General features: G+C 40.7%; 49 protein-coding genes, 1 tRNA gene and 2 pseudogenes (1 of these 52 running past the window's edge). 25 read left to right on the top strand and 27 right to left on the bottom strand.

What is annotated here, in order from left to right; all coding sequences use genetic code 11:
- Window positions 1-158: 158 nt before the first annotated feature.
- The 12 genes from lpxA to rimO all read right to left on the bottom strand — a co-directional run bounded on the left by lpxA (window position 159) and on the right by rimO (window position 12,575).
- The gene (gene lpxA, locus HLH16_RS07440) at window positions 159-947 is read right to left on the bottom strand and encodes an acyl-ACP--UDP-N-acetylglucosamine O-acyltransferase (RefSeq protein WP_131289052.1); all 789 of its coding nucleotides are present in this window, start codon (window positions 945-947) and stop codon (window positions 159-161) included.
- Window positions 944-1,429 (bottom strand): 3-hydroxyacyl-ACP dehydratase FabZ, encoded by a 486-nt coding sequence (fabZ, locus tag HLH16_RS07445; RefSeq protein WP_131289085.1) that lies wholly within the window; start codon window positions 1,427-1,429, stop codon window positions 944-946. The genes lpxA and fabZ overlap by 4 nt, the downstream gene beginning before the upstream one ends.
- 6 nt (window positions 1,430-1,435) lie before the next feature.
- Window positions 1,436-2,503, bottom strand: coding sequence for a UDP-3-O-(3-hydroxymyristoyl)glucosamine N-acyltransferase (lpxD, locus tag HLH16_RS07450; RefSeq protein WP_131289054.1), 1,068 nt, complete (start codon window positions 2,501-2,503; stop codon window positions 1,436-1,438).
- Between the two features lie 3 nt (window positions 2,504-2,506).
- Window positions 2,507-3,004, bottom strand: a complete 498-nt coding sequence (locus HLH16_RS07455) for an OmpH/Skp family outer membrane protein (protein WP_171528864.1) — start codon at window positions 3,002-3,004, stop codon at window positions 2,507-2,509.
- Window positions 3,005-3,081: 77 nt separating this feature from the next.
- Window positions 3,082-5,628: an outer membrane protein assembly factor BamA gene (gene bamA, locus HLH16_RS07460; RefSeq protein ID WP_131289058.1), complete on the bottom strand. Its 2,547-nt coding sequence runs from the start codon at window positions 5,626-5,628 to the stop codon at window positions 3,082-3,084.
- 41 nt (window positions 5,629-5,669) lie between these two features.
- Complete coding sequence (rseP, locus tag HLH16_RS07465; RefSeq protein WP_171528865.1) at window positions 5,670-7,025, bottom strand: RIP metalloprotease RseP; 1,356 nt, start codon at window positions 7,023-7,025, stop codon at window positions 5,670-5,672.
- A gap of 3 nt (window positions 7,026-7,028) precedes the next feature.
- A complete protein-coding gene (ispC, locus tag HLH16_RS07470) occupies window positions 7,029-8,225 on the bottom strand; it encodes a 1-deoxy-D-xylulose-5-phosphate reductoisomerase (protein ID WP_131289062.1) in 1,197 nt (398 codons plus the stop codon).
- Window positions 8,226-9,050, bottom strand: a complete 825-nt coding sequence (locus tag HLH16_RS07475) for a phosphatidate cytidylyltransferase (RefSeq protein WP_131289064.1) — start codon at window positions 9,048-9,050, stop codon at window positions 8,226-8,228.
- Between the two features lie 3 nt (window positions 9,051-9,053).
- Window positions 9,054-9,806, bottom strand: a complete 753-nt coding sequence (gene uppS / locus HLH16_RS07480) for a polyprenyl diphosphate synthase (protein ID WP_171528866.1) — start codon at window positions 9,804-9,806, stop codon at window positions 9,054-9,056.
- Between the two features lie 6 nt (window positions 9,807-9,812).
- On the bottom strand, window positions 9,813-10,367 hold the full coding sequence (frr, locus tag HLH16_RS07485) for a ribosome recycling factor (protein WP_131289069.1): 555 nt from the start codon (window positions 10,365-10,367) through the stop codon (window positions 9,813-9,815).
- 77 nt (window positions 10,368-10,444) lie between these two features.
- Window positions 10,445-11,173, bottom strand: a complete 729-nt coding sequence (gene pyrH / locus HLH16_RS07490) for a UMP kinase (RefSeq protein WP_067724540.1) — start codon at window positions 11,171-11,173, stop codon at window positions 10,445-10,447.
- A gap of 58 nt (window positions 11,174-11,231) precedes the next feature.
- On the bottom strand, window positions 11,232-12,575 hold the full coding sequence (gene rimO, locus HLH16_RS07495) for a 30S ribosomal protein S12 methylthiotransferase RimO (protein ID WP_131289071.1): 1,344 nt from the start codon (window positions 12,573-12,575) through the stop codon (window positions 11,232-11,234).
- Window positions 12,576-12,935: 360 nt separating this feature from the next.
- Between rimO and glnL the strand changes: the two genes are divergently transcribed.
- A complete protein-coding gene (glnL, locus tag HLH16_RS07500; RefSeq protein WP_131289073.1) occupies window positions 12,936-14,045 on the top strand; it encodes a nitrogen regulation protein NR(II) in 1,110 nt (369 codons plus the stop codon).
- The gene (glnG, locus tag HLH16_RS07505) at window positions 14,032-15,513 is read left to right on the top strand and encodes a nitrogen regulation protein NR(I) (protein WP_131289075.1); all 1,482 of its coding nucleotides are present in this window, start codon (window positions 14,032-14,034) and stop codon (window positions 15,511-15,513) included. The genes glnL and glnG overlap by 14 nt, the downstream gene beginning before the upstream one ends.
- Before the next feature lie 59 nt (window positions 15,514-15,572).
- Here glnG and HLH16_RS07510 read toward each other — a convergent pair whose 3' ends face one another.
- From HLH16_RS07510 to mnmG, 3 genes are all read right to left on the bottom strand, one after another.
- The gene (locus tag HLH16_RS07510; protein WP_131289077.1) at window positions 15,573-15,899 is read right to left on the bottom strand and encodes a hypothetical protein; all 327 of its coding nucleotides are present in this window, start codon (window positions 15,897-15,899) and stop codon (window positions 15,573-15,575) included.
- A 151-nt stretch (window positions 15,900-16,050) separates the two neighbouring features.
- Window positions 16,051-17,256, bottom strand: coding sequence for a 3-(3-hydroxy-phenyl)propionate transporter MhpT (mhpT, locus tag HLH16_RS07515; RefSeq protein ID WP_131289595.1), 1,206 nt, complete (start codon window positions 17,254-17,256; stop codon window positions 16,051-16,053).
- Window positions 17,257-17,569: 313 nt separating this feature from the next.
- Window positions 17,570-19,450, bottom strand: coding sequence for a tRNA uridine-5-carboxymethylaminomethyl(34) synthesis enzyme MnmG (gene mnmG / locus HLH16_RS07520; protein ID WP_171528867.1), 1,881 nt, complete (start codon window positions 19,448-19,450; stop codon window positions 17,570-17,572).
- A gap of 255 nt (window positions 19,451-19,705) precedes the next feature.
- Between mnmG and HLH16_RS07525 the strand changes: the two are divergent.
- The 20 genes and pseudogenes from HLH16_RS07525 to HLH16_RS07620 all read left to right on the top strand — a co-directional run.
- Window positions 19,706-20,050 (top strand): annotated as a pseudogene (locus HLH16_RS07525) (hypothetical protein); the annotation flags it as partial.
- A 292-nt stretch (window positions 20,051-20,342) separates the two neighbouring features.
- On the top strand, window positions 20,343-21,233 hold the full coding sequence (locus tag HLH16_RS07530) for a bile acid:sodium symporter family protein (protein WP_131289601.1): 891 nt from the start codon (window positions 20,343-20,345) through the stop codon (window positions 21,231-21,233).
- A gap of 284 nt (window positions 21,234-21,517) precedes the next feature.
- A complete protein-coding gene (locus HLH16_RS07535; protein ID WP_131289603.1) occupies window positions 21,518-22,393 on the top strand; it encodes a bile acid:sodium symporter family protein in 876 nt (291 codons plus the stop codon).
- Window positions 22,394-22,527: 134 nt separating this feature from the next.
- Window positions 22,528-23,433 carry a 50S ribosomal protein L11 methyltransferase gene (gene prmA, locus HLH16_RS07540; protein WP_131289605.1) on the top strand — a complete coding sequence of 302 codons (906 nt, stop codon included), beginning with the start codon at window positions 22,528-22,530 and terminating at the stop codon, window positions 23,431-23,433.
- 15 nt (window positions 23,434-23,448) lie between these two features.
- Window positions 23,449-24,321 carry a DUF3426 domain-containing protein gene (locus HLH16_RS07545; protein ID WP_131289607.1) on the top strand — a complete coding sequence of 291 codons (873 nt, stop codon included), beginning with the start codon at window positions 23,449-23,451 and terminating at the stop codon, window positions 24,319-24,321.
- Window positions 24,322-24,707: 386 nt separating this feature from the next.
- The gene (gene fis / locus HLH16_RS07550; protein WP_001086304.1) at window positions 24,708-24,977 is read left to right on the top strand and encodes a DNA-binding transcriptional regulator Fis; all 270 of its coding nucleotides are present in this window, start codon (window positions 24,708-24,710) and stop codon (window positions 24,975-24,977) included.
- A 94-nt stretch (window positions 24,978-25,071) separates the two neighbouring features.
- Window positions 25,072-26,646, top strand: a complete 1,575-nt coding sequence (purH, locus tag HLH16_RS07555) for a bifunctional phosphoribosylaminoimidazolecarboxamide formyltransferase/IMP cyclohydrolase (protein ID WP_131289609.1) — start codon at window positions 25,072-25,074, stop codon at window positions 26,644-26,646.
- 129 nt (window positions 26,647-26,775) lie between these two features.
- Window positions 26,776-28,059, top strand: a complete 1,284-nt coding sequence (gene purD / locus HLH16_RS07560) for a phosphoribosylamine--glycine ligase (RefSeq protein ID WP_131289611.1) — start codon at window positions 26,776-26,778, stop codon at window positions 28,057-28,059.
- Between the two features lie 960 nt (window positions 28,060-29,019).
- On the top strand, window positions 29,020-29,889 hold the full coding sequence (locus tag HLH16_RS07565) for a MetQ/NlpA family ABC transporter substrate-binding protein (RefSeq protein WP_131289613.1): 870 nt from the start codon (window positions 29,020-29,022) through the stop codon (window positions 29,887-29,889).
- A 73-nt stretch (window positions 29,890-29,962) separates the two neighbouring features.
- Complete coding sequence (locus HLH16_RS07570) at window positions 29,963-30,988, top strand: methionine ABC transporter ATP-binding protein (RefSeq protein WP_131289615.1); 1,026 nt, start codon at window positions 29,963-29,965, stop codon at window positions 30,986-30,988.
- Window positions 30,985-31,680, top strand: coding sequence for a methionine ABC transporter permease (locus HLH16_RS07575; protein WP_131289617.1), 696 nt, complete (start codon window positions 30,985-30,987; stop codon window positions 31,678-31,680). The genes HLH16_RS07570 and HLH16_RS07575 overlap by 4 nt, the downstream gene beginning before the upstream one ends.
- Before the next feature lie 218 nt (window positions 31,681-31,898).
- Window positions 31,899-35,465 carry a DNA polymerase III subunit alpha gene (gene dnaE / locus HLH16_RS07580; RefSeq protein WP_171528868.1) on the top strand — a complete coding sequence of 1,189 codons (3,567 nt, stop codon included), beginning with the start codon at window positions 31,899-31,901 and terminating at the stop codon, window positions 35,463-35,465.
- A 33-nt stretch (window positions 35,466-35,498) separates the two neighbouring features.
- Window positions 35,499-36,356, top strand: a complete 858-nt coding sequence (locus HLH16_RS07585) for an RNA methyltransferase (protein ID WP_171528869.1) — start codon at window positions 35,499-35,501, stop codon at window positions 36,354-36,356.
- Complete coding sequence (gene cysE, locus HLH16_RS07590) at window positions 36,349-37,155, top strand: serine O-acetyltransferase (RefSeq protein WP_171528870.1); 807 nt, start codon at window positions 36,349-36,351, stop codon at window positions 37,153-37,155. The genes HLH16_RS07585 and cysE overlap by 8 nt, the downstream gene beginning before the upstream one ends.
- A gap of 183 nt (window positions 37,156-37,338) precedes the next feature.
- Complete coding sequence (locus HLH16_RS07595; protein WP_214646655.1) at window positions 37,339-38,253, top strand: ABUW_2363 family tetratricopeptide repeat lipoprotein; 915 nt, start codon at window positions 37,339-37,341, stop codon at window positions 38,251-38,253.
- Between the two features lie 123 nt (window positions 38,254-38,376).
- The gene (locus tag HLH16_RS07600) at window positions 38,377-40,386 is read left to right on the top strand and encodes an esterase/lipase family protein (protein WP_171528871.1); all 2,010 of its coding nucleotides are present in this window, start codon (window positions 38,377-38,379) and stop codon (window positions 40,384-40,386) included.
- A 427-nt stretch (window positions 40,387-40,813) separates the two neighbouring features.
- On the top strand, window positions 40,814-43,465 hold the full coding sequence (gene mutS, locus HLH16_RS07605; RefSeq protein ID WP_171528872.1) for a DNA mismatch repair protein MutS: 2,652 nt from the start codon (window positions 40,814-40,816) through the stop codon (window positions 43,463-43,465).
- 205 nt (window positions 43,466-43,670) lie between these two features.
- Window positions 43,671-43,994: a ferredoxin FdxA gene (gene fdxA, locus HLH16_RS07610; protein WP_067724492.1), complete on the top strand. Its 324-nt coding sequence runs from the start codon at window positions 43,671-43,673 to the stop codon at window positions 43,992-43,994.
- Between the two features lie 142 nt (window positions 43,995-44,136).
- Window positions 44,137-44,859: a D-Ala-D-Ala carboxypeptidase family metallohydrolase gene (locus HLH16_RS07615; RefSeq protein WP_171528873.1), complete on the top strand. Its 723-nt coding sequence runs from the start codon at window positions 44,137-44,139 to the stop codon at window positions 44,857-44,859.
- Between the two features lie 132 nt (window positions 44,860-44,991).
- Window positions 44,992-45,657 (top strand): O-methyltransferase, encoded by a 666-nt coding sequence (locus tag HLH16_RS07620; protein WP_171528874.1) that lies wholly within the window; start codon window positions 44,992-44,994, stop codon window positions 45,655-45,657.
- Between the two features lie 143 nt (window positions 45,658-45,800).
- Here HLH16_RS07620 and HLH16_RS07625 read toward each other — a convergent pair whose 3' ends face one another.
- The 11 genes and pseudogenes from HLH16_RS07625 to HLH16_RS07675 form a co-directional block, all read right to left on the bottom strand.
- Window positions 45,801-46,643: a universal stress protein gene (locus tag HLH16_RS07625; RefSeq protein WP_171528875.1), complete on the bottom strand. Its 843-nt coding sequence runs from the start codon at window positions 46,641-46,643 to the stop codon at window positions 45,801-45,803.
- 138 nt (window positions 46,644-46,781) lie between these two features.
- Window positions 46,782-47,399 (bottom strand): DapH/DapD/GlmU-related protein, encoded by a 618-nt coding sequence (locus HLH16_RS07630; RefSeq protein WP_171528876.1) that lies wholly within the window; start codon window positions 47,397-47,399, stop codon window positions 46,782-46,784.
- A complete protein-coding gene (locus tag HLH16_RS07635) occupies window positions 47,392-47,991 on the bottom strand; it encodes an IMPACT family protein (protein ID WP_171528877.1) in 600 nt (199 codons plus the stop codon). The genes HLH16_RS07630 and HLH16_RS07635 overlap by 8 nt, the downstream gene beginning before the upstream one ends.
- 114 nt (window positions 47,992-48,105) lie before the next feature.
- On the bottom strand, window positions 48,106-49,296 hold the full coding sequence (locus tag HLH16_RS07640) for a beta-barrel domain-containing protein (RefSeq protein WP_171528878.1): 1,191 nt from the start codon (window positions 49,294-49,296) through the stop codon (window positions 48,106-48,108).
- A gap of 35 nt (window positions 49,297-49,331) precedes the next feature.
- Window positions 49,332-49,643, bottom strand: a pseudogene (locus HLH16_RS07645) (type I secretion system permease/ATPase); the annotation flags it as partial.
- Window positions 49,640-51,187: a TolC family outer membrane protein gene (locus HLH16_RS07650; RefSeq protein ID WP_502707641.1), complete on the bottom strand. Its 1,548-nt coding sequence runs from the start codon at window positions 51,185-51,187 to the stop codon at window positions 49,640-49,642. The pseudogene HLH16_RS07645 and the gene HLH16_RS07650, both read right to left, overlap by 4 nt.
- A gap of 161 nt (window positions 51,188-51,348) precedes the next feature.
- Window positions 51,349-52,095 carry an LPS export ABC transporter ATP-binding protein gene (lptB, locus tag HLH16_RS07655; protein ID WP_131289645.1) on the bottom strand — a complete coding sequence of 249 codons (747 nt, stop codon included), beginning with the start codon at window positions 52,093-52,095 and terminating at the stop codon, window positions 51,349-51,351.
- A complete protein-coding gene (lptA, locus tag HLH16_RS07660) occupies window positions 52,095-52,661 on the bottom strand; it encodes a lipopolysaccharide transport periplasmic protein LptA (protein WP_131289647.1) in 567 nt (188 codons plus the stop codon). Before lptA ends, lptB begins: the two co-directional genes overlap by 1 nt.
- Complete coding sequence (gene lptC / locus HLH16_RS07665) at window positions 52,645-53,193, bottom strand: LPS export ABC transporter periplasmic protein LptC (RefSeq protein ID WP_131289649.1); 549 nt, start codon at window positions 53,191-53,193, stop codon at window positions 52,645-52,647. The genes lptA and lptC overlap by 17 nt, the downstream gene beginning before the upstream one ends.
- A 41-nt stretch (window positions 53,194-53,234) precedes the next feature.
- Window positions 53,235-53,774, bottom strand: a complete 540-nt coding sequence (locus HLH16_RS07670; RefSeq protein WP_131289651.1) for a KdsC family phosphatase — start codon at window positions 53,772-53,774, stop codon at window positions 53,235-53,237.
- 3 nt (window positions 53,775-53,777) lie between these two features.
- Window positions 53,778-54,755, bottom strand: coding sequence for a KpsF/GutQ family sugar-phosphate isomerase (locus HLH16_RS07675; protein ID WP_131289653.1), 978 nt, complete (start codon window positions 54,753-54,755; stop codon window positions 53,778-53,780).
- 214 nt (window positions 54,756-54,969) lie between these two features.
- Between HLH16_RS07675 and cysS the strand changes: the two genes are divergently transcribed.
- The 3 genes from cysS (at window position 54,970) to HLH16_RS07690 (ending at window position 57,300) form a co-directional block, all read left to right on the top strand.
- On the top strand, window positions 54,970-56,391 hold the full coding sequence (gene cysS / locus HLH16_RS07680; RefSeq protein WP_131289655.1) for a cysteine--tRNA ligase: 1,422 nt from the start codon (window positions 54,970-54,972) through the stop codon (window positions 56,389-56,391).
- A 63-nt stretch (window positions 56,392-56,454) separates the two neighbouring features.
- Window positions 56,455-56,530 (top strand) — tRNA-Gly (locus HLH16_RS07685).
- 383 nt (window positions 56,531-56,913) lie between these two features.
- Complete coding sequence (locus HLH16_RS07690; RefSeq protein WP_131289657.1) at window positions 56,914-57,300, top strand: carboxymuconolactone decarboxylase family protein; 387 nt, start codon at window positions 56,914-56,916, stop codon at window positions 57,298-57,300.
- Window positions 57,301-57,363: 63 nt separating this feature from the next.
- Here the strand turns inward: HLH16_RS07690 and HLH16_RS07695 are convergent, their stop codons facing one another.
- Window positions 57,364-57,671: the 3' end of an ATP-binding cassette domain-containing protein gene (locus HLH16_RS07695; protein WP_131289659.1), read on the bottom strand. Its footprint extends 352 nt past the window's final position; 308 of the gene's 660 nt are visible here — the last part of the coding sequence; its start codon lies beyond the right edge, outside the window — the gene reads right to left on this strand; the stop codon is at window positions 57,364-57,366.

A 57,671-nucleotide genomic window follows, 5' to 3' on the forward strand; every position in this document is an offset into this window, starting at 1 on the left:
AATACGGTATTCTGATGTGACAAAACCTGAATCCTGGTCGTTAAAGTGTTTGTTTGCACTCATATTTTAACTGTTCGGACTCAGGTTTTTTTATTTAAATCAAACTATGGGACAGCAGTGCCATAGAAGGTGTCTTTTTTATTGAGCAGCATATTCGATTAACGAACAATACCACGCTTCGATTGTTCCAAAGAGTCAATCAGCAACTGAACTTCAGGAACTTCAGGCAGGATTTCCGCACGAATCTGTTGAATCGCCTGTTCGGTGGTTAAACCTTCCTTGTAGATCAATTTAAATCCTTGACGCAATCCCTGGATCACATTCTTAGACCAACCTTTACGACGCATCCCTTCTACATTCATTGCAAAGGCATGTGCCGGATTGCCTGAAACCATCACATAAGCGGGTACATCTTTCAAAATTAACGAAGCACCGCCAATCATACTAAAAGAATCGATTTTGCAGAATTGATGAATACCTGAGTTTCCACCCACCACCACATAGTCACCAACATGAACATGTCCAGCAACACCGACATTATTGGCAAAAATATTATGATCCCCCACCACACAGTCATGTGCAATATGGGTATTCACCATCAATAAGTTATGGCTACCAATTTTGGTAATGCCCTGATCTTGCGTCGTACCACGGTGTAAACTGCAATGTTCACGAATGGAATTGTGATCGCCAATTTCAAGCCAGGTTTCTTCGCCAGCATATTTTAAATCCTGACATACTTCACCCACACTCGCAAACTGAAATATTTCGTTGTTTTTCCCAATGCGAGTATAGCCACCAATTACTACATGTGAATGTAGCTTGGTGCCTTCACCAATGCTGACCTGCGGCCCAATAATACAATAAGGACCAATTTGTACATCTGAAGCAATTACTGCAGATGAGTCAATAATGGCGGTTGGGTGAATTAAATCGTTATTACTCATGCCTGCTCTATTTTCTGATGCGAAACCGTAATTTCCGCGGTTGTTGCTACAACGCCATCCACTGTGGCGATACAATTATATTTGTAAATGCCACGTTTGTGCATAACCAATTCTGATTTTAATACCAATTGGTCACCAGCAACGACCTGTTTTTTAAAACGGACTTTTTCAACACCCGCAAAAAGAAACAGTGATCCTGGACCAGGTTTTTCATTATTCATGATAAAACCAAGTATACCAGAGACTTGGGCTAATGCCTCAACAATCAAAACGCCTGGCATAATCGGGTAGCCCGGGAAGTGCCCCTGTAAAAACTCTTCGTTGATTGAAACATTCTTATAGCCCACGATGCCATTATCAGTCACATCTACAATGCGATCGACCAATAAGAATGGATAGCGGTGAGGTAAATATTCACGAATTTGTTGAATGTGCATTGGCAATTCAGGTTTCGTAAATGCAGCAGTATTCGACTCGGTCATCATATTCTATTTACGCTTAAAAGTTGATTCAAGGGACTCTATTTGAGCCTGTATATGATCAAGCCGTTTCACTAATTGGGTCAATGGCACATCTGCTAATTGTTTAAAGCGTACAGCAGCACGTTTCCAGTGTAAACTTTCCAACATTGGTGTTCCTGAAGAATAGCTTCCCGCCTCAGAAATACTTTTTGTGACCATTGACATGCCGGTAATTGTCACATTATCTGCAATATTAATGTGACCGACCACACCTACTCCACCCGCAAATATACAGTTTTTGCCAATTGTGGTACTACCCGCAATACCGCATTTTGCTGCAAGCGCTGTATTGGCACCAATCTTGACATTATGGGCAATTTGCACAAGGTTATCAATAATCACGCCATCTTCTAGAATTGTGTCGTCCAATGCACCACGGTCGATACTGCAATTTGATCCAATTCGCACGTCATTGCCAATTTTAACTGACCCTAGTTGTGCAATACGATGCCATTTACCTTGATAAGGTGCGAAGCCAAAACCTTCTCCACCAATCACACTGTTGGCATGAATACGTACTCGATCACCTACTTTCGTTTCACCCGTTAAAGTGACATGTGAATCAATAAAACATTGTTTGCCAATTTCTACATCATCATCGATTTTAACGTGCGATTGAATGACTGTTTCATCACCCACCACACAATTTTCACCGATCACCACATAATGTCCAATATAGGCACTATCAGCTACGATGGCAGAGGAATGAATTCGAGCTGTACTTTCGATACCCTGTTGCGTATGTTTTTTTTCAAAGACATGCGTCAGGATGGCAAAAGCCAGATAAGGATTATCAACCACAATAAAATTATTATGTGTATCTAGCTGTGATTTTAAAGCTGTAGTGACAATCAGTGCACCTGCTTCTGAAGCACGTGCATGATCTAAATATTTTTCAGAATTTACAAATGCAATATGTTTGGCTTGAGCGACATCTAAGCTTGCCAATCCTTGTAACATTAAATCAGATTGACCGACAGACTCGCCTTGTACAAGGCGAGCAAGATCTTCTAAGCGAAATTGTCTAGGATTCATTGATTACTTAATAATATTGACCTTTTGAATCATTTTATCAGTTAAATCATATTTAGGGTCATAGGCAAGCGCTGAATTTTTATTCAAAACAACATCTAAATTATTTTCTTTACGCAATTGTTCCGCAGTTTGCTTCACACGCGCGTCAAAAACATTACGAATTTGTTGAATCGAATCTTGTACGCTGTCCTGTACAGATTGCTGTAATTGATTCAATTCTTGAAGCTTGGCTTGATACTGTGCCGAAAGCTTTTGCTTTTCTGCATCTGTAAATTTGGTATTGGATTGTGCCCGTTGCTGTAATGCTTCAAGCTCTTTAGATAACTGCTCAATTTTAGTAGTTTGTGGCTTGATTTTTTGCTGTACAGTTATATTTTGCTGCTTTAAATAGCTACTATTTTCCACAAGACGCTCTAAATCAATCACTCCGTAACCGGCAGCCTGCGTTAAAGAGGTCGTGCTTGCCAAGGCGATACCCATCACCATCATCATTTTTTGCATCATATTCTCTTTAAGTTTGATTGTGTCAATACACCCGATAAATGTATTAACACAACCTAAATTATTCTTACGTCACCTTAGAAAGTACGACCAATTTCAAACTGGATATTTTTAGTATTATCACCCGATTTTTCATTCAATGGGTAAGCATAACTGAGTGAAAGTGGGCCAATCATGGTAATCCAGGTAAAGCCAGCACCTACGCTATAACGCATGTTATTCGCATCAAATCCAAAATTATCTTCACAATATTGTTTAGCACTGATACCCGGATCAGTTGCGGTACCATTTAAATACAAGTTTCCGCTAGGGACTTTACACTGGGTGTCAAATACTTGTGCACCTTCAGCAAAAAGTACTGGTCGAACCTGACGCGTCCAATCCCCTTTAAACGGAAGAGGTAATGCAAGTTCTGCACCAAATTGTACTAGAGCATTACCACCAACTTCTTCAGGATTATAATCTTTAGTTTTGGACTCATTATACGTTACACCCGGATATTTCGGTCCCAATGTACTGTTGTCATAACCACGAACTGAACCAAAACCACCCGCATAGAAGTTTTTATAGAATGGCAAATCATTACCATAACCTAACTTACCATAACCACGAAGCACAAAGTCATAGGGTAATGATAAGAATGCTTGAGCATCATAAGTCAATTTTTGGTATTCAACATCACTGCCTGGTAATGCAATTTCACCATTAACACGATGTGACATACCGCTTGTTGGGAATACCGGACGGTTTAAGGTGTTATACGACCAGCCCAAATTCAAGTTATAGGTTAAGAAATCCCCTTCAAAAGCATTGTCATATGTAACTTCTGATACAGCACAAGTATAAGATATTACAGTTGTTCCATCTGTGTCATATACAGGTACAGTGAGTTGAGAATTACCCGAAGCATCCGCTGGACAACTTGAACCTTTATCCGTTGATTTACCGCCATTAGCAAGTAAATAATCACGAACATAGGTCGATACATAAGAACCTGCCGTTACCTTAGTCTGATCAATATTCAGACCAGCACTAATGCTTTGGTTCTCATCAATTGGATAACCAAAAGTGATACCACCACCAAAACTATCCGTCACATAGTTATTGACGTTATAGTCGTTATCCAGCTTGGTTTTACGGTAGTACATGTTATAACCACGACGTACACCATCAATGGTGAAGTACGGATCTGTCACACTTAAATTATAATAATCTTGCGTTTCTGAACGAGACAAATCGATAGAAACACTATTACCTGTACCCAAGAAGTTAGTTTGACTTAAACCTGCTTGGAAGGTCACACCACCACTTTGCGAGAAACCAACCGCCAAAGTACTAGTTCCAGAATGTTGCTCTTCAACATTGATATTTAAATCAACCTGATCTGGCACATTTGGAATACGAGCAGGTTTAATATCTACCGTTTTAAAGAAGCCGGTACGTTCTAAACGAACTTTAGACAGGTCAATTTTTTCATTACTTGCTAATGCACCTTCCATTTGGCGCATTTCACGACGTAATACTTCATCCGCTGTTTTGGTATTCCCAGTAAAGTTAATACGACGTACGGTCACTTGTTGACCTGGATTAATATAATAATTCAGATTAACCAGTTTAGTTTCTTCATTAATTTCAGGAACCATGTTCACTTCGGCATAGTAATAACCAGCATTACCATATTTACGAAGCAAAAGCTGTTTGACTGCATTTACTTTTTCTTGAGAATAAGTTTCGCCATCTTTGTAAATTTGCAGTGCTTTCAGTTCTTCTGGTTTATAAAGTGCATCCCCCAGGAACTTGGTTTCACCAAATTTGAACTGCTCACCTTCTTCAACAGCGACTTCAACAAAGATATTCTTTTTATCTTCACTCAGGTTCAAACTTGAATTGGTAATATTAAAGTTGATATAACCTTTGTTTAAATACAGAGCACGTAAAGCTTCCAGACTGGCTGCCATTTTTTCACGGGCATAGCGATCGTTACGGGTAACAATCGAACTCCAGTTACTTTCTTTCACTGCAAACGCTTGCTTGATATCGCTTTCATTAAAAACAGTATTACCAATGATATTGATATCTACAACTTTAGCTGCTTTACCTTCCACAAACTCAATAGTTAAATCGACACGGTTGTTTGGTTTAGCGACTGTTTTAACACTTACATCAGCGTCATAACGACCTTGCTGCATATATTGTTGTTCAAGTTCTGTTTCAATGGTTTGCAGGGCAGATTTTTTCAAAACCTCACCTTCTGCAATGCCCATTTTTTTAAGCCCATCTTGAAGTGCTTCTTTAGGAATGAGCTTGTTCCCTTTAAACTCAACCTTGGAAATCAGTGGACGTTCAACCACGCTAAAAATGAGCGTATCCGCTTCTTTTGATGCTTTGATATCATCAAACAAGCCCGTGGCATACAAAGCACGAATTGAATTTGCAATAGTCGTATCATCGACACGATCGCCAGCATTGACAGGCAACATCCCATAGACATTTGTTGGCGTTAAACGAACAAGCCCGTCAATTTTAATATCGCGGACAATGAATTCATCTGCTGCATATACTTGTTGTACTGCTGCCATTGCACTAATGAGCGCCAAAGGCATAAATAAATGTGTGTGCTGCATGCCAGTCTTTTCCGATGTTAATTTATTTCGTATTTACGTTGTTATAAACGCATGAAGTCATTGAATAATGCAAGGAGCATCATGCTGCCGAGCAGTACCATACCAATTTTTAAACCAACCAATTGTATTTGTTCAGAAACAGGTTTACCACGAATCAGCTCAATAAAATAGTAAACTAAATGTCCACCATCCAGCATAGGAATTGGTAATAAATTTAAAATACCCAAACTCACGCTCATTAAAGCCATAAAAGAGATAAAGGTCTGCCAACCCATTTCCGCGCTTTGTCCTGCCACTTTCGCAATGGTAATCGGGCCGGATAAATTATCCAGGCCAATTAAACCACGAAACATTTTGACGATCGAGTTCAAAATCATACCTGAAATTTGACCCGTTTTATCAACCGCCATCACAAATGCTTCAGTCGGACTGTATTGAATCATTTGTTTATAATCTGCAGGTATATTTATTTCCCCTGGAATATTCTGTACGCCAAGCATACCTGAAACATTCCCCATGTTGTCACGTTTGGCTTGTGGCATCACGTGCAAATGCAGCAATTGATTTTGACGTAACACATCTATTTTTAACAATTTTTCTGGTGAAGCCTGAACCACTTGAACCACATCAAACCAGTCATTCATTTTTACGCCATCAATCGCAACAATTTTATCGCCTTCTTTCATCCCTTGACGAATCGCTGCACCATCTTCACTAAGTTTAGTGGCAATGGCAGGAATGTGTGGGCGATATGGCATAAAGCCTAAACTGTCTAATGCAGATTGATTTTGATTTTTTAAGAAATTTTGAATGGGTAATTGAAAGGTTTTAATTTGCCCATCACGTTCTACCTGAATTTCAATTGAACCTGTTTCACCTACACGGTCAACCAAAGCAAAATTCAATTTTTCCCATGTCTTGGTTTCAGTACCATCCACTGTTGTAATTTTGTCACCCACTTGCATTTGAACAGTTGCAGCAGGTGTATTCGGTAACACTTTACCAACACGAGTATTCAGTTGTTCTTGGGATGGGATAAATAAAATCCAGAATAAAACCACAGCAAAAGCTAAATTAATCAATGGACCTGCAGCCACAATCGCAATTCGCTTCCATGGATGCTGACGATTAAAGGCTTTTGGTAAATCTTCTTCCGCCACGCTACCTTCGCGCTCGTCCAACATTTTCACATAGCCACCTAAGGGCAATGCAGAAAGTTGATATTGAATGCCAGACTTCTTAGACGTCCATTTAAATAATGTTGGTCCAAAACCAATTGAATAGACTAAAACTTTCACACCGAGTTTACGTGCAACAATATAATGCCCAAACTCATGAATCGCGATGAGCGGTCCAAGCAAAAGAATGGCTGCCACAACAATAAACAAGGCACTCATGATTTAGTTTCCTTTATTGATGACAATTTGCTGTGCTACAGAACGAGCAACTCGGTCAGCTTGTAAAATAAGTTCAATCGATTCCGCCGCACCACTTTCAACCTGATTCAAGGTTTGTTCAACCACTTGAGGAATTTCAGTAAAGCCAATGCTATTTTTCAAGAATGCTTCAACAGCAATCTCATTCGCAGCATTTAAAATTGCGGGTGCCAAACCACCACTTTGCATTGCTTGTCGAGCCAGTTTCAATGCGGGGAAACGAGTGGTATCAGGTTCTTGAAAATCCAGTTGATGATTCACAAATAGATCCAAGGCAGGCACATGGGTTTGAATACGCTCTGGCCATGCTAGCGCATGCGCAATTGGCGTACACATATCAGGATTGCCCATTTGTGCCAAAGTCGAACCATCCACGTATTGAACCATAGAATGAATAATACTCTGTGGATGTACAACCACTGTTACAAACTGTTCTGAAATTGCAAAGAGATGACAGGCTTCAATGAGTTCCAAGCCTTTATTCATTAAAGTCGCAGAATCAACAGAGATTTTTTGCCCCATCGACCAATTTGGATGCTTGCACGCTTGTGCAGGTGTCACATTTTGTAATTGTTCAAGACTATGATTTAAAAATGGCCCACCAGAGGCGGTAAGCAAAATACGCGACACCCCCTGTTTAGGCTGACCGTTACGTTCTGTTTGGAAATAATTCTGAGGTAAGCATTGAAAGATAGCATTATGTTCAGAATCGACTGGAAGCAATTCCGCATGATAATCATGTGCAGCTTGCATCATCAGGTCACCCGACATCACCAGCGCTTCTTTATTCGCCAGCAAGACTCGCTTACCCGCTTTTACCGCAGCCAATGTAGGCAATAGACCTGCCGCACCAACAATGGCTGCCATGACCACATCGACATCTGCATGTTCAGCAACGGCAATCAAGCCGGCTTCATCGGTCAAAATTTCAATATCGTTAAGATTTTGATTTTGAAAATGTTGCTTGAGTTCATCAACCTTATTTGAGGGAACAACTGCAATTTTCGGTCGATACTGTTTGCATATTTCCACAAGTTCCAAAATTCGACTATGCGCCGTGACTGCAAATACAGAATACTTTTCAGAATGCTGCTGCAGAATTTTTAAGGTACTTTGACCAATGGAACCCGTTACACCTAATATACAAACAGATTGTGACATCTATAAATCTACACCAATAAGTTTTAAAACATACATGCCTGCAGCAAAAATTGGAGCAGCAGCAAGCAATGAATCAATACGGTCAAGCACCCCGCCATGCCCTGGCAGAATACGACCCGAGTCTTTAATTCCGGCACGACGTTTGATCATGGACTCGAACAAATCGCCCAATACAGAACTAAATACAGTGACTACAGATAAAATTAAAAACAGAATATGCTGAGCCAAAGTTAAATCTAAATAAACAACTTCGACCACTACCACAATAATCATTGCAGTGAAGATGCCGCCATATAAACCTTCAACCGATTTATTTGGACTCACATCGGGTGCCAGTTTTTTCTTACCCAATTTACGCCCGACAAAATAAGCGCCACTGTCTGCCCCCCATACCAGTAAAAACAGGTACATCAGCCACCATGGCGAGCTATTCCAGACTGAGAAAATTGCGGTCACTGCAGCAGAAATTAAAATAAATCCAATCACATTTAAGCTTGAATTATACCATCCATCATAACTTGGATATGATTTAACCCAAAAGATGCTTAAAATCCAGGAAAAAATGGAAGCTGCCCAAAGTAATAGAGCGATATCATTAAAATATAATGCCAAAGTTGCTAATGCTGCTGTCGCTAATCCATAACCCCAAGCAAAGGGTTTCACCAGATTTTTATTTTTTCCTGGCATAAGTTTAAACCACTCATACCCTGCGACCCCTGCTGCAACAATCATCAGCACAAACATTGGATACTGAGACTGTGTAGCAAACATACAACTAAGTACAACTGCTACCAATACCAATGCGGTTATAATCCGCTCTAACATTTATTAATTCTCAAGTTTCTCTTGTTGGATTTGCTCTGAAGTTTTACCAAAACGACGTTCACGCCCAGCAAAGACTGCTAACGCATCATCGAATTCTTCAACGGTAAATTCAGGCCATAAGGTTTGGGTAAAATACAACTCAGCATAAGCGGCTTGCCAAAGTAAAAAATTCGACAAACGATAATCACCACCCGTGCGGATCAGTAAATCTACCGCGGGTAAATCCGCCATACTGACATGTTGCCCAAACAACTCAACATTTATATCTTCAACTGCGACTTTTTTTGCCAGAACATCCGCTGCAATTTGTTTTGCAGCCTGCGCCATATCCCACATACCACCGTAACTAATCGCGATGGTCAAAGTCATGCTGTCGAACTTAGCAGTCCTTTGTTCGGCTTGCAACATCAACTCACGTAAATGCGCAGATAAACGAGAACGATCACCAATAAAACGTAAGGCAATATTGAATTTTTCCATTCGAGGCAGTTGCTCATGGATTGTTTCTTCTAACAATGCCATGAGTAAATCAACCTCAAATTGAGGACGATTCCAGTTTTCACTAGAAAATGCAAAAACGGTTAACGCTTGAATTTGTTTTTTTCTACAGTGCTCAACAATCGGATCCAGGACATTCTTCCCTTCACGGTGTCCAGCACCCTTTTGCATTTGCATTTTTTTTGCAAAACGATTGTTGCCATCCATAATGATGGCAACATGTTTTGGAAGAGGTAAACTGTCTTCTGATACGGTCATTAAATCTTAGACCTTCATCAATTCAGCTTCTTTCGCAGCAAGGCGTTTGTCCACTTCAGCAACAAATTTATCGGTGATTTTCTGGATATCATCAGATGCACGACGATCATCATCTTCAGAAATTTCTTTTTCTTTCAATAATGCTTTGATGTCGCCCAATACATCACGACGGATGTTACGGATCGCAACTTTGGCATTTTCAGCTTCAGTGCGTGCAACTTTCTGCATGTCACGACGTGTTTCTTCAGTTAGTGCAGCCATTGGCACACGAATCGCATCAGCAGTAATCGGATTTAAACCCAAACCTGCTTCACGAATAGCCTTATCAATTGCTGAAACCATTGTACGTTCAAATGGTTGTACCAACAATGTACGTGAATCTTCAAGACCCACGTTTGCCACTTGGTTTAAAGGCACATCAGAGCCATAGTAAGGAACCATCACACCATTCAAGATTGATGGATGCGCGCGGCCAGTACGAACTTTAGCAAAACCATGTTCTAAAGACTCTAAAGTCTTGTTCATGCGGTCTTCGCTGTCTTTTTTAAGATCGTTAATCATATGATCTTCCTTACTTAATTCTAAGAGATATAATTACTAAATAGCGTGTAGTATAAAGAGCTTTCAGGCTCACGTCATTAATTGGTAACGTGAGTCCCTTCTTTTTCACCCATAACCACTGAAAGCAATGAACCCGACTTATTCATATCGAATACTTGTAGTGGCACATTATGATCACGGCACAAGCAGATCGCAGTTAAATCCATGATGCCTAACTTTTCATCTAACACTTGGTCAAATGTAAGTGTTTCATATTTTACCGCATCGTCATATTTGCTTGGATCTTTATTATATACGCCATCCACTTTAGTGGCTTTTAAGATCAAGTTGGCTTCAATTTCAATACCACGCAAGCAAGCAGCTGTGTCAGTAGTAAAGAATGGATTACCTGTACCCGCAACAAATACGCACACTTCGCCTTGAGTCAAATGACGGATGGCATCACGGCTTGAATACGCTTCAACTACTGCACCAATTGGCAAAGCAGACATTAAACGGGTTTTGATGTTACGGCGTACCAAAGCATCACGTAATGCCAAACCGTTCATAACAGTTGCAAGCATGCCCATTTGGTCACCTGTTACACGACCAACCAAACCATCTTTTTGCAATTGGCTACCGCGGTACAGGTTACCACCGCCAACCACGATACCGACTTGAACACCCAAACCCACCAAATGAGCAATCGCTAAAGACATTTGATCAAGCACTTGTGCATCAATCCCCATGTCCTTATTTCCTGCAAGTGCCTCACCAGAAAGCTTAAGCAAAATGCGTGCATAACGGGGTTTTTTTGAATCCAACATCAGGAAATCTCCGAATCTTCCAATATCTAAACTTTTATTCGTATACTTTTATGACAGATCAAGCAGACTTGACTCGAATTAACTTCGCATATAAATCATATTCATCTGCATCGGTAATTTCGACTTCAAGCAAATCGCCGGCTTTAATTTGACTCTTATCAATATCTTCTACAAAGACATTACCATCAATTTCAGGTGCATCTGCATAAGAACGTGCCACAGCCACCGGAAATTCATCTTCCAAATCATCAACCAGTACTGTCATGGTTTGACCAATACGTTTTTGCAGTTTGGCTGCTGAAATTTCTTGCTGTACTTGCATGAAACGTTCATAACGGTCTTGCTTGATTTCTTCAGGCACATGGTCTGGAAGATCATTTGCTGTCGCACCTTCAACAGGTGAATAGGTAAAGCAACCTACGCGATCAAGCTGTGCTTCTTTGAGCCATTCAAGCAAAATCTGGAAATCTTCTTCAGTTTCACCCGGGAAGCCAACCACGAATGTTGAACGAATCACCAATTCAGGGCATTTTTCACGCCAAAGTTTAAGACGTTCAAGCGTATTTTCACTATGGGCTGGTCGCTTCATCAATTTCAAGATGCGCGGACTGGCATGCTGAAAAGGAATGTCTAGATATGGCAGGATTTTACCTTGTGCCATTAAGTCAATCACCGCATCCACATGTGGATATGGATAAACGTAATGTAGACGCACCCAAATACCGAGTTGACCTAAAGCTTCACACATGTCGAAGAATTTGGTTTTAACCGGCTGACCGTTCCAAAAATCCAGCTTGTACTTGGTATCTACACCATAGGCAGATGTATCTTGAGAAATGACCAAGACTTCTTTTACACCGGCTTTTTTCAACGCTTGTGCTTCGCTTAAAACAGAACCCACAGGACGTGAAACCAGATCACCACGCATACTTGGAATAATACAGAATGTACAACGATGGTTGCAGCCTTCCGATATTTTCAAATAGGCATAATGTTTAGGAGTCAAACGAATACCCTGTTCAGGAACAAGGTCAATAAACGGGTTATGCTTTGGTGGTTCAGGTACGTACTCGTGTACGGCCTCCATCACTTCTTGATATGCCGCGGCACCTGTCACTTTAAGGACATTCGGGTGCATTTTACGAATTTTGTCTTCATCTTTACCCAAACAACCGGTCACAATGACACGACCATTTGCGCTCATGGCTTCACCAATTGCATCTAACGATTCTTGTACGGCAGATTCAATAAAACCACACGTATTCACAACAACTAAATCAGCACCATCATAATCCGATGCTACATCATAACCTTCAGTCTTTAACTGAGTTAAAATTCGTTCAGAATCTACCAATGCCTTAGGACAACCTAAAGAAACGAAACCGACTTTGGGGGATTTCATGAATCTGCACTCCACTATAATCCGCGTATTGTATGTCTTTTCCGATCATAAAAATAGGTAGAAAGCCGACTCTTTGCATCACGCACCAAAATATGCCTATATTTTTACCAAATATTTTAAATGCACCATTTTGGTTCACTAATATTTTTATTTCCTTTACTATGCTATGTAAATTCTGTAATCAAACAACAAAAAGCACACTTTTATAGCGTCAGAATTTTTATTTCCACACGTGCTCAAAGTTGGCGTGCATTTTGCTTTATTTCGACAACGTTTAACTCGTTGAATGTCCCATAACAGGGAGAAATGACAAGAAGTGCAGATGCCATTGCGCTATTTTAATACAGGATGCTTTCGCTAATGGATCAACCCGCCGGGATCGACTATCGCCTTTTAGTGGATAACTTAACCACCGCCATTTTACTGGTCGATAGCCAGCTGAATATTTTTTATTTAAATTCTTCTTGTGAAGCTTTGTTTGACATCAGTTTGCTGCGTGCTTCAGGTCAACCCGTCTTAAATTTACTGCATATGCCTGATGATGAGTTTAATACCGAAGAAGCGTTATTGAATACTTTCGTCACAGGACAGCCTTATACCCGTCGTGAAGCCACCATTAGTGTCAACTTTAAAGATATCCATGTGGATTATACTGTTTCACAAATAAACGCTCAAAAGCCGTATCACCCGCTTCTACTGATAGAATTAAATCCGATTGATCGGATGTTGAAAATCTCTAAAGAAGAAAACCTGATTCAACAACACCAGGTTGCACGACAGCTGATTCGTGGTGTGGCGCACGAAATTAAAAATCCTTTAGGCGGCATCCGTGGTGCAACCCAATTGCTGGCACGCAGCTTAAATGATCCTCAATATTCAGAATTCACTGACATTATCATTAGTGAAGTGGATCGTTTACGTAACCTGGCGGACACCATGCTCGGCTCGCGCCAATTGCCAAGCTATGAATTAGTCAATGTACATGAGCCACTCGAACGCGTGCGCTCACTCATTACCAATCAAACTAAAAAGAAAATCAAAATCACCCGTGACTATGATTTGTCTCTACCCGATGTCATGGCAGACCGCGATCAACTGATTCAGGTCATGCTCAACATTAGTGTAAATGCAGTCCAAGCCATGATGGAAAATAAAGAATTCTTTGTAGACCATCAGCCTGAACTTATTTTGCGAACACGGATTCAGCGTCTAGTCACCATTAATGGTGTGTTAAAGCGCTCTGCTGTTCGTATTGATATTGAAGACAATGGCCCGGGTGTACCGGAAGAAATTTTAGAATCGGTGTTTTATCCACTGGTCACAGGACGTGCTAAAGGCACAGGGCTCGGTTTGAGCATTGCACAGAATATTATGCATCAACATAGCGGAATGATTGAATGCCAATCAGTTCCAGGAAAAACAGTCTTTAGCTTATATTTACCTTGGGAGTTTAACCATGTCGCGAAATAAAATATGGGTAATTGATGATGATCGCGCCATGCGCTGGGTACTGGAAAAAACATTCAAAGAAGAAGGTTTTGACGTTACCAGTTTTGAAGAAGCACAATCTGCGCTCGATCAACTTAATATAGATGCGCCTGATGTAATTTTGACAGATATCCGCATGCCGGGAATCGACGGTCTCACTTTCTTGGGTAAAGTGAAAGGTAGCCATCCGGATTTGCCTGTCATTATTATGACCGCTCATTCAGACCTGGAATCTGCGGTATCCAGCTATCAAACCGGTGCTTTTGAATATTTACCAAAACCGTTCGATATTGATGAAGCATTGGCATTGGTGAATCGTGCAATTTTGCATATTGCCAAGTTACAACAACAAGAATCTGCAAAAACAGCACCGCCTATTCAAACGACCGAAATCATTGGTGAATCACCTGCAATGCAGGAAGTTTTCCGTGCAATTGGCCGTTTGTCACAGTCGCATATTACCGTACTGATTAATGGTGAATCTGGTACAGGTAAAGAACTGGTTGCACATGCCCTGCATCGCCATTCGCCACGTAGCAGCAAGCCTTTTATTGCCTTAAATATGGCTGCTATTCCAAAAGACCTGATTGAAACTGAACTTTTCGGTCATGAGAAAGGCGCATTTACCGGAGCCAACTCGCAACGTCAAGGTCGTTTTGAACAGGCCAATGGCGGTACCTTATTTCTAGATGAAATTGGGGACATGCCATTTGAAACCCAAACACGTTTACTGCGTGTCTTGGCAGATGGTGAATTCTATCGTGTCGGTGGTCATATCCCGGTCAAAGTGGATGTGCGTATAGTCGCAGCAACTCACCAAGACTTGGAAAAACTGGTTCATGATGGTCGCTTCCGTGAAGATTTATATCATCGCCTGAACGTGATCCGTATTCACATTCCAAAACTGGCCCATCGTAGTGAAGACATTCCAATGTTGGCGCAGCACTTCTTGGCACGCGCTGGTAAAGAATTAGGGGTGAATCCTAAAATCTTGCGTCCAGAAACCCAAGAGTACATGCAACAATTACCCTGGCAAGGCAACGTCCGTCAGTTAGAAAATACCTGTCGCTGGCTTACAGTCATGATTACTGGACGTGAGGTTTACCCTGAAGATTTACCGTCTGAATTGAAACAAATTCCAATTCAACGTTCGGGTGATGAAGCCCAACCACACAGTAATTTTGATCGTGTTTCACTGCATCACTGGGATGAATTATTGGCTCAATGGGCGATCCAAAAGCTTAAAAACGGTGAAATGAAGATTTTGGACATTGCCACACCCATGTTTGAACGCACTCTGATTACTGCCGCTTTACAACAAACCCGTGGTCGTAAACGCCATGCTGCTGAATTGCTCGGCTGGGGACGTAATACCCTGACTCGCAAGCTCAAAGAACTAGGCATGGACACGGCAGATGATGATGTTGAAGAAGAAGTCATCGAGAACTAAACTTTTTTAGTACTACAAAATATAAAAGCTCCTTCGGGAGCTTTTATATTAGATTCTATTTATGCCGTAAAACCGACATAACGAGAATATCCTGCTATGCCCAAATCAGATTGAAAAATCAAATAATTGGGATAAGTGGATTGCGTGATTTCTGCAAACATATTTACCTGATCATCATTAGCATGCAGATCATCAACCGAACGTGACATGGTTTGCTCAAATTCATCGGTCATATATTCAAAACCGATATCCATGGCAATAAATAAGGTATGTTCACAGGGCTGTACATACTGCTCTTCAGCCCAATTAATGACGTTTTGTTGACAATGGGGACACTGAATGTTGTCCGTTGCTTGAATGGATAATGGAATAAGTTGATAAGCCATATAAAAATAAGTCTGTTTGCTATACGCCCATTTTAGCAAATTATTTAGATGACTTTATTTTTTCCAAGCAAGATTTGCAATAAAAAAGGGAATCTGAAGATTCCCTTTTTTAAATCATGTTTTAAAGCTCATATTTTTTAAGATCAGGATTTTATTTATGCGCAGATTTATAACGCGATAACGCAGTGACCGCCACAGCCGAAATGACTACTGCCGGTAAACTCGCCACTAAAATACCGGTGGTTCCCAAACCGAGTGCCAAGATTTTTCCGGTAAGTAATGGTCCAGTCATTGCACCCAAACGTCCCAGAGAAATCGCGCTGCCCACACCGGTCACCTTACCTGCACCCGAATAGAAGATTGGCGAAATACCGTACAGAATCGACTGCCCCCCGGTTGAGAAGATCCCGCCCATTACACCCGCCAGAACCAACATTGGAATAGAGGTTGTCGTGAATAACAGACTCAAGGCAACAAATAAACCACTATAAATAATCACTGCCATCTGCCAGAGTTTTAAACGATCCAGCAAGTAACCCAAACCTAGGGTACCTATCACAGCACCGACTTGGAAAATCAGCATAATGCTGAATGCTTCTTGCTTAGACAGCCCTTGTTCCATCAACAAGTTAGGCAACCAGCTAATCAAAATATAATTGATCATCAGGGTAAAGAAAAAACCCACCCAAAGTGGCAAAGTGTTCTTATACTGCTGGTTTTTAAATAATACTTGTGCCATTCCTGGAACAGATTCAGTAGGCATCTGAACGACAGCAGCCATTTTTGGCTTGTCTTTTAAAATAAACGCCATACATGGAATAAGCGCTAAGGGCGTTAAGCCACCAATCAGGAACAAGGTTTGCCATTGAATCTCAGGCAATAAAATTGCCAGACCGGCAACAAAGATCGCGCCTACAGGTAAACCACAATACATCAAGCTATTTAACTTGCCACGATTGGCTTCCGTCGCTTCATCACCCACCACTGAAATCATGGTCGGCATTGCTGCCCCCAGCCCAAGTCCAGTAAAGAAACGTGCTGCATATAAAACTTCGACGCTTGGCGCAATTGCAGTCAGCGACATGAAAATACCAAAAATACCAATAGATAACATCAGGACTTTCTTTTGTCCCAAATAGTCAGCAATACGCCCACCAAAGAATGCTCCAAACAGCATTCCAAATACGCCTAAACTAAAGACATAGCCCATCTGAACTTGATCCAAACCGAATGTCGCTGCAATTCCTTTAGCGGCTATACCCGGTGCTTGAAGATCGAAACCTTCAAAAAATGCGACCCAAAAACACAAAAATATCGTTAAGATTTTTTGTAGTTTCCCTGTGTGTGTTTGTGCCATGATTGATCTCCATCAATAGTATACAAATCGTTTTTACAATAACGATTCATCTCACTATTCTCTGTGCAATCGTTCGATAGAAATACCACGACAATAGTCGGATTTCATGGCTTTAAAATAGTAAAGAGCTATCAAATTAGACTTAAAAGATTAAACAAATAGACTTTTTAAATATTAATTGTATTAATTTTAATTTATTTTCAAATACTTATATTTATAGTAGTTATTAATGATGAAATCATAGTCAGAATTGATTCATGAAAATTAGGCGATAAAAAAGCCCGCATTTCACGGGCTTTTTAACTTTAAAATCTTAAGCAGATTTTTTAGCTTGTGCATTCTTACGAATGGTAATCATGACGAGCTGTACCGCAGCAGGTGTAACACCTGGAATACGGCTGGCTTGCGCCAAAGTTTCAGGACGTACCTCTTTCAACTTCAAGGTAATTTCACGAGATAAACCAGAAACAATGTCATAGTCAAAATCGGCAGGAATACGTGTTTCTTCCAGACGCTTCATTTGCGCAACATCTTCATGTTGACGGTTGATGTAACCGGCATATTTCACTGCAATTTCAATTTGCTCACCGACAAATGGCGTCACTTCAGAATTGGTTAATTCTGCAATTTGAGCAAAACTGATATTTGGACGTTTAAGCAAATCAATCGCACTACATTCTTTACTTAAATCCGCACCCGTCATCTCAACGAATTTTTTACCCATTGGATTATTTGGTGCAGCCCATAAGTGCTGTAAACGACCGGTTTCTTTCTCAACGGCTTCCATTTTTTCACAGTAAGCTGCCCAACGCGTATCATCAACCAAGCCCATTTCACGGCCAATTGCAGTTAAACGTTGGTCGGCATTGTCTTCACGCAACATCAAACGGTATTCGGCACGTGAGGTAAACATACGGTACGGTTCTTTAGTCCCGAGTGTAATCAAGTCATCGACAAGCACACCCATATATGCTTCATCACGTTTTGGTGACCATTGTTCTTGATCCCAAGCACGGCGTGCTGCGTTCAAGCCTGCAAGCAAACCTTGTGCACCGGCTTCTTCATAACCGGTGGTACCGTTAATTTGACCGGCAAAGTACAAATTATTGATCGCTTTAGTTTCAAGCGAAAATTTCAATGCTTGTGGATTGAAGTAATCATATTCGATGGCATAACCCGGACGAAGAATGTGCGCATTCTCCATACCACGGATTGAACGAACCAATTCAAACTGCACATCGAATGGTAAAGAAGTCGAAATACCATTTGGATAAAGTTCATGCGTATCTAAGCCTTCTGGCTCAAGGAATACCTGGTGAGAATTTTTATCGGCAAATTTATGGATTTTATCTTCAATTGATGGGCAATAACGTGGACCCACACCTTCAATTTTACCTGTATACATCGGTGAACGGTCTAAACCGCCACGGATGATTTCGTGCGTACGTTCATTGGTATGCGTGATATAGCAGTTCACTTGTTCCGGATGCATAGATGCATCGCCCATGAATGACATGGTCGGAGATGGGAAATCACCCGGCTGCGGCGTCATCACCGAGAAATCCACTGAACGTGCATCAATACGTGGCGGTGTACCTGTTTTTAAGCGTCCGACTGGTAAATTCAATTCACGTAAACGCGCAGCCAACGAAATTGATGGCGGATCACCCGCACGACCACCGCTAGATTTTTCAAGTCCGACATGGATCACACCACCCAGGAAGGTACCCGTCGTCAATACAACCGTTTTCGCATCAAAGCGAATACCCATTTGAGTCACAACACCTTTAACGGTATCGCCTTCCACAATCAAATCATCAGCTGCTTGCTGGAAAATATCTAAATTGGCTTGATTTTCTAGAGTTTCACGAATCGCAGCTTTAAAACGAACACGGTCTGCTTGCGCACGTGTTGCACGTACTGCTGCACCTTTACGTGAGTTTAAAATACGGAATTGAATACCGCCTTTGTCGGCAGCAAGTGCCATGGCACCGCCTAAAGCATCAATTTCACGGACTAAATGCGATTTACCAATACCACCGATGGCAGGATTACAGCTCATCTGCCCTAAAGTCTCAATGTTATGAGTTAAGAGCAAAGTCTGGCGACCCATACGCGCTGCAGCAAGTGCTGCTTCGGTACCTGCGTGACCGCCACCGATAACAATGACATCGTAAACTTTAGGATAATGCATAATGGTTTGAGAGATAAAAAAGAATGACGGAGTATTATATCAAAACTTGGAAAGATAAGTTGACAAAATAAGTTGATTTTATCAATGAAGACAGGATTGCTAAGCTCGGCATAAAAAGCTGAAATGTAATCATGCTTTGCAGATTTACTATAGAAACAAAACACTTAGTTGGCAAAAATTTACGTGATTGGCATTGTTTTATTCTGGTTGTTTTTTAAGCTATAGGTTGGTTACATTACAAATAAGGTATAAAAGATGAATAAGAATTTCCTGCTCTCATCCATCCTCTGTGGTTTATGTCTCGCACCATTTGCAGCCTCAGCAAATGATAAAGTCGAAAAAGTATATGATGCTCAAAGATACCAAAAGGTGTGTAAAGGTAAGAGCCAAGGTGCGCCAGTCAGTTTTGCATATCGCGGTATTATCTGGAATGGTACTTGTGAACCTCAATTCTTCCCTTCCGGCAAAAATGCTTCAGTGAGTGGAGATGAAGCAGAGTTGATGAATGCATGTAGTGGAGATATGAATGCTAAAATGGCAACTGTAAATGGTACTGAGATGAAAGGTAAATGTGCTTTAGGATTTATGGCACCTCGACCTACTTCGCAACCTCCAATGCAGTCTGAGCCACAAATGCAATCTCCAATGCAATCTGAGCCACAAATGCAACCCCAAATGCAGTCTCCACCCCCTATGCAACATCAAATGCAAACTCAACCACAAATGTAACCCCAACCTAAACTTCCGTCTCAACAATGAGTATAAAACACTCATTTTATTCAAATTATTAACGGGTAAAAGGATTACTTTTACCCGTTTTGCATATTGCTAATTTAACAAACTTGTTTAAACTCAAAACATATTAAGGATAAAAATATAAAAAGGATATTCCATGGATTCGGGGCTATTTACTTTTTTTTTACCTATAGCGCTTGCCATCATGATGACTGGATTAGGGCTAGAACTTACGGTTAAAGATTTTCTTCGCGTACAACGCCATCCTAAAGTTATTTTTCTAGCTCTATTTACACAATTGATCGTTCTGGTCCTGATCGCGTTTTTAATCTGTATCCTGTTAAAACTTCCACCGCTTTTAGCCGTGGGCCTGATGCTACTTGCCGCTTCACCAGGCGGGCCAACTGCAAATTTAATCAGCTATCTTTTCAAAGGTGATGTGGCACTTAATCTCACTCTCACCACGATCAACTCCCTGATTTGTACTTTTACGCTACCTTTTATCGTAAATCTGTCGATTCGTTATTTTCTAGGTGAGCATCCAAAAATTGGGATGCCGACTGAAAAAATCACCCAAGTATTTTTAATTGTTTTCATCCCGGTTTGTTTGGGAATGTTTATTCGTTCAATTGCACCCAACATTGCGTTAAGACTAAATAGACCCATGCGATTATTTTCCGTACTGTTTTTATTCTTAATTTTCTTTTATGCCTTATATAGAGAACGTTTAAACATCGTTGAATATTTTGCCGATATTGGACTTGCAACTGCACTTTTTTGTTTTACCAGTTTATTGGTTGGCTATCTTATACCGCATCTGGCGGGGGTATCTGATAGACAAGTACGTGCATGTACCTTTGAGATCGGCATTCATAACACCTCAGTTGCAATGACGATTGCACTGTCCGTATTATCTAGTACCACCATCGCCTTACCTGCAGGCATCTATTCTATTTTTATGTATGTTTTTGCTTTTATATTTGGCTATATTTTAACAAGACGCCCAGTTGTACTTAAAGAAGAAAATCCCAAAATCCTCAATGATTAAATAAATATCTGATTCATAGCTGCAATTGATCCCTTAGGCATACCCTGTAATATGAATCAGATCTAAGTAAAATAATAATTCCACCGCTCAATTACTTTCAGCCCACCCAGAAAGATTAAAGCAACTTCAGGCAATTAGAGTTGCACTGATCAACGGTCAATTCTCGCTATTCCATATTCTTTATTTATCCGCTATACACTTAGTAGTATTCAATTTAGTAAAAATCAGTACAAGAAAACTTAGTCTAATCAAAAAAAGAACGAACAAAGAAAAGGAGATTTCGAATGGATTCAGGAATCATCACTATTTTATTACCTTTAGCACTTGCCATCATTATGATTGGTTTAGGGCTGGAGCTCACACTTAAAGATTTTGCCCGCGTAACCCAGCAACCCAAGGTCGTTTTCATTGCCCTGTTTTGCCAATTGGTTGTTTTAGTCAGCATTGCATTTATCATTTGTAAAGTTTTAGCACTTTCGCCCCTTCTTGCTGTAGGCTTAATGCTACTTGCCGCATCCCCCGGCGGAAGTACAGCCAACCTGTTTAGTTATCTTTTTAAAGGTGATATTGCCCTAAACATCACTTTAACCGCGATCAATTCAGTGATTGCCGCTTTTACCCTGCCTTTTATTGTCAATTTTTCCATTCAATACTTTATGAATGATGGACAACAAATTAGTTTGCAACTTGGCAAAATACTGCAAGTGTTTGCCATTATTATCATCCCCGTCTGTATTGGCATGCTGATTCGACACTATGCGCCCCACTTCACGGCAAAACTGAATAAACCGCTACGTATTTTTGCGGTGAGCTTTCTGGTGCTCATTATTATTGGTGCAGTCGCGAAAGAACGTCATCAAATTTTGGACTATTTAGCGCAAGTAGGCTTGGCGACGGTTTTATTCTGTTTATGTAGCTTGATGATTGGTTATTTTGTACCGCGCTTGCTGGGTATTCATAACGCTCAAGCACGTGCCTGTGCCTTTGAAATTGGCATTCATAACAGCACACTTGCCATGACGATTGCCCTTACCATCATGGCAAGCTCTACCATTGCTATGCCTGCTGCAGTGTATTCAATTTTCATGTATGTTTTTGCCGCTGCATTTGGCATGTTACTCAATAAATTCGCACCCCAGCCACATGCCGTAGCGAATTAATTCATTGGGTTCAAATAAAAGACTGGTTCATATACGTCCTTTTATTTTCAGGATAGTTTTTATCAATATATAGTTGTTTAAGCCTGAGTTCCGTTACAATGCTATTTTTAAAAACACAAATTTAGGTTATCTCCGTGAAGTGGTTACAAATTCATATTACCGTTGATCAAGCTCAAGTCGATTTTACTGAAACCCTACTCAGTTCATTAGGTGCCGTTAGCGTAACTTTAGATGATGCTGAAAATCAGGACTTACTTGAACCACTTCCAGGTGAAACTCCACTTTGGAATAAAGTCATTGTGACTGGCATCTATGCCCAAGAAGAAGGCGAAGAAATTGATGTTGATGCTTTAAAGACATTTATTACAGCACAAATGCCTGAAGCGCCATTACGCCATGAATTTCTTGAAGACCAAGAATGGGAACGTACCTGGATGGATGCGTACGAGCCGATTCAAATCGCGGATAAATTCTGGATCGTACCTGAATGGATGGAATCACCTGATCCAGAGGCTGTGAATCTTAAACTAGATCCAGGTTTGGCATTTGGTACCGGTAACCATGCAAGTACTTTCTTGTGCTTACAATGGCTCGGTAAAACTGATGTTAAAGATAAAATTGTCATCGATTATGGTTGTGGTTCAGGCATTTTAGGCGTTGCTGCACTCTTATTAGGTGCCAAAAAAGTATATGCCACGGATATTGACCCTCAAGCTGTTTTAGCTACCCAACAAAATGCTGAATTGAATGGTGTACTAGAGAACTTATTTGTTGGTTTGCCGGATGAATTCAATGAAGAGTTTAAAACTCAAAAAGCAGATGTATTTGTCGCAAACATTCTTGCCGGCCCGCTCATGGCACTTGCGCCTGAATTCGCAACTTTAATTAAATCTGAGGGAGAGTTCGCACTTGCTGGCATATTAGAAGAGCAAGTTGCTGATGTTTCTAGTGTTTATTCTGAGTTTTTTGATATACTCGAAGTCGAAAAACGCGAAAAACATTGGTGCCGAATTTCGGGAAAACGCCAAACGACCCATTAAAATTTTGAATAGACTATGAGCGAAAAACAAACCTACTGCCCGAACTGTTTTACCAAGTATAAAGTCTCCGTGGCTCAACTGACAGTTGCTAGCGGCATGGTTTGTTGCGCAAAATGTTCGACAAATTTTAATGCGTTAACGCATCTTGTAGTAGAAAAAGAGCAATCTTCTTCTACTACATCGACTCCCTCTTCAAATCTTGACAATAAAAAACCTCAATCCAATGAGACGAGCGCTGCGACCTTTATGGCAGATCAGCACCCAGAACAACATTTACTAGATATTTTCGATCGGAAAGTAGAAAATTCCAATATTGATTTAAAAACCTATCTCAACAATTTAAATTATTTCAGCACAGAACCGATTGGAACTTACCCTGCTCTTAATTGGTCTGAAAAATCAGAACAAGAGGACAAAAAAAGCTCCTGGAACTATGTTTTATGGGGTGTTGTAAATTTATGTTTGATTAGTTTACTTATTTTTCAGTTTTTTTGGTTTAACCCGAAAATTTTAAACAATAGTCCTGTGTTTAGTGCTTTATTTAATACCGCATGCCAGACATTCAAGTGTTCTGCGATGGAACAGAATTATCGCCTTATATCAACCAATAAAGTTAAAATAAAAAAAATTTCGAAGAAAGAGACCCAATTTACCGGTGAGCTCATCAACTACCATTCCAAAAGTTTAGCCCTGCCGATTATCAAGGTGAATTTAAAAGATAATGGAGAAATTATTTCTTCTTATTCTTTCCAGCCTTCTGAATATTTGATTGACAGCCTTACAGGAATACAACGAATTCCACAAAATAGTCCTTTTAAATTTAAGTTTAGCCTTCCTGTGGAACGTAAAAGCTTTGATACCTATAGTTTGGAAATAATTCGACCTTAATATTGAAAAAAACTATTAAAAAACGCAAAAAAATGTAAAAAAAATGCAGTTTTCTTGCTCACTTTTTCTTAGACAATGCTATCATACGCGCCACGAAAGCTTTGTGCTGCAAACTCCTCACTATTTTCACAACAATTATAGTTTAGCTTATATGCGCTTTATCCTGATAATGCGTATTGAGTAGATTTTTTTGTTTTGATTTTGGTCGGTAACAAATATTAAACTATTGTTACGCTTAATTTTCGATCAAAAACGTCGAGTTGTGGCAAGCTAAATGTACAAGTTTTTAGAACTTCCGTTTTAGGACCTAAAACGGAATTTAAATTTTAGACCACTTTTATATATCCCTTTACCCAAGTGATATTTGATTTTTCGGATTAATTCGCATGAATAGCAAATCTCCTATTTTTACTGCACAATCTGATGTCGCTCTTCGTATTCACGTAGATCGCGCAGTTCGCCATTATTTTGCACAATTGCAAGGCGAGCAACCTTCTCAGGTATATGACATGGTGCTGGCAGAAATGGAGAAACCTCTTCTATCTGTAGTTCTAGAATATACGCGTGGTAACCAGACACGCGCTGCTGAGATTCTCGGATTGAACCGTGGTACTTTACGTAAAAAGTTGAAAGCTCACGGTTTAATGAGTGAATAAATGATAAAATGCTCACGGTTACCGTGGGCATTTTTTTTATCTTATATTTTGCCTGCTGTTTTAATCTAGACCTTTAATATTGTTGACGAAAATCATGACTATTAAACGCGCTTTAATCTCTGTATCTGATAAATCAGGGATCGTTGAATTTGCTAAAAACCTCGTGGCTCTTGGGGTAGAAATTTTATCTACTGGCGGTACCTATAAGTTGCTTAAAGACAACAATATCGCTGTAGTGGAAGTTTCAGAGCACACTGGGTTCCCGGAAATGATGGATGGTCGTGTTAAAACACTCCATCCAAAAATTCATGGGGGTATCTTAGCTCGCCGTGGTCTAGATGAAGCGGTAATGCAAGAACACAACATCGATGCCATCGATTTAGTGGTTGTTAACCTTTATCCGTTTGCTGCAACCGTTGCTAAACCGAACTGTTCATTGGCTGATGCGATTGAAAACATCGACATCGGTGGTCCGACGATGGTTCGTGCTGCTGCGAAAAACCATGCCTCTGTAGGTATTGTGGTTAATGCTTCTGACTACGACACTGTAATTGCTGAAATGAAAGCAAACGGTGCGTTATCTTATGAAACTCGTTTCGACTTGGCAGTTAAAGCATTTGAACATACTGCGCAATACGATGGCATGATCGCTTCTTACCTTGGCGCTCGCGTAGGTAAAGAAGAAGGTCAGGCAGACAAATTTGCCCGCACTTTCAACACTCAATTGAACAAAGCACAAGATTTGCGTTACGGTGAAAACCCGCATCAATCTGCTGCATTCTATGTAGAAAGTACTGCAACTGAAGCTTCTGTTTCAACTGCGAAACAACTTCAAGGTAAAGAACTTTCTTATAACAACATTGCAGATACAGATGCAGCGCTTGAATGTGTTAAATCATTCTCGAAACCTGCTTGTGTGATTGTTAAACATGCTAACCCATGTGGCGTTGCAGTATCTTTAGACGGCATTCAAGCGGCTTATGATCTTGCATATGCAACAGATCCTGAATCTGCATTCGGCGGCATCATTGCATTCAACCGTGAATTAGACGTAGCAACTGCACAAGCCATTGTTGATCGTCAATTCGTTGAAGTGATCATTGCACCAAGTATTGCTGATGGCGTACTTGAAGTGACTGGCGCGAAGAAAAACGTACGCGTACTTGTATGTGGCGAACTTCCAGCTATTGATGCACGTCAATCGCAACTTGATTATAAACGCGTAAATGGCGGTTTACTGGTTCAAGACCAAGACTTGGGCATGATCACTAAAGATGATCTTAAAGTAGTTACCAAACGTGCGCCAACTGAACAAGAAATTGATGACATGATCTTCGCTTGGAAAGTAGCGAAATACGTGAAATCAAATGCAATTGTTTATGCGAAAAACCGTCAAACGATTGGTGTGGGCGCAGGTCAAATGAGCCGCGTAAACTCTGCTCGTATTGCTGCAATCAAAGCTGAACATGCTGGTCTAGTGGTTGAAGGTGCTGTAATGGCATCGGATGCATTCTTCCCATTCCGTGATGGTATTGATAACGCTGCGAAAGCAGGTATCAAATGCATTATCCAACCGGGTGGTTCTATGCGTGATGAAGAAACCATTGCAGCAGCTGATGAAGCTGGTATCGCAATGGTATTCACTGGCATGCGTCATTTCCGTCACTAATTGATGGATTAAAAATGTAATGACAACGTCATTCATGTCAAATAAAACAGATTTTTAAATCTTGCATAAAGTCCTCTCCTTTTCAGGCTGAGGACTTTATGTCATTTTCGATTCATGGAGTATGAACCGATGAATATTTTAGTTTTGGGTAATGGCGGTCGTGAACATGCATTGGCATGGAAAATCGCGCAAGACGATAAAGTCGCGAAAGTCTTTGTTGCTCCGGGCAATGCAGGCACAGCAACTGAAAATAAATGTGAAAATGTAAATTTAAGCATTTTAGACAATGCTGCAATTATCGACTTTGCAAAAAATAATGCGGTTGATTTAGTCATTGTTGGTCCAGAAGCACCACTAGTCAATGGTGTTGTGGATGCATGCCGTGCAGCTGATGTGAAAGTTTGGGGTCCAACTCAATTTGCGGCTCAATTAGAAGGCTCTAAAGCTTTCGCAAAACATTTCTTGAAACGTCACAATATTCCAACAGCATTTTATGATGTGTTCACGGAAGTTAATGCTGCTAAAGCATTTGTTGAGAAAAATGGTGCACCAATTGTAATCAAGGCCGATGGTCTTGCTGCAGGTAAAGGTGTGATCGTTGCCATGACCAATCAAGAAGCATTTGATGCGATTGATGACATGCTTGCCGGCAACAAATTTGGTGATGCCGGTTCACGCGTAGTCATCGAAGAATTCCTTGCAGGTGAAGAAGCATCTTTCATTTGTATGATTGATGGCGACAACATCCTGCCAATGGCAACTTCACAAGATCACAAACGCATTTTTGAAGGCGACCAAGGTCCGAACACTGGCGGTATGGGTGCTTACTCTCCTGCTCCTGTTGTGACCCCAGAAGTTTTTGATCGTGTCATGAAAGAAGTGATGCGTCCAACTGTAGATGGCATGAAAGCAGATGGTCACGTGTACACAGGTTTCTTATATGCAGGCTTGATGATTGATGAACAAGGTCAACCGAAAGTGATCGAATTCAACTGTCGTTTTGGCGACCCTGAAACTCAGCCAATCATGATGCGTTTAAAATCATCTTTGGTGGATCTGGTTGAAGCGGGTATTGCGGGTAACTTACCTGCGGAAGCTGAATGGGATGAGCGCAAGACTGTCGGTATCGTACTGGCATCTAGAGGCTACCCTGAAACTTCTAGCAAAGATGATGTGATTTCTGGTTTAAACACCGAAATGACAGATGCCAAAGTATTCCATGCAGGTACAGCGACCAATGCCAATGGCGAAGTTGTGACTGCTGGCGGTCGTGTTCTATGCGTTACAGCATTAGGCAACACGATTGGCGAAGCGCAAGCAAAAGCATTAGAGCTTTGTGAAAAAGTGACTTTTGACGGCGTTCAATATCGTAAAGATATTGGTTACCGTGCGATTGCTCGTGAAAATGCTTAATTCTTTTAAAGAATAGATTAAGCCTAAAAAGCCCACATTTTCGTGGGCTTTTTTAATATGTTTTATGCTCACTAGTTTTAAAATCTAATTATGATTTCAAGAAGTTCATATTTCACACTAAAAACCTAGTCAGCCACACTTCCACCTTCAAATAAAGCTTAAGCTCATGTTTTTAAATAACTAAAAAAAATCTGTTATAAAAATACTTTGTATTTCATATATTTAAAAAATAGATCGACCTAAAAAACAGTAAAAGACCAGCTTGGAAAATTGCTAACAACTTTGTTTAAAAAATAATCTTTTTGAGTTTTCGCTGATTTCTCAAAGCATTTATTTGCTGAATAATTCACAAACTCTTCGAAACAATATTTCGTATAAAAAACTTGCTTCCCCTCTCACCTCTATTATTGCTTCATTAATAAACTCACTATGCCGTTTTTTCCTGAATTCATCCCACAACACTTCATAAAAACCCTAAGAACAAAGACCTAGAGCGTTAAGATAAAAAAAGAAGTTTAGAATTTTCACTTATCCATTTTTCATCTTTGTATTTTCAAAAATCTTATATAGAAGAAAAAAACGCTTAAATATCAGTTTTATTAATTTCAATAAACTTAATCTATTGTTTTATGAGTTATTTTATTAAAACCCTAATCTTTGTTATGAAAAATAAAGCTAAGAGTAAGATTTATAATCACTATTATGCATAACAAAAAATTGTTATGATTATGCAAATTTAAAGATAGCTTGAATTATTAAAGCTGCTTTGAATACAGCGACTTGCTGTTCACAGTTTTACATTTATTTGCTTATGCGACTGATCTCTGATTGCATTGAATTTCAGGTCTATTTAAAGTCGTATACATTAATCAGTATTTACTGATTCAAGCTTGATTTTAATCTCTCTAATAAATGATTCGTAAATTTAAAGCCAAAATTAAATTTACCTGGGATGAACACATGAAAAAGCTCCTTGGACTTGTTTTAGGCCTAACTGTTGGTTTGGCAGGTTGCTCTAAACCAGAAGCACCTGCAACTGACGCGGCAAAAAATGATACAGCAAAAGAACAAACTGTAGTGATGGCATCAACGGGTTCAGATGCAGACATCTGGCGTTATATTGCGACATTGCCTGAAACCAAAAAAGCAGGTATCAAACTTGAAGTGAAAAACTTCACTGACTATGTTGCTATGAATACCGCTGTTGCCAACAAAGAAGTTGATATCAATGCATTCCAGTCTTATGCGTATTTGGTAGCATTCAATGCATCGAATAAAGACAAGATTGCCCCGGTTTCTACTACTTATCTTGAGCCAATGGGTATCTACTCAAGTAAAGTAAAAAAAGTTGAAGAATTTGCCAATGGTGCAACCATTGCCATTCCAAACGATGCAGCCAATGAAGCACGTGCCCTATTGCTTCTTCAATCTGCAGGTCTGTTAAAGCTTAAAGCCAACTTTGACCCTGCAACAGGCACTCCAAACGACATTACTGAAAATGCTAAAAAAATCGTGATTAAACCGATTCAAATGGCGACTGCTGTTCGCGTAAAAGATGAAGTGGATGCGATTGTTTTAGGCAATACACTTGCGCTTGAGGGTGGTTTAAACGTACTGAAAGATTCAATCTATTATGAGCCAGTAGACCAAAGCACCAAGTTAAATGTAAACATTTTAGCGACTGCTGAATCACGTAAAGATGATCCTTTACTACAAAAAGTTGGTGCGTTGTATCACACCGAAGCTGTGAACAAATATGTGCAAGAAAAATTTGGTGGTACTAAGGTTGATGTAAATAAACCAATTAGTTATCTAACTGAAACAAAATAGTAATATAATCATTCAAACCAAACAGGCAAAGTGACTTTGCCTGTTTTTTATTTTCTGCTTAGTTTTTGACGATATGATTGAATTTAAAAACATTTCAAAGCACTATCAGCTAAAAGGTCAAACCATCCGCGCTCTGGACCAAATTAATTTGGAAATTCCAGAAGGCAGTATTTTTGGCATTATTGGCTATAGTGGCGCAGGTAAAAGCACCTTAATTCGTTTGATTAACTTATTGGAACGGCCGAATGAAGGTCAGGTGATTATTAATCAAAAAGATTTTACCGCTTTGGATGCACGCTCATTACGTCAAGAACGTGCAAACATCGGTATGATCTTTCAGCACTTTAACCTGTTACAAACCAAAACTGTTGCGGCAAATATTGAAATGCCACTGAAGCTTTTGGGTGTAAGTAAGGCTGAACGTGAAAAACGCTTAAACGAATTACTTGAGTTTATTGACCTCAAACATAAAAAAGATGCTTTCCCCGATGAGCTTTCGGGTGGGCAGAAACAACGTGTCGGTATTGCCCGCGCACTTGCCAATCATCCTAAAATTTTACTCTGTGATGAAGCAACTTCCGCACTGGATCCGCAAACCACCAAATCTGTTTTAGCCTTACTCAAAAAAATCAATAAAGAACAGAACATCACCATTGTGATGGTCACCCATGAAATGGATGTGATTGAAACGGTTTGTGATTATGTCGCGGTGATGGAACAAGGTAAAGTGATTGAAACCGGTTCAACCCTCGATATTTTTAGTCAGCCGCAACATCCAACCACCAAAAACTTTATTCAAACGGTGCTTCAGCAACAGTTACCGGTCAATATTTTAAAGAACCTCGAAAATCAGAATCATAACAGTATTTATTGCCTGCAGTTTTTAGGCAAATCTGCTCAAGAAACTGTGGTACAAGCGGTGATTAAGAAGTTTGATATCAGTTTAAATATCCTGTTTGCCAACATGACTGAAATTAATGGCACCGTAATTGGACAGATGTTTATCCAATTGTTAGGTGATCCGGCAATTATTCAACAAGCAATTGAATTTTTAGAACAAAATGGCGTAAAAGTTGAACATTCAGGAGATCAGGTATGAGAGATTTAATCGTACAATGGTTGACTGAACTGACTGCCCCATTTTGGCAGAGTTCCCTGTCGATTGACCAGTTTGTTACAGCTTTGCAAGAAACCTTTCACATGGTGTTCTTCGCGATGCTGTTTGGCGGAATTTGGGGCTTTATCCAAGGGATTATCTTATTGGTTACTCGACCTGAAGGCATTCTTCCCAATCGTGCGGTTTATCATATTCTCAACCCGATTGTGAATGCCCTCCGCTCGCTACCTTTCATCATCCTGCTCATTGCAGTGATTCCCTTAACCAAATTTTTAGTCGGGACTTCAATTGGTACATGGGCAGCGATTGTTCCCCTGACCATCTACATTGGTCCGTATATGGGTCGCCTGATTGAAACCTCATTGCTTGAAGTGAATGAAGGAATTGTCGAGTCGGCTCAAGCCATGGGTGCCACGCCTTTACAGATTATTTTCAAGTTTATTTTGCCCGAATCGCGCAGTTCACTGATTTTGAATTTAACCACCGCGACCATTAGCTTAATTGGTGCAACCGCAATGGCGGGTGCAGTGGGTGCCGGTGGTATTGGTGATTTGGCGATTTCATATGGCTATCAACGCTTTGATACCAGCGTAGTGATTTTAACCGTGATTGTGCTTTTACTCTTGGTGCAAATTGTTCAGACCATGGGTGAATGGCTCGCCAAGTTAAGATAAATACTGGTCATCTTAAATCTTTAAAACCCTCGCTTAGAGGGTTTTTATTTGGCAAAAATATTCTGCTTAAAAAGAATCCATTTTTTGATTTTATCAATTAAAACATCAGCTATAACCAATATTATGATCAAAAATCTACTTGAAATTTGGTAAATATTAAGCCATTCCCACATTCAGAGCATGCTAAAATAGCCGTCAGTTTTTGCAGGGACTCATTTATGCACTTTGTTCATCTTGGTATACATACAGAATTTTCAATTACGGAATCGATCGTACGTATACCTGATCTTATGAAAGCTGCAGTGAATGATGAAATGCCCGCTTTGGCATTAACAGATCTGTCCAACTTGCATGCCGCAGTTAAATTTTATAAAAAATGCCTGGATAAAGGCATTAAACCGATTCTGGGCAGTGTGATTCGCCTGAATGATGCAGACCATAAAGCAACCCTGCTTTCCATGACCAACAAAGGTTGGCGCAGCCTGACCGAAATTGTTTCGCGTGGCTTTATTGAAGGTCAACAGCTTGATATTCCTTGCGTAAAAAAAGAATGGGTGCTTGAACAGAATCAAGACATCATCGTGCTGTTAGGCATGCATAGTGATGTCGGAAAAATGCTCAATTCATCCAACCCGCAAAAAGCTGAAGCACTGCTAGAAGAATGGATTGAAAAATTTGGTAATCGGGTGTATTTGGCCCTGACCCGTACCGACCGACCAGATGAAGAAAGTTTCATTGCAGGAGCGGTTAAGCTGGCTCAAAAATACAATATTGGTGTCGTGGCACATAATGATGTGCATTTTATTGCACAAACTGACTATGAAGCGCATGAAGCCCGTGTCTGTATTGCTGATGGCTATGTCCTCGGCGATAACCGTCGCCCACGTTCTTACAGTCCTGAGCAATATTTCAAAACTGCCGAGGAAATGACTGAACTGTTTTCAGACATTCCAACAGCGATTGAAAACACCTACCACATTGCCAAACGCTGTAATGTCAGCTTGCGTTTAGGCTTCAATGACCTTCCCGACTTTCCCATTCCAGAAGGTCATACCATTGATACCTTCTTTGAACATATTTCTAAACAAGGCTTGGAAGAACGCTTGAACTTTCTTTATCCCGTTGAAAAACGCGATGAAGACTGGCCAGAAATTCGTAAAAAATACGATGAACGTCTAGCTTACGAGATCGGGACGATCCTGAACATGGGGTTCCCGGGCTACTTCCTGATCGTGATGGACTTCATCCAGTGGTCTAAAAATAATGGCGTACCGGTAGGTCCGGGCCGTGGTTCAGGTGCGGGTTCACTGGTGGCCTATAGCCTGAAAATTACCGATCTTGACCCACTGCGTTATGACCTGCTGTTCGAACGTTTCTTGAACCCTGAACGTGTCTCAATGCCCGACTTTGACATCGACTTCTGTATTGCAGGTCGTGACCGGGTTATTGACTATGTGGCCCGTCATTATGGCCGTGATGCAGTATCACAGATTGCTACTTTCGGTACCATGGCAGCAAAAGGTGCCATCCGTGATGTCGCGCGTGTACTGGGTAAATCTTACGGACTTGCAGACCGTATCTCGAAGTTGATCCCGACCAAACCGCTCGGTGTAGACCTGCGTGGTGCCATCGACATGGAACCACAGCTTAAAGATATCGTCACCAATCCGTCTAATCCAGACAATGATGATGCGGCTGAAATCTGGGAAATGGCACTGAAACTTGAAGGCATAACCCGTAATACCGGTAAACATGCCGGTGGTGTGGTGATTGCACCCGGTAAAATTACCGATTATTCAGCAGTGATGTGCGATGCGGATGGTACCAACCGCGTTGCACAATTCGATAAAGATGATGTTGAATCAGCCGGTTTGGTCAAGTTCGACTTCTTGGGTCTGCGTAACCTGACCGTAATTGAAGATGCGATTCAAAATATTAATAAACGCATTGGGCCGGAAAAAACCGTGGATATTGCGCATATCCCGCTAGACGACGCCAAAGCCTATTCAATTTTCGCAAATGCCAATACTACGGCGATCTTCCAGTTTGAATCCGTCGGCATGAAAAAAATGCTGAAAGAGGCGCGTCCAAGCAAATTCGAAGAAATTATTGCCTTCGTATCCTTATACCGTCCGGGTCCAATGGATCTTATTCCCGACTTTATCTATCGTATGCATGGTGGCGAGTTTGAATATCTGCATCCATTATTGGAAGGCGTACTTGAACCGACTTATGGGATCATGGTTTATCAGGAACAGGTAATGCAGGCTGCACAGTACTGTGCCGGTTATACCCTCGGTGGTGCGGACATGCTACGCCGTGCCATGGGTAAAAAGAAACCTGAAGAAATGGTCAAGCAGCGTCAAATCTTTATTGAAGGTGCCGCAAAAAAAGATATTGATGAGGCGACCGCCAACCATATCTTTGACTATATGGAAAAATTTGCCGGCTATGGTTTCAACAAATCGCATGCCGCCGCTTATGCACTGGTTGCTTACCAGACAGCATGGTTAAAAGCCTATTATCCGTCTGAATTTATGGCAGCGGTACTCACTTCGGAAATGCAAAATACCGACAGTATTGTATTTTTGATTGATGACTGCCGAATTAATGGCTTAGAAGTGTTCCCTCCTTCCATTAACATGTCTTTTTACCAGTTCCATGCCAGTGATGAAAAAACCATTGTTTATGGCCTAGGTGCAATTAAAGGCGTGGGTGAAGCAGCCATGCAATCGGTGATTGACTCACGTTTGCAGGATGGTCCTTACAAAGATTTATTCGATTTCTGCCATCGTATTGATTTGAAAAAAATCAATAAACGAACTTTGGAAGCACTCATCCGTTCAGGGGCTTTAGACTGTTTAGGCATTGATCGTGCCAGTATCATGGCGCAATTACCTGAAGCGGTTCAAGCGGCCGAACAGGCACGAAGTAATCGTGAAACCGGGATTATGGATTTATTTGGTGAAGTTGAAGAAGTTCAGCGCAAACCATCCAAACCGGTAAAACCTTGGTCAGATGAAGTCCGTCTTAAAGGCGAAAAAGACACCCTTGGCTTGTATTTAACCGGACACCCGATTGATGTTTATCGTCCAGAGTTAAAATCCTTTATTCCAGTACGAATTAACGAATTAACCCCGACACGTCGCGGAGTCACCACGGTCTTTGCCGGACTGGTGGTCGATGTTGCCAACTTCCCGAACCGGATGATGGTGACACTAGATGATGGTACGGCACGTATAGAAGTTTCTGCCAATCATGAACGCTTCCAGCGTTTTAAAGATGTCATTCAAGCCGATCGTGTGGTGGTGATTGAAGGCGAAATCTACGAACGTGAAGGTTATGACCGTCCAATGGGACGTTTAACCAAAGCGTTCAGCCTGAATGATATTCGTCAGAAACGTGCCAATAGCATCCAGATTAAACTGAATCATGAATATTTGACCAAGACCCTAAGTCAGGATTTACAAAAGATTCTGCTTCCATTTTGTAATGTCGATATGTGTAATCATATTCCAATGCAATTACAAGTTGATTATCCCTACGCTTCAGCGGAAGTTCACTTGGGTCTGAATTGGAAAGTCGCGCCACAGGACGAACTGCTGGCGAAATTACGCGATTATTTTGGCAAAGATGTCATCCATATTGAATACCAAGTGAAATCCAAAGCTGCCAAGGCTGCGCATCATCAGGGTAAGCCAGTCCAGATTGCACCGCCACCTGCCAATATCAGCATGGATGATGCGATGGATCTGTATCAGGCTGAAGCCAACCAATATTCTTAATTTTTAAATATTTAAATTCAAATCGGACACATTATGAGTCAAGTTGACAATGCTGTTGTTTCAGCACATCTCTCCCATGTGCGTATTGTCATGGTCAATACCACATTACCGGCGAATATCGGTAGTGCTTTACGTGCAATGAAAACCATGGGTTTATCCAAACTAGTACTGGTTGCACCTAAAACCTACCCGCATCCGGACATCAATGCTTTGGCTGCGGGTGCAGTAGATTTAATCGAGCAGATTGAAATTGTACCGACTTTAGAAGATGCCATTAAAGATTGTCATCTGGTTTTTGGCACCAGTGCCCGTAGCCGCACCATTCCGTGGCCTTTGCTGGATGCACGCCCTGCCGCTGAAAAATCACTCAATGCAGTAGTGAAAGATCAACAGGAAATTGCGATTGTATTTGGTCGTGAAGACCGTGGCTTAACCAATGAAGAACTGGCGATGGCCAATTATCACGTCACCATTCCGGTCAATGACGATTATGGCGTACTCAATGTTGCTCAAGCTATTCAGGTGATTTGCTATGAAATGCGTATGGCAGCCATGGCATTAACCGAACAGAAAGAAGATCCGGAAGCAACCATGCAAGTGACCGATACCGAGTCGATGCATTGGGATGAGCCTTTGGTCACGCATGAACAAATGGAACAGTTCTACCCACATATTGAAAAAATGTTGGCAGAAATTGAATTTATGGATCCAAAAAATCCACGTTTATTGCCTTTACGCTTGCGTCGTCTATTTGGACGTATACAATTAGACCGTATGGAATATCATTTACTTCGTGGCATATTCACTCGTGTACAAGCCATGAATAGTGGTAAATGGAAAAAATCTACAGACAAGACAACAGATTCTTCAGAGGATCAACCTAATGCTTAAACAGCTCAGAGAAGACATACAGGCTGTATTCGCGCGCGATCCTGCAGCTCGAAACACCTTAGAAGTTCTAACCACTTATCCCGGCATACACGCGCTGATTATGCACCGTATTGCCCATGAACTTTGGCAAAAAGAGTGTAAAGGCTCTGCTCGCCTGCTGTCTTCTTTTAGCCGTTTTGCCACAGGCATTGAAATTCACCCGGGTGCGAAAATTGGTCGTCGTTTCTTTATCGATCATGGCATGGGTGTAGTGATTGGTGAAACTGCCGAAATTGGTGATGATGTCACGCTGTATCACGGTGTAACGCTGGGCGGCACAACCTGGAATAAAGGTAAACGTCATCCAACCTTGGAAGATGGTGTGGTGGTGGGTGCAGGGGCAAAAATTCTTGGACCTTTTACTGTCGGTAAAAACTCCAAAGTCGGTTCCAATGCAGTGGTGACTAAAGAAGTTCCACCGGATACCACGGCTGTTGGCAATCCAGCCCGCTTTATCACCAAAGACAAACCGAAAGATGCTGAAGAAGCACGTCGCCGTGATTATGCAGAAAGTATTGGTTTCCAACCTTATGCGGCTACACAAGATCAGTCAGATCCTATTTTAGATGGAATGCGTGTTTTGCTGGATCGAATTCAACTCAATGAAAAACGCATGAATACCTTATGTCAGCGTTTATCGTTACTCGATCCTTCATTTAAAAAGCAGCAAGATGAACAACCGTTTAGTGTTGAAGAGCTTAAAATCATTGAAGATGTGCGCCGTGAATGCGAAGCGCAAAGCAGTCAATCCAAAGCCTAAAGTGCTTATGTGAATTTTCACAATTGCTAACTTGCGTGTTTATCAGAGTTTTCTTAGACTGACAAACATGCAAGTTGGGTTTATTGACACTTCATCTGCCCAATTTGAGCCTACAGCGCAAGCCATTTATGAAATATTAACAGCCCCTAATTAATTTTAAAATTAAATGAATGGATGATCCATATGACCCTTAAGCCTTTGGCATGTACATTAATAGCGGTTTCTTTACTTTCTGCATGTAGCATGGCACCGAAAGAAGACAAAAAGTCGACTACTCCAATTATTTTCACTGAACCCGATTTGACTCCACCGTTCTATGCGCTGAATCCGTTTAACTACGATGCTCCACCTCCATTTGAAATTGCATTAAAACAAGCTGCAGCACAGCCTGTTACTAAAATGGAAGTGAATCTGCAAAGCAACCCTTCCAAGAAAGTGACTCTAGATGTCAATAAGCTCATTATTCCAACGGTGAACAGCAATACACGCAATTTGAAATTTGCCGTGCTTGCGGGTGAAAATGAAATTGATATCACTGAAATTGATGATTTTTTACAATTGGTTGAAGGTAAAGCACGTCATTACCCACCTCGTTTTACTGAACGTCAGGAACGTAAGGGTTTTGAAGCCAAACTAAAAGAATTGACTCAACAGCTCGATATTTTAGCATCTAGAGATAATGCGTCTTTTGATGTTCTGATTCGTGCATTTAAAGCCAGTGTAATGGCGCGCAACCTGGACTTGGGTTCAGTCTATACCACCAAATCTTTAACCTATGCGCAGCGCATTTTAAAAATCAACAAAGAAGATGCCGAAGCAAACTTCTGGTTTGGTTTTGGTTTATCTGAAGGAGGTGGTCAGCGTGAAGCGATTCCTTATTTAGATAAAGCAATGAAAGCGGGTGTACAGGAAGCGTATCTGTCTGCGGCAAACAATTACATTGCCATGGAACAAAAGAAAAATGCGATTCAAACTTTGAAAAATTACAAAGTAAAATATCCGCAAGAAGCTGAAGTGGCTGACCGTTTAATTGCTGAAATTGAAAAGCAAGGTCGCTGGAATGTATGGCAAATGCTTAACCCACCTAAAGCACCTTAATTTTTAAGTTTTGATTGAAATAGGCCGTCCAGTACGGTCTATTTTTTGTGTATGAATTGAAAACCAGAAGAATTATCGTATCATGAAGAAAATTCAAATAAATACTTACCACAGACTATTATTATGCCAAAACAGATATACAGAGTTTTATTTGCCGCGCTATTCAGTAGTTATCTGCTGACAGGATGTCAAATTGTAAGTGTTAAAAATCAAGCCATCAACGTCACCATTGCCAATGAACGAGAAAGTATACTCACCCGCAACAAATTGAGTGAAGCCAGTTTAAATGTGCTTTCAATGACAGGTCGTGAAGCAAAAATCTGCTCTGATGAACCTGAAAAATGTGTCCAGGAGCTACAACAAATTCCCCAAATTCAAGATGAACAATTATTATCTACAGCAAGTGAAGTTTACTTAGCCAAAGCCTTAAGCTTTGAAAATTCAAGTGATTGTAAGATCGGCATATTAACCAGTACCAAGTCAGAAGAAAAACAACAGCTCCAGCAAGTGACTTATGATAAATGTTTGGACCAACAACTTTATATGCTGGATAAAAGTATTCGATACAGTTATGCCTACATGTTTAAAACCAAACGCGAACCTCAAGACCGTATTTTTGATAACAGACAGGTCCAGATTCGTGACTTTTATAACTTAGCCCTAGCCAAATTGGTTTCCACGTATGCGCTACGTTACAAACCCACGGAAGTCGAACACCAGATTAAAGTCGGCAAAAGCATCTACAGCATTAACTTTGATCATTACCCGCAACTTAAAGAACAGAAAATTGAGCAGTTGCTTTCAAGTTATAACCTGAATTTTTCGGGGTTACGTTCAATTAACCGCCGTGATGGTTTTGGTTCAGAATTTGTTGTCGTTTTACCGCAAGTTAAGGATGATATCGGTGAAGGTAAAAATAAATACATTATCGACCCGATCAATTTTAGCTACAAAAATGGCATCAATCCGAATATTCATCAAGCGCGTTATTTGGCAGCCACTCTTACCACGCAGCCGAAATCCGCGAGCAATCTTGAGGATATTTTAAATAAGGCAGAGTTTGAATTAAAAGCTTTTGATCCCTACAAATATGAAAAAGTGGAGATAGCAGGCAAAACCTATCCGCTTGCCGCTAACTTCTCTACGCCCTATGGTTTATGGCTGGCACAAAATAATCTGGGTAAAGCGGCCTATTTGACCCTGATTGATCGTGACGATCATCTCACCATGCCGCATTTATATATGCTGGAACCTTATAACCCGAATAAAAAAGTCATTGTATTGGTGCATGGTCTCGCCAGTAGTCCTGAAGCCTGGATTAGACTGACCAATGACATTATGGGTGACACGGTACTACGGGAAAACTTTCAGGTCTGGCAAGTATTCTATTCAACCAATATGCCGATGATTGAAAGTCGCTTTCAAATCTATGCCCTGCTCACCCAAGCTTTTGCACAGGTGGATGCCAAAGCACCCGCCAAAAAAGATGCCGTTCTGATTGGACATAGTATGGGAGGTATTATTGCCCGTCTTTTGGTCAGCGATGCAGACGTGACTAAAAAGGCTTTAGCCATGATGAATAATCGTCAATTAAATAAATACCAAAAATTACCGATCGTTTCACAACGCTTGGTCATGAAGGATATTCCTAATTTTAGTCGTGCGATATTTCTAGCCTCTCCGCATAGAGGAACTGATTATGCCGATCGATGGTTTACCAAGGCCGCGCGTAAAATTATTCGTATACCGGGTGCCTTCCTTTCTGCGATTGGTGACAGCATACAAAACCAGGATCTAGACGTCAAAGATCTAATCACCCAGATTGATCATGGTCTGATTCAAAATGGTCCCAGCGACTTAAGTCATCAGTCAAAATTTATGGAACTCACCAAAGACATTACCCCACGTAAAGGTCTCGCCTTCCATTCCATTATGGGCAATATCACCAACAGTGATGATCTGAATATCATTACCGATGATGTCGTCCCTTACAAGAGCGCCCACCTAAATGGGGCTGTTTCTGAAAAGATCATCAAAGGTGGACATTCCATTCAGGAAACTCCCGAAGCCGTTTTAGAATTGCGTCGAATATTACGCCTCCATTTGGCCCAGTTAGGTTTACATAAACCGTAACCCTTAAGATTGATCCATTTCAGCCGATCATGTGGATGAAGCATGATCTGCTATTCAATTTGGTGTGAAGATATTTTCTTAGGCTATCTCCACGCATCATTAAAATATTTCAAATCTAGCTTATTGATCTTTATTACGGCGATATTCACCCGCCTGAATATCGCCATAAACAAATTAAAAACTGCTGCACTAATTTTTACGTAATTATTGCAAAGCATTTTTCTCTGCTCATGCAAATTTGATAAGATAAGCCACTCGAATGAAGTTAAGTTTTTTGATCGACACGACTTGCCAGAAAATTAAAAAATATAAGACCTGAATGTCTTACTGGTAAATAAACTTCTCTTCATGCAAAAAATTGAAATTGGTGAGACAGCCAAGTTTTTAGCGATCTAGATTTATTCAAATATTTAAGGATTTTACCTCAATGAGTTACCCGGAAATCATGGCTGATCTTTCCACTTTAACGCCAATGATGCAGCAATATTTAACTGTAAAAATGCAGCATCCTCACTCACTCATGTTTTACCGTATGGGTGACTTTTATGAGTTGTTTTTTGATGATGCGCATAAAGCTGCAAAATTACTGGGTATTACTTTAACCCATCGTGGCAAAGCCAATGGTGAACCGATCCCGATGGCAGGCGTACCTTACCATGCAGCTGAAGGTTATTTAGCACGTTTGGTCAAGAAAGGCGAAACCGTTGTCATTTGTGAACAGCTTGGTGAAGGCGAGAGCGCAGGCACTCGCGGTAAGGCACCTATGGAACGCGGTGTAGTCCGAATCATTACGCCCGGCACACTGACAGATGATGCCCTGCTTAACAGTCATCAATCTTCCAATTTGGTCGCGCTTTGCATTCAACAAAATCAAATTGGTATTGCGCTGTTAGATTTAAGTGCAGGCATTTTCAAGGTTCAACAACAAGACTTTCAACACGAGCAACTGGCGATAGAGCTTTCCCGCTTAATGCCAAGCGAGATTCTGGTGGATGAAGATATTGTTGATCCCAATATTATTGAACAAATCAAAAAGCAACTCGAGTGCCCTGTCACCAAGCGTCCGAATGTCGATTTCAACGTCAATAATGCTCAAAAAACCTTATGTGATCAGTTGGCCGTGTCGACCCTTTCAGGTTTTGGTATTGATCATTTACCACTGGCAAAAGCCTCTGCAGCAGCACTGATTCACTATGCCAAAGAAACCCAAAAAACAGCTTTACCGCATATCCGTTCCATTCAACTGGAACAAAGCAATGACTTCATTGCCTTAGATCCCGTCACACGTCGCAATTTAGAGTTAGTCGAGCCATTGTTTGATCATGGGACATCGTTGTTTCAACTGATCAATGACTGTCAAACGGCAATGGGCGGGCGTTTACTTAGCCGCACCTTAATGCAGCCGCTACGTGATACCAAATTACTGGATGCTCGCCTGGATGCAACGGCAGCGATGCTGAATGGCTATCATGAATCGCCGATTCGCTTGGTACTGAAAGATATTAGTGATATTGAACGTGTGCTAAGCCGTATTGCTTTAGGCAGTGCACGTCCACGTGATTTAGTCCAATTGCGCCAAGCCTGTGCGCAAATTCCTTTATTACGTCATGCCATTCAGCCGATGACTCAAGCCAAGCAATCTACATTAATTCAACAATTAGATCATGAATTGGGTGATTTCAAGGGGCTATACCAACGCCTGATGTCAGCCATTGTTGAACATCCTCCGGTATTACTTCGTGATGGTAATGTCATTGCAGAAGGTTTCGACAGTGAACTGGATGAACTGCGTAAAATTCGCGATCATGCAGGTCAGTTCCTGATTGATCTGGAAACGCAAGAGCGTATTAATACCGGCGTTCCTACCCTTAAAATTGGCTATAACCGGGTTAGTGGTTACTATATTGAACTGACTCGCGCGCAAGCAGATCAGGCACCAAATCATTACATTCGTCGCCAGACTTTAAAAAATGCAGAGCGCTATATCACGCCAGAACTCAAGTCTTTTGAAGATAAAGTGCTATCCAGTGAATCGCGTGCGCTGGCGCGTGAAAAAATGTTGTTTGAAATGCTCTTGGATGAATTACGCCAAGATATCGGTAATTTACAAATGATGAGCAGCGCGATTGCACAAATTGACATGCTGGCCAACTTTGCTCATCAGGCACGTTTACGCAACTGGTCGCGTCCGGAATTTAGCCCTGAAATCGGGGTAAAAATTGTAGCAGGTCGCCACCCTGTGGTTGAAGCTTTAAGTAAAACGGCTTTTACGCCAAATGATACAACTCTAGACTTTAACCACCGTATGGCCATTGTGACGGGGCCAAATATGGGTGGTAAATCCACTTTTATGCGTCAAACTGCACTGATTACCCTATTGGCTTATTGTGGCTGCTATGTTCCTGCAAAATCTGCGGTGTTAGGTCCCATTGATCGGGTCTTTACCCGTATTGGCTCCGCAGATGACCTATCTACCGGTAAATCGACTTTTATGGTGGAAATGACGGAAACTTCACAAATTCTGCATCACGCCACCAACCAGTCTTTGGTACTAATGGACGAAGTGGGACGTGGTACCAGTACCTATGATGGCTTATCTTTGGCTTGGGCATGTGTGATTGACTTAAGCAAGCGCATTAAATGTCTGTGCTTATTTGCGACCCATTATTTTGAACTCACTGAACTGGGCAAGGAATCAGGCATCGATAACTACCATGTCACCGCCAAAGAATTAAATGGCAATTTAATTCTGTTACATAAAGTTCAGCATGGTCCTGCAAGCCAAAGTCATGGTCTGCAAGTGGCAAAATTAGCCGGTATTCCCGCCAGCGTGATTAAAGAAGCACAAAATCGTTTAAAGATTTTGGAAAAGCAGCAACATCAACAACTGAATAAAGCGGTACAAAATGACTTATTTAGTGTGGCGGATGAATCGTCCATTGAAGTGATTGAACGTATTGTTGAGGTTGAGAAAGATGTGCCTGCGCTGAATCTATTAAGAGCTTTAGATGTCGATAGTCTTTCACCACGTGAAGCACTACAACAAATTTATGCTTTGAAAGATGCCTTAGATGCTTAATTTGAAACCATCATGAATAAGTCAAAGACTCCTAAATAGGAGTCTTTTTCATTTAGATGCCATATTTAACGCTATATTCATTTTTTATCAAAATTAACAGCCTTATATATAACAAATATCAATAAAAGCAATTGTTAGTTACCTGCATTTTTGCCTAAAATACAGCAAGAGTAATTAGAACCATATTTTTTAGGTAGCTGTCGCCATGACCTTTGTTGTCACTGAAAATTGTATTAAATGTAAATACCAAGACTGCGTAGAAGTTTGTCCAGTGGATTGTTTCTACGAAGGTCCAAACTTCCTCGTCATCAACCCTGATGAATGTATTGACTGCGCACTATGCGAACCTGAATGCCCTGCGAATGCTATTTTCTCTGAAGATGAGTTACCGGAAGGTCAAGAAGTCTTTATTGAACTGAATACCGAACTTTCACAAAAATGGCCTAACATCACCCAGATTGGTGATCAACCTGCCGATCGTGAAGAATGGAATGGCAAACCTGACAAGTTACAATACTTGGAAAAATAAAACTGTTTTTCACTTCAAAAAAGATCAGCAGGTGCTGATCTTTTTTTATACTTAAAAAAACATTTGATTGCAATATTTCCAAATTTTATCCTTTAAATTATATTAAAATAGCGAATGTATTTATAAATATTTGATTTCTATAATGAAGCATTTTCTCAAGGGATTAATCGGATTCGGTTTAATCCCACTTGTCATGATTGGATGTGCTACATCTCCTCAGAAACAAGGACGTACGACCACGACTCCCGACGGAAAACGGATCTTCATTCCCCAAGAACGCATCATCATTGAACGCCCTGTTCCGCCTAAAACGGTTCCGTATGCTTACAATGCTTGGGTTGCTACAAGCGATAACTTACGACGCGTGCGTGAATATGAAGTGTTTCTTGAACAAAATGGTGTTGGCAATATCATTCCAAGTTTTGAATTGATGCGTACCGCACGGGATTGGCAAAAATGTTCCCGTTCGCAATATATGATTCCAAACCGTGAGTTGTGGCACAATCAAATTTCGACTTTGCGCGTATTTAAATATCTGGTTGCCGCCAAAGTGCTTACCGACTTTGAAGTCACTTCGGTTTACCGTGATTTACCACTGAACCAGTGTGCTGGCGGTGCAAATTCATCACGTCATTTGTTTAATTCGGCTATCGATTTTCGTGTTGGACCTGCATACCCTCATGCTGAAGACTATGCCTTTATCGAAAACACCAAATTTAAATTATGTGAATTCTGGGCGCAATATGGTCAAAGCCTGAATATGGGTCTTGGTCTATATGCTTCAGGACAAATCCATATTGATACCCAAGGCTATCGCACCTGGGGACCTGACTTATCCCGTCATTCATCGATGTGTAATTACTAAAAACAAATTCGGATAAAAAAGAGATCTTGGTGATCTCTTTTTTATTGCCTATTTTCAATAAATCTAAACGATAAATTGCACTCTGATTGGAAAAGTTTAAAATGCTTGCAACGCAACAAAGGTGATGAAACTATGCAACAAATGTGGACAGAGATTGATGCTTACATCGATTCACATTTAATTCCAGAAGACCCGATTCTTCTACAGACTTTAAAAAACACTGAAGAAAAAGGCTTTCCAGATCACCTTGCAGTAGCGCCCAATCAAGGCATGCTGCTGCAAATGCTCATTCAGATGAACAAGTGTAAGCGTGTACTGGAACTGGGTACTTTTGCAGCCTACAGCACCATGTGGCTGGCTCGTGCGCTCCCTGAAGATGGTTATATCTTAACGATTGAAGGTCGAGATACGCACGCAGCATTGGCTCAGGAAAATATCGACAATGCTAAACTTCCACAAACAATTGACCTGAAAGTGGGACGTGCAGCTGATGTATTAAAAACATTGCCTGCCGACTTTGAACCTTTCGATTTTATCTTTATTGATGCCGATAAACAGAGTTACCCGGAATATTTAGAATTAAGCTTGGACTTGTCTCATTCAGGAACCATTATTGTGCTCGATAATGTCATTCGTGCGGGTGATATCATCAATCCGGACAATCACAAACCGAGTATTGAAGGTATCAGGGAGATGTTTGTCGCTTTACAAAACCATCCTCGAATCTTGTCCTGTACAGCATTGCAAACTGTAGGCAGTAAGGGCCATGATGGCTTTGCTTTAGCCATAGTGAAATAATTCGACACAAAGATCAAAAAACAATCGTATTGTTTTTTTATTTATTTATTAGTAATTTATACAGACTGTCCATATAGTTATCCACAAGTTATGCGGATAACTATGACCAATATTTAATCACCACTTATAAGTAATGATTTTGCTTATTTTACCACCAACAACGGTACAGTTGAATTTCGGAAAATAGTAGTTGCCACACTGCCCAAAAAGAACTGGTGAATTTTACTGTGACTAAATGCACCGAGTACAATCAGTTGTATCTCATGTTCAATCTGGTATTCAAGTATATTTTCAGCAACATCGCCATAACGATATTCCATCACCACATCAAGCCCGGCATCACGTAAATATTGTGCAGGTTCATTCAATATTTCTGGATGATCGCCGACATAGAGCACATGACACTGTAGCAGTCTTAACAAATCACTTTGTGAAATTCGTTTCATCAAATTGACGCAGGTAGGCGAATATTCATAGGCAAAAATAAATTGTGTTGGTGGCTGGAATTTTTCACCCACTGTCATTACGGTACAATTTACCCCACGAATAAAGTTTTCAACATTACCGCCGATTGGTTTATTCCGCTCTGCAGAGCGTTCCCCGACTCGACCAATAATAGCAATGTCGTCATCTCTAAGCACATTAAAACTTTGCTCTAAAAAATCGCCTTTTTCCTGAAGATGCGAGGCTGTTAAACCGTACTTTTGCTGAATCATTTCGGTAATATGATTAAGTAAATTATTACTATAATTTAGTGCCAATTCGCTTTGTTTTTGTTCAAGCTCAGCCAGTTCTTTCAGTAACATTGCATTACTTTCAAAACCAATCACACCACTTATTTCCCCCAAGTGATAACTGGCCGGATAATAATCTAAAACCTGTAATAACACCAATTCACGTTGGGTCTGCTTTGCAATCCATGCGGCAGCTTCAGCAACTGCATTCACGCACGGTGAAGAATCAATACAAGCGATTACACGTTTCATTTTATTTTCGCCTCACTTTTCGCCATGAAAGGCTTTAAGTCTATTTGTTATTTTTAACTTAGCATATCTCTTACAAACTGTGCATGCTTTTATGTAATTAAACTTACTCGGCAATTCATATTAATTTTATTGAATTTTTTAATCGCGATAACGAATAAATTTCGCAGGATTACCCGCAACAATAGCCGCTTTTTCTACATCTTTTGTGACCATACTATTCATACCAACCACGGCATGCGATCCAATACTTATGCCATCCTTCACCCCCACATGTGCACCCAACCAGACATCCTGACCAATCTCGATTCCCTTGGAACGTACCGCTTGCTGGTAAATCGGCTGTTCCAGTTGCATACCATGGTCAAAGGCATACAAATGACAATAGGCAGCGATACGGACCTGATCATGCAGCTTGATGCCCATACGCCCACCATCAAGAATACAATGATGGTTAATCGCAACTTCATTGCCTATTTCCAAAGGTCCATGCAAAGTACAATCTGCCGCAATAAAGGTATTATCGCCAATCACAATTTTCCGGCCCGGCTCGGCAAAAATATGCGCCAGGGGGGAAATAAAACAGTTTTCACCAATCTCGACCGTTTCCATTTGCATTAAATAGGCCTGATATTCTTTTTGCCATGCTTCAGCCCACGCCCGATTTTTCGGCTTTAATGACCAATATAACCACGGCATATAGTTCAAACGGTGCTTATGCTGTTCACGATATTTTAACAGCGGATCTTGTTCAGTCATCCTGTGGCTCTTCTACAATTTTGAGTTGTTCACGACCGCGCGTTACATCCTGAATTTTCAAGGACAAGGGTTCAATTTGGTGAATTTGTAGCAAGGCTTCGACCTGTACCCCCGTCACGGTATAGTCTTCTTTAAATTCGACGTGCTGTTGATTGAGTTCGTATTGAAAGATCGACCACTCATTAAACTGACAGGCAAAACTGACTTTTTTCTTTTCAATCAGTTCAATTTTTTCAGCCAGCAATAAACATTGTCCTGCACAGCCCCCATAAGCGCGAACCAGCCCACCTGTTCCAAGTTTAATTCCGCCATACCAACGATTCACCAAAACCAGAATATTGGTCAAATCATTGCCCTCAATGGTGGCTAGAATCGGTCTTCCCGCAGTTCCCGATGGCTCGCCATCATCATTAAAACGGACATTATGCCCAATTTTCCATGCCCAACATTGATGTGTGGTGGTGATATCTTTATGGGTCTCCAAAAAATCCTTGACCGCCTGTTCATTTTCGACAGGCACAGCAATGACTTGAAAGCGACTTTTTTTGATGTATTCTTCGAAACTAACAGGTGCGGCAATCGTAAATGGCATAAATCTAACAATAAGAAAATCACGGTAAAATTATAACGTGTTTTAAAGCATCTGCAGACAATAAAAAACCTCCCTGTTGTAGGAGGTTTTTTATTAAGCTTTTCAATTTTTTAATTAGCGTTCACGTAATGCTTCTTGAGCTTTATTGAATGGTTTGATCAGGTAATCCAGTACTGATTTTTGTCCAGTTTCAATATCCACTGTAGCCACCATACCGGGGGTAATACTGAATTGCTTATCGGCTTTATTGGTTAATTTATCGGTATTGGTCCGAATATAAACGCGGTAATAGAACTGATCTTGCTTGACTTCATCACGTATGGTATCTGGCGAAATAGTGGTGACCTTGCCTTGTAATCCACAATAAATAGAATAGTCGTAAGCTGTGATTTTAACCAAAGCTTCCTGACCGGGATGAATAAATGCAATATCGCGCGGTAAAATTCGAGCTTCACTCAATAGCTGTTCATCCAAAGGAACGATGGTCATCAGCTTGCCATTTTGAGGAATAACCCCGCCAATGGTCATCACATCAATTTCCTTGACGATCCCTCGCATGGGTGCCTTGAAAACCGTACGGCTTAAAGTATCCGACTTTCCTCTCACCACTTGTTGCTGTGTTTCTACATCCGTATTGGCTTTAGATAATTCTTCACGTGACTTCACATCATACTGATTGCGAATATCATTCATTTGATTACGAAGATTATTGGCTTCACGTTTTAGACGTAAAACTTCCACTTCACTTGCAGCACCCTTAGCCACAAGCGGTTCGGTCATGCTCAGTTCCTGCTCAATCAAACTTAAAGCCTGACGCAAACCCGCCAACGATTCATCCAGATTGGCACGGCGTGAATGATAAAGTGCGGTTTCTTCCTGCACCAGCTTAGTGTCTTTTAAAACTTCCTTAGGAAAAGAAATTGGTGTTCCGTTCACTTCAGCTCTTAGACGTGCTGAAGCAGCACGTGAAGACATCAGTAATGATGCTGACTCTCCGACATTAGATTCCAGCCGGGTGGGATCGAGTTGAGCCAGGATCTGACCCTGCTTGACAATCTCTCCTTCACGAACATTTAACTTGGTTAAAATACCGCCTTCAAGTGACTGAATGGTTTGCTCTTTTGATGAAGGTACCACTTTACCCGTCCCGGTAGAAACTTCTTCAAGTTTAAAGAACCATGCCCAGAGCAATAAGGTGAGTAAACCCAAACAAATCATCCAGATGAATAAACTGGCTTTGGGTAAAGGTGGTTCAAGCTCAGTGACTTTGATGGTACTTTTTAGATTGTGGGATTTAGCGCTCATGAATTAGCTCCTGCAACCTGACGTTGCTGTGGCTGATTTTGATTGAGAATCTGATCGATATTGGCATTCCCTTCAGCGTCGACCTTTTCAACCACACCGACCTGACCATCCTGAAATTCCACCACCACAGGCAGACGCCACGGATTAATTAAATCTGTACTGAATGCAGATTTACGCCAACTCATGCCGACCTGACGGGTAATCAATGCAATGATGTCATCAACACTCTGGTTGGGATTCCAGTCAAGCTGTAAACGGATACGTTCTTCAGAGGGTTCTATACGATAATGTTTGGCAATCGTGAGCACCGCTTGAAGCCACGGCTGGTAATTATTTTTATTATTCATGGCTGAATCTCAAACCCCTGAATTGGAATATTATTAAGATCATAGAGATCACGCGAACGCCCGGTCACAGCAATGTATCGCACAATTGCATCATAAATGTCGTAACGTGCATTTTCGATTTCCTGCGCTGCACTGTGAATTGACTGTTCTGCATTGAGTAAGTCAACCGCTGACCTCGTACCCAGTTTATATTGTTCTTGATAAAGCTCTCGGGTACGAATGGTGGTTTCCTTACGCGCAATAAGAATACTCATCAAGCGTTGCTTATTTTCGATTTCTTCACGTAATAGTCGGACTTCATCTAGCACACTCAGATAGACTGAATTCACTTTTGCCTTTGCAGCCTCTTCTGCATAACTGGCAGCACGTGTTTGTGACTTTATTGCCCCACCCTGATACAAATTACTGGAGGCTTCTAACATGATGGAGTCATACAAACCATCATCTTCATTATTATTTGGATTACGGCCATTCATTGCCTGACTGAGTGAACCTTTCACACTCAGGACGGGATAGTTACTTGATTTTAATTGTTGCTTTTGAAACTTGGCAACGTCCACCTCCGCCTGTGCAGAAATCATGCTCGGAATTTTATTAAATTCTGGATCACGGTATAAATCGGAATCTCTCACTACATGCTCTGGAATGGACCAACCCAGACCTGTCACATCCGCGCCCAATAAGGTACGTAATTTCTGTTGAAACTTTTTCAGCTGAGTTTGTTGCACCACTAAATTGGCCTGTGCAGCTTCTAAATTTGCACGTGCCTGAATGGGATCAGCCTGGGTAATGATCCCCGCCTTTGCTCTTAAATTGGTAATTTCAGCAATGCGTGAAATGCCGCTAATCTGCTGCTGTGCAATTTGGGTCATTTCCTGATAGCGCTTAATATTCACAATGGCATTGGCAGTGTCATAAGCCACACTATCTATGCCGACTAAAACCTCAGCCTGTTCAGCTACAAGCTTTGCCTGTTGAATATCCACCCCACTTTTAACCTTGCCAAAATCGTATAGCATTTGCGTGGCATTCAGGCCAATAAGTTGGCGTCCACGTTCACCAGAGCTCAAGTCTCCAGTAGATATCCCTCCTGAAATTTGTGGATAGTAGCCAGATTTGGCAACAGCAATATAAGCATCCTGTCCAGCTAAAACTGAAATACGTTGTGAAATATCTGGACTGCGCTGTAATGCCCGAAGGATGGTTTCATTGAAGCTTAACTGGCTAACCGGTTGATACATCGGTTGATTTTTAGAAAAAGGCCGTGTGCGATCCGAACCTGATATGAGAGCAAATTCCTGGACTTTAGAGGTATCCACTTGAAAGTTACTTAGGGCGTCAATATCTGCCTTATTGTAGTTTTCATCTGATTTCGGAACAAAAATTTGGCTCATTCCAGACTTGAGCGACTGCATGAACTCTTTTGAACTGTCTGCATGGGCATAGCTTATTGATAGAGATAGACTGCATATCAAACCCTGCATGCTTCTCAGCAATAACTTTTGACACAAACTTATATTGTTGTTTTGATTCTTTAGCATCATTTGAATGATAATTTTTATTTTATGAATATTTAACGCATGTCGTAAAAAATACGTCTATTTTTGTAATGTAATTCTTATTTTTAATACTTATTACATACAAAGATGATCTTGTCATTTATTTATAACAAAATCATCTTTTATTTTGATTATTTTTTAAACTTTTAAACCGTAAAATCTTCACCTAAATACACTTCACGCACTGTTTCATTTTCCAGTACTTCTTGTGGTGTTCCTTCTGCAATTACTGCACCTTCACTGACAATATATGCTCGCTCACAAATCGCAAGTGTTTCTCGTACGTTATGATCGGTAATCAGTACACCAATTCCGCGGTCTTTAAGTTCACGGATAATATCCTTGATGTCCGCTACAGAAATAGGATCGACCCCCGCGAAAGGTTCATCCAGCAGCATGAACTTGGGATCAGCAGCTAAAGCACGGGCAATTTCTGCACGACGACGTTCACCACCCGAAACGCTCATCCCCAACGAATCTTTAATATGAGTGATTTTAAAATCAGCCAGCAATTCATTTAAACGCTGTTGGCGTTGCTGTTTGTTTAAGTCCTTACGCGTTTCAAGAATCGCCATAATATTTTCAGAAATGGTCAATTTTCTAAAAATAGACGCTTCTTGAGGTAAATAACCAATCCCTTTACGAGCCCGTTCATGCATGGCCAAATCAGACAAATCAAGATCATCCAAATGAATCTCGCCTTTATCCATTCGAACCAAACCAACCACCATATAGAAACTTGTGGTTTTACCTGCACCATTGGGTCCAAGTAAGCCGACAATCTGACCACTTTGCATCTGGAAAGAAACGTCCTTAACCACCCATCGTTTACTATAGTTTTTTGCCAGATGTTTAATACAAAGCGTTTGTGGTTGATTTAGCGACTGATCCATTAATCACGTGCTCCCGGGAACGATTTTGAGCTAGAAGGTGGAATTACAATTTGAACACGGCCTGATGAAGAACCTGTGCTATTTGGCGTACCTGTAGCCTCAATATCACCCTTATTCATACTATATTTCAAAGTATTACCGCGAATACTTGCACCATCTTGCTCTAACAGTGCGCTGCCAGACAAAGTGATAATGCCAGTTTGCGCATTATAAACAATCTTCTGTGCTTGTCCTTTCGCTAAACCTTTATTGACATCAACTTTTTGCTGAAAACGTGCAGGTCCGCCTGTCGCAGTAATCGTGCTGATTTCTTTTTGACTATTCAGATTGGCCACAATCGAATTGGCTTGCAATTTCATGGTGCCTTGCTCGATGATGACATTACCCGTATAGGTGGTCACCCCAGTTTTTTCATTATAGGTTGCACGGTCAGCCACCAGTGAGATGGGCAGATTTCTGTCAGAAGGAATTGCAAATGCCGTTGCCGATGATAATACAACCAAACCGACTAAAGCTGCTTGCTGAAGCAAGGATTTAGACAATGTAAGCTTAAGATTTTGGTTCATATTTTCCTCGAATATTAAAAAATTCGTATTGACCGTCATTTAAATTGGCTTTCAAACCTTGGCTTACAAATTCAGCTTGCGGAGATTGCACAATGACTTGTTTATTGGTTTCAATTTCACGAGTTTTAGGATATCCCGTTAACTCTTGGGTTCGAAACTGCATTTTCCCCTGTTGCAGTAACTTGATCGCCAACACGTCTCCAGACAAAACAATGCGCTCATTATCATCATAACCATTTGCAACTTTGGCATAGAAAGTGGCATCGACTACGCCATTTTTATACAGGGAAGCATTGAGATTGGTCAGTTTTGAGGTTTGTTTTTGCATGTCCTGTTCCATGCGATCGACCTGAGCACGAACATACAAATTACCGTCATCATCGGTTTGGGTGAGATTAATTTTTTCAGCCGAATAGGTCATACTCCTTGCTGAATCAACCTCAAGTTTATTGCCCTTACCGCTGTAATAGTAGTAACCACCACTTATAGCTGCAATTGCTATAGCAGTTACGTATAAAACTTTTGTATCCATAAGTGTGGTACTTAACTCAAATTCAATGAATTATTTAACTATTAATGTGGGACAGCGGTATATTTTTCAAGAAGCGTTTCGTAAGCCCCTTTAGCCATCAAAATCATATCGCAGATTTCACGTACCGCCCCACGACCACCCATTGCCTGAGTGACCAGATCTGCACGACGTCGCACTTCCACATGACCATTCGGCACAGTGACTTTCATACCGGCAATGGCAAATGCAGAAAGATCAGGCCAATCGTCGCCCATATATAAACAGTCTTCTGGTGCAACATTCAATTGTGCACAGGCTTCGCGTAATGCGGTGCCCTTATCTTCACGACCTTGAAAAACCAGGTCTACACCCAAGGCAGACATACGCTTTTCAACAATATTGCTTGTACGTCCAGTAATGATAATGACTTTGACACCCGCTTGCTGTACAAGTTTCATGCCTAAACCATCACGAATATCAAATGATTTAATTTCATCGCCTGTATTGGTCAATGTCACAAAACCATCACTTAAAATACCGTCGACATCCAGAACCAAAGCTTCAATATGACGTGCCTGTTCCAATAAAATATAAGATGCCATTTATTAATTTACCCCAGCTTGAATCAAGTCATGCATGCTAATCACACCAATGACTTTATTTAGATCATTTACCACAACAAATTGATTGATTTTCTTTTCGTTCATGCACTCTAGAGCTTCAACCGCACGAGCTTCTTGCGAAATGGTTAAAGGATTCTTGGTCATCACTTCCGATACCACCAAGCTCACATCAAAACCTTGTTGCTTATCAATTAAACGACGTAAATCTCCATCGGTAAAAATACCGAGCAGAACATCATTTTGATCCACAATTGTGGTTAAACCTAGGCGTTTGTTTGAAATTTCGTATAAAACCTGATTCATTGGTGTATCTGGAGAGACTTTTGGTAATTCTGTACCTGTATGCATCAAGTGTTTGACATGCAGTAATAGACGTTTACCCAAAGCACCTGCCGGATGTGACATGGCAAAATCATCAGCAGTAAAGCCACGTGCATCGAGTAAGGCAACGGCTAAAGCATCGCCCAATGCCAAAGTTGCCGTAGTACTTGAAGTTGGTGCTAAACCTAGAGGACAAGCCTCTTGGAGATTACCCAAGGTTAAAGCCACGTCTGCATTTTGTGGCATCGGTCCTTTGTCATCACCACTAATGGTAATTAATGGTATTTCCAGGCGCTTGATTAAAGGCATGAGCATCATGATTTCATCACTCTTGCCCGAGTTAGAAATAGCGATGAGCACATCGCCAGGAACCAACATGCCTAAATCGCCATGCCCAGCTTCACCCGGATGCATAAAGAAAGATGGTGTGCCGGTTGAAGCAAAGGTTGCCGCCATTTTACGACCAATATGACCTGACTTCCCCATTCCGGTAATGACTAATCGCCCTCGACACCGCAAAATGATTTCACATGCATGGCTAAAACGTTCATCGATTTGCGTCGCCAATATTTCTAGCGCTTGTTCTTCTATACGCAAAGTTTCTAGTGCAACTTTTTGAAAGTCTATTTGGTTTGGCATATTTGGTGGGTTCAAAGTAGGTTTACCTTAACTCTATAAAAGAGTGACTCTATTCAAGCAAAAATAATTTTCGCAATTTTATCATATCTATGCAAATGTCACGTTTCTAAATGTACAACTTTTCACAAGCTTATAAAAAAAGCGCATAAAACTTTATGAAAAATAGTGCTTACGTTATGATGAAGCATCTTTTTATTTAGCATTTTGAAGACTTATGCAGCCATTTGTTCTATACAACTCAGAGCAACGTAAAAAAGTTGAATTTGTTCCGCGTGTCGAGGGACATATCGATATGTATGTTTGCGGTATGACAGTTTATGATTACTGTCATATTGGACATGCTCGGGTCATGGTTGCATTTGACTACATTATCCGCTTCTTGCGCAGTCAAGGCTGGAAGGTAAAATACGTTCGTAATATTACTGATATTGACGACAAAATTATCAAACGTGCCAATGAAAATGGTGAAAGCATTACCGCATTGACCGATCGTTTCATTCAAGCGATGAATGACGATGCTGAAAATTTGGGTTGCCTAGCTCCTGATGAAGCACCGCGTGCCACTGACTATATTGATCAGATGCAAAATATGATCGGTAATTTAGTCAATAAAGGTACAGCTTATCCTTCTAGCAATGGCGATGTTTATTTCCAGGTTGAAAAATTTGCCAAATACGGTCGTTTGTCTGGTCGTAAACTGGAAGATATGCAAGCTGGGGCATCGGAACGCATCGATGTTGAAGTCGAAAAGAAACATCCGTTTGACTTTGTACTTTGGAAACATGCCAAAGAAAATGAACCGTCATGGGCTTCACCTTGGGGTAATGGTCGTCCAGGTTGGCATATTGAATGTTCAGCCATGTCGACTTGCTGCCTAGGCAACCACTTTGATATTCATGGTGGCGGTTCCGACTTGATGTTTCCGCATCATGAAAACGAAATTGCACAAAGTGAAGCTTCGACTGATGAACAATATGTAAATTACTGGATGCATGTTGGTTTTATTAATGTCGATGGTGAAAAAATGTCTAAATCTTTAGGCAACTTCTTTACTATTCGTGATGTGATGGATAAATTTCATCCTGAAGTGATCCGTTACTTTATTGTCTCTTCGCACTACCGCAGTCCAGTCAACTTCTCCGATACAGCGTTGAAAGAAGCGAAAAATACCCTTTCTCGCTTCTATCATTCATTTAAAGCTTATCAAGCAGTGTATGGTGAAAAAACCGTTGAAACTTTAGATGAAACTTTGGTTGAGCGTTTTAATGCAGCAATGCGTGATGACTTTAATACATCCGAAGCGATTGCAGTATTGTTCGAAATCAATAAAGAACTCAACCGTGCCGTAAAAGATGAAAACCAGGAACAGGCAACGGTTTACTATTCAACTTTACGTCACCTCACCAATATTCTTGGATTAGTTCAACACAATGTGGATGATTTCTTAAAGTCTGATATTGGTCAGGAAGCTTTAGGCTTAACAACAGAACAAATTGAAGATTTGATTCAACAACGTAAAGATGCGAAAAAAGCCAAAGAATTCGCCAAGGCCGATGAAATTCGTCAGTCTTTACTCGATCAAGGTGTGGTTTTGGAAGATACACGCCAAGGCACCATTTGGCGTCGTGCTGATTAATTGACCACTTGTAAGCATAGAGAGTTGACAGTTTCATTAAATTCTCTATAATTCACAACCATTGCGGGAATAGCTCAGTTGGTAGAGCATAACCTTGCCAAGGTTGGGGTCGGGAGTTCGAGTCTCCTTTCCCGCTCCAGAATACGAAGAAGCCCTGATCACTGATCAGGGCTTTTTTTATATCCTTATTTTATAACTTTAACCTCAATCCTTGATTTCTACTTTTTATCTCAAATTACTTATCTGAACAAAACACTATTAAATAGTGACCACATAAAATCCCAAATCAAAATTTAGATTTCATTTTTTAAAATATTTTTATAAAAATAAATCTCTTATAAAAACATATTTCCACAAATCACAAATTTTATTATAAACATTCAATTATTCATCGAAGTATGAATCGTAGCGAAGTTACTGCAATTACAATCGAACTACGACCATAAACCAATACGCATTGAAGTCATTCAGACATAAACTTTAATCACTTCTTTTTTATAGACGTTGAAAGAGTAAAAAAATATGTCACAACAAGATTTTGAAAATGGTTTAAAAGTTCGTACTGAAGTGATGGGTGAATCTTTTGTAAAACGTGCACAAGATAATACTGTGCCATTTACTCAACCTTTGCAGGACTGGATTAATGAACATGCCTGGGGTTCAACTTGGCAACGTGAAGGCGTACTCCCCCGCAAATACCGTTCACTAATTACCATTGCATTTTTAACTGCTCAAAAAAGCCCAACCGAACTTAAGGGACATGTCCGTGGTGCACTGAATAACGGTGCAACAGTAGAAGAAATTCAGGAAGTGTTATTACACAGCTTGCCATACTGTGGGGCTCCTGCCACTCAGGAAGCCTTCCGTGCTGCACTTGAAGTCATCAATGAATATCAAAAACCTGAATAATATCATTTGATGTTTATTGAAATAGCTTATGCTTAACGCTTAGGCTATTTCCCTTTTAGAGGTTTAACTTGTTTCAAGCTTTGGCATAGTCTGCAATCGCCCCTGATTTAATTGTACAGTTTCCGCTTCCAGATATGCTAATTCTTCTAAATGATGAGTCACATATATCATCGGCAAATCCAGCTCATCTTTAAGCCGTTTTAAAAACGGTAAAATTTGCTGCTTTAGATGTGTATCTAGACCTGTTAAAGGCTCATCTAGCAACAATAAATTTGGTGAAGACAATAAAGCCCTCCCAATCGACACCCGCTGTGCTTCCCCACCCGAAAGCTGATGAGCTTTACGGTAAATTAAAGGGCTTAATTCCAGTA

Origin of the sequence: Acinetobacter sp. ANC 5378, from assembly GCF_013004315.1 — a bacterium.
Classification (GTDB): domain Bacteria; phylum Pseudomonadota; class Gammaproteobacteria; order Pseudomonadales; family Moraxellaceae; genus Acinetobacter.

Excerpts from the sequence above, each read along its gene's own strand:
- rseP (WP_171528865.1), bottom strand. The coding sequence starts at position 7,025 with ATGAGTGCCTTGTTTATTGTTGTGGCAGCCATTCTTTTGCTTGGACCG.
- HLH16_RS07635 (WP_171528877.1), bottom strand. The coding sequence starts at position 47,991 with ATGCCATTTACGATTGCCGCACCTGTTAGTTTCGAAGAATACATCAAA.
- fis (WP_001086304.1), top strand. The coding sequence starts at position 24,708 with ATGAATAGCAAATCTCCTATTTTTACTGCACAATCTGATGTCGCTCTT.
- HLH16_RS07530 (WP_131289601.1), top strand. The coding sequence starts at position 20,343 with ATGGATTCGGGGCTATTTACTTTTTTTTTACCTATAGCGCTTGCCATC.
- mhpT (WP_131289595.1), bottom strand. The coding sequence starts at position 17,256 with ATGGCACAAACACACACAGGGAAACTACAAAAAATCTTAACGATATTT.
- HLH16_RS07650 (WP_502707641.1), bottom strand. The coding sequence starts at position 51,187 with ATGATGCTAAAGAATCAAAACAACAATATAAGTTTGTGTCAAAAGTTA.
- HLH16_RS07570 (WP_131289615.1), top strand. The coding sequence starts at position 29,963 with ATGATTGAATTTAAAAACATTTCAAAGCACTATCAGCTAAAAGGTCAA.
- lptC (WP_131289649.1), bottom strand. The coding sequence starts at position 53,193 with ATGGATACAAAAGTTTTATACGTAACTGCTATAGCAATTGCAGCTATA.
- HLH16_RS07640 (WP_171528878.1), bottom strand. The coding sequence starts at position 49,296 with ATGAGCGCTAAATCCCACAATCTAAAAAGTACCATCAAAGTCACTGAG.
- lptB (WP_131289645.1), bottom strand. The coding sequence starts at position 52,095 with ATGGATCAGTCGCTAAATCAACCACAAACGCTTTGTATTAAACATCTG.
- uppS (WP_171528866.1), bottom strand. The coding sequence starts at position 9,806 with ATGACCGTATCAGAAGACAGTTTACCTCTTCCAAAACATGTTGCCATC.
- HLH16_RS07690 (WP_131289657.1), top strand. The coding sequence starts at position 56,914 with ATGTCACAACAAGATTTTGAAAATGGTTTAAAAGTTCGTACTGAAGTG.
- HLH16_RS07475 (WP_131289064.1), bottom strand. The coding sequence starts at position 9,050 with ATGTTAGAGCGGATTATAACCGCATTGGTATTGGTAGCAGTTGTACTT.
- fabZ (WP_131289085.1), bottom strand. The coding sequence starts at position 1,429 with ATGACCGAGTCGAATACTGCTGCATTTACGAAACCTGAATTGCCAATG.
- cysS (WP_131289655.1), top strand. The coding sequence starts at position 54,970 with ATGCAGCCATTTGTTCTATACAACTCAGAGCAACGTAAAAAAGTTGAA.
- dnaE (WP_171528868.1), top strand. The coding sequence starts at position 31,899 with ATGCACTTTGTTCATCTTGGTATACATACAGAATTTTCAATTACGGAA.
- lptA (WP_131289647.1), bottom strand. The coding sequence starts at position 52,661 with ATGAACCAAAATCTTAAGCTTACATTGTCTAAATCCTTGCTTCAGCAA.
- HLH16_RS07600 (WP_171528871.1), top strand. The coding sequence starts at position 38,377 with ATGCCAAAACAGATATACAGAGTTTTATTTGCCGCGCTATTCAGTAGT.
- HLH16_RS07630 (WP_171528876.1), bottom strand. The coding sequence starts at position 47,399 with ATGACTGAACAAGATCCGCTGTTAAAATATCGTGAACAGCATAAGCAC.
- ispC (WP_131289062.1), bottom strand. The coding sequence starts at position 8,225 with ATGTCACAATCTGTTTGTATATTAGGTGTAACGGGTTCCATTGGTCAA.
- bamA (WP_131289058.1), bottom strand. The coding sequence starts at position 5,628 with ATGCAGCACACACATTTATTTATGCCTTTGGCGCTCATTAGTGCAATG.
- HLH16_RS07510 (WP_131289077.1), bottom strand. The coding sequence starts at position 15,899 with ATGGCTTATCAACTTATTCCATTATCCATTCAAGCAACGGACAACATT.
- lpxD (WP_131289054.1), bottom strand. The coding sequence starts at position 2,503 with ATGAATCCTAGACAATTTCGCTTAGAAGATCTTGCTCGCCTTGTACAA.
- HLH16_RS07585 (WP_171528869.1), top strand. The coding sequence starts at position 35,499 with ATGAGTCAAGTTGACAATGCTGTTGTTTCAGCACATCTCTCCCATGTG.
- HLH16_RS07615 (WP_171528873.1), top strand. The coding sequence starts at position 44,137 with ATGAAGCATTTTCTCAAGGGATTAATCGGATTCGGTTTAATCCCACTT.
- HLH16_RS07620 (WP_171528874.1), top strand. The coding sequence starts at position 44,992 with ATGCAACAAATGTGGACAGAGATTGATGCTTACATCGATTCACATTTA.
- HLH16_RS07575 (WP_131289617.1), top strand. The coding sequence starts at position 30,985 with ATGAGAGATTTAATCGTACAATGGTTGACTGAACTGACTGCCCCATTT.
- cysE (WP_171528870.1), top strand. The coding sequence starts at position 36,349 with ATGCTTAAACAGCTCAGAGAAGACATACAGGCTGTATTCGCGCGCGAT.
- purD (WP_131289611.1), top strand. The coding sequence starts at position 26,776 with ATGAATATTTTAGTTTTGGGTAATGGCGGTCGTGAACATGCATTGGCA.
- purH (WP_131289609.1), top strand. The coding sequence starts at position 25,072 with ATGACTATTAAACGCGCTTTAATCTCTGTATCTGATAAATCAGGGATC.
- HLH16_RS07535 (WP_131289603.1), top strand. The coding sequence starts at position 21,518 with ATGGATTCAGGAATCATCACTATTTTATTACCTTTAGCACTTGCCATC.
- pyrH (WP_067724540.1), bottom strand. The coding sequence starts at position 11,173 with ATGTTGGATTCAAAAAAACCCCGTTATGCACGCATTTTGCTTAAGCTT.
- frr (WP_131289069.1), bottom strand. The coding sequence starts at position 10,367 with ATGATTAACGATCTTAAAAAAGACAGCGAAGACCGCATGAACAAGACT.
- glnL (WP_131289073.1), top strand. The coding sequence starts at position 12,936 with ATGGATCAACCCGCCGGGATCGACTATCGCCTTTTAGTGGATAACTTA.
- HLH16_RS07595 (WP_214646655.1), top strand. The coding sequence starts at position 37,339 with ATGACCCTTAAGCCTTTGGCATGTACATTAATAGCGGTTTCTTTACTT.
- lpxA (WP_131289052.1), bottom strand. The coding sequence starts at position 947 with ATGAGTAATAACGATTTAATTCACCCAACCGCCATTATTGACTCATCT.
- HLH16_RS07565 (WP_131289613.1), top strand. The coding sequence starts at position 29,020 with ATGAAAAAGCTCCTTGGACTTGTTTTAGGCCTAACTGTTGGTTTGGCA.
- HLH16_RS07625 (WP_171528875.1), bottom strand. The coding sequence starts at position 46,643 with ATGAAACGTGTAATCGCTTGTATTGATTCTTCACCGTGCGTGAATGCA.
- fdxA (WP_067724492.1), top strand. The coding sequence starts at position 43,671 with ATGACCTTTGTTGTCACTGAAAATTGTATTAAATGTAAATACCAAGAC.
- HLH16_RS07675 (WP_131289653.1), bottom strand. The coding sequence starts at position 54,755 with ATGCCAAACCAAATAGACTTTCAAAAAGTTGCACTAGAAACTTTGCGT.
- rimO (WP_131289071.1), bottom strand. The coding sequence starts at position 12,575 with ATGAAATCCCCCAAAGTCGGTTTCGTTTCTTTAGGTTGTCCTAAGGCA.
- HLH16_RS07670 (WP_131289651.1), bottom strand. The coding sequence starts at position 53,774 with ATGGCATCTTATATTTTATTGGAACAGGCACGTCATATTGAAGCTTTG.
- mnmG (WP_171528867.1), bottom strand. The coding sequence starts at position 19,450 with ATGCATTATCCTAAAGTTTACGATGTCATTGTTATCGGTGGCGGTCAC.
- glnG (WP_131289075.1), top strand. The coding sequence starts at position 14,032 with ATGTCGCGAAATAAAATATGGGTAATTGATGATGATCGCGCCATGCGC.
- mutS (WP_171528872.1), top strand. The coding sequence starts at position 40,814 with ATGAGTTACCCGGAAATCATGGCTGATCTTTCCACTTTAACGCCAATG.
- HLH16_RS07455 (WP_171528864.1), bottom strand. The coding sequence starts at position 3,004 with ATGCAAAAAATGATGATGGTGATGGGTATCGCCTTGGCAAGCACGACC.
- HLH16_RS07545 (WP_131289607.1), top strand. The coding sequence starts at position 23,449 with ATGAGCGAAAAACAAACCTACTGCCCGAACTGTTTTACCAAGTATAAA.